Origin of the sequence: Mucilaginibacter antarcticus, from assembly GCF_042686155.1 — a bacterium.
GTDB lineage: Bacteria > Bacteroidota > Bacteroidia > Sphingobacteriales > Sphingobacteriaceae > Mucilaginibacter > Mucilaginibacter antarcticus.
The window spans coordinates 1-57,671 of sequence record NZ_JBHUON010000015.1; the positions used below are offsets into that span (position 1 = coordinate 1).

Below are 57,671 nucleotides of genomic sequence, written 5' to 3' on the forward strand. Positions count from 1 at the left end.
TACAAGATAAATATTTGATATTCAGATATCTATATCAAATAAAACCAAATCCTTCAAAACAAAAAAGTCGGAAGATTAATCTTCCGACCATGACTGGGTAAAATGGGTGTTTTAGGCTATTTTTATCAATTTGAACTACTGAAACAGCGCTTATGCTAAAATTTTACAAATTTTTCCATCTGCTCATCAGTAAACTTTACGGTGTCCTCCTTAAATAGATCACCATGTTCGTCAAATTCAGTTTTGATATTGGGGATGTGCAGCTTGAGCGGCATCACATTTAAATGCACGTAATGGCATACACCGGTAAAATGATCAATGCCGCGAATGTTGCCATATTTGCCGGATGATATCCCGACCAGTGCGGTTTTCTTCTCGTAAAAACTGGCAGGAAAAGCGCAAGCATCGATAAAAACCTTTAATGCGCCGGGGAAACTGCCATTGTACTCGGGGATAATGAAGATGAATTTATCCGTCGCTGATACAATATCCTGCAATACTTGAAACTCGGCACTGCGTTTGCCATAAAGGTCCGTCTCTAAAATGTTGGGCGGCAGTTGGGCCATAGATAGTATGCCGGCCTCTATGCCTTTTTCGCGTAGTTTTTTTTGGTAATAAAGGGCAACTTTTTGGGTTGAACTTCCCGGCCGGTTGGTAGATAATATGATAGTAATCATTGTGAGTTGTGACTTGTAAGTGGTGCGTTTTGAGTAGTAAGTAGCAAAAGATAGGTTTAAAAGAAACGGTAGCGTATGCTATTCATCAACCCTACGTTCACTCACCGTTAACCACTCACCATTCACTACTCAGTACTCACCAGATTGTTTGTAAATAGCTAAAAACTGTGGATTTCTCCGTGTTTTTAATATATATATTAGCGCTTGGTAAAAAGTTTCCCGAAGGTAGAAATTTATATTTCTAATTTCGTTGTAAGTTAAACCGTTATAAAATTTTGGAGAAATATAATGAGTAAAATTATAGCATTGGCCAATCAAAAAGGTGGCGTGGGTAAAACCACATCATCAATAAACCTGGCCGCAAGTTTAGCCGTTTTAGAGTACAAAACCTTATTAGTTGATGCCGATCCGCAAGCTAATGCCACCTCAGGTATCGGGTTTGATCCGCGCAACATAAAAAACAGTATTTATGAGTGCATCATCAACGAGATTGATCCTCGCGACGCTATCATAAAAACAGATACACCACACCTTGACCTGCTGCCTGCACATATTGACCTGGTAGGTGCCGAGATTGAAATGATCAACCTTCAAAATCGCGAGTATAAAATGCAGGAGGTTTTTGACAAAGTGCGTAACGATTATGACTTTATCATTATAGACTGTTCGCCTTCATTAGGCTTAATCACCATCAATGCACTAACGGCTGCCGACTCGGTGATCATCCCTGTACAGTGCGAATATTTTGCTTTGGAGGGTTTAGGTAAATTGCTTAACACGGTTAAAATTGTACAAAACCGTTTAAACCCTGATCTGGAAATTGAAGGAATTTTATTAACCATGTATGATGTGCGTTTACGCCTGTCAAACCAAGTGGTTGAAGAGGTGCGTACCCATTTTGAAGATATGGTGTTTGATACCATTATACAGCGTAACACCCGCTTAAGCGAGGCACCAAGCTTTGGCCTATCGGTAATTATGCACGATGCTAATTGCAAAGGGGCTATCAATTATTTGAATTTAGCTCGCGAAATCATTCGCAAAAATGGATTAGTAAAAGACGAGGCGAGAGCTACTACAACAGTAACCGTATAACATGAGCGCAGAAAAAAGGAGAGCGTTAGGCAAAGGATTAAGCGCATTGCTAAACGATTCTGACGATGTACTTCCGTATAGAAAAGCAAGCAACGGTGCAGATAGCGCATCAAGAAATAACAACGGCGCAGTTTCAGAAACTAATGGACTGGGCTCGGTAAATGAAATAAAGATAGCCGATATTGAGGTTAACCCTTTTCAGCCCCGTACCGGGTTTGATGAGCAGGCCCTGGCCGATTTATCAGCATCTATCAAACTACAAGGACTCATACAGCCAATTACGGTACGCCGGGTTAGCGGGCATCATTACCAGTTAATATCAGGCGAGCGCCGTTTACGTGCCTCCAAGATGGCCGGTTTAACCCAAATACCGGCTTACGTACGCACCGCTAACGATCAGCAAATGCTGGAGATGGCGCTGATTGAAAACATACAGCGCGAAAACCTTAACGCTATTGAGGTTGCCTTGAGTTTTCAGCGTATGATAGATGAGGTTGGATTAAAGCAAGAAGAACTTGGCGATCGCGTTAGCAAAAACAGATCAACTGTAACTAACTATTTAAGGCTGTTACGTTTGCCGCCAACCATACAGGCATCTATTCGCGATGGCGAGCTAAGCATGGGCCATGCCCGCGCTTTAGTAACGGTAGAAGATCCGGCACAACAATTATATTTGCATCAACATATTATTCAGCAAGGTTTATCCGTTCGTAAGGTGGAAGAGATGGTGCGCGACTTACAAAGGGGACGCACTAAAAAAGAAGGAAAACAGCCTGAACCCGTATCATTTCAATTGCAAAAGATACAAGACGACCTGGCATCAAAGTTTAGCTCCCGGGTTAAGCTTAAAGTAGGCAGTGAGGGTAAAGGCTCTATCGAAATTCCTTTTTTGTCAGAAGATGATCTTAACCGCATTTTAGAAATGTTGGATTGGTAAAAAACAGATGTACAGATATCTATTAATTTTAACCTTTGTAATAGCTTTTGGGTTTACTGCTGCAGCGCAAAACCCATTAATGCCCGTAGGTACAGCCGCTAGCTCGAGGGCTGATAGTCTGAAGAAAGCCAAAAGCGACTCGATAAGATCAAAACCGTTTGCGCCTAAAACAAATACGGTTAAAATATATCACCCGGATAGCACCCACAGCCCAAGCAAGGCATGGCACCGCTCGGTAGCTATCCCCGGATGGGGCCAGGTTTATAACAAACGCATTTGGAAAGTACCGGTAATTTATACCGGGTTAACCTTATTGGTGTTAATGTATAGGTTTAACCAGGATCAATACACACAATTTTTAGGGGTGGCAAAGTTACGCGCAAGAGGCGAAGTGCCGGGAGTGGATAACATCAATTACACCTTGTATCAGCAGGTAACGCCATATCCTGATCAGGCTGTTAATGACCTGGTACGGGGCTACGCACGCTACCGCGATTTAAGTGTGTTGCTTTTTGCAGCAGCCTGGGGCATACAGACCATTGATGCTTATGTAGACGCGAAGTTTCAGCACTCGTACTCAATGGATGATGATTTTAGCGTAAGGATTAGGCCAACCATGATCAATCAACCGGTTTACGCGCAAAATTATAACGGTTCCTTTATTCCGGGTTTAAAAGTTACCTTTACGCTTAGATAAAGAACGCATTGCGCAGGCATTGCGCCGCCAAACTATATTATTACAAATGAAAATTGCATTATTAGGTTACGGTAAAATGGGTAAGATCATTGAAAAGATCGCTGTTGACCGTAAACACGAGATCGTTTTAAAAATAGATCAGGATAATCAGCATGAGCTTACTACAGAAAATCTTTTAAAAGCTGATGTTGCCATTGAGTTTAGCACCCCTGCTACTGTATTAGCTAATATTGACCTTTGCTTTAAAGCCGGCGTACCCATTGTTGTGGGTACCACAGGTTGGTATGAGCAGTTAGAAGGTATTAAAGCCCGCTACGAAAGCAGCGACAATGCCTTTATATACGGCACAAACTTTAGTGTTGGCGTAAATATATTCTTCCACATTAATAAAGTACTGGCTAAGATGATGAACAAACAACCGTACTATGATGTGCAGGTTGAGGAGATCCATCACACACAAAAGCTTGACTCACCAAGTGGTACCGCCATCACCATAGCCGAGGGTATCATAGATAACCTTGATCAGAAAAATCAATGGGTAAATGTTATGACAGACGTTAACAGCCCGGTTGATGACAATGCCAAAGCCGAAGACGTACTGATAGAATCATACCGTATAGAAAACGTGCCCGGTACGCATACCGTTATTTATGATTCTGAAGTTGATACTATAGAGATTAAACACACCGCGCATAACCGTAACGGTTTTGCCCTGGGCGCAGTACTTGCTGCCGAGTGGGTAGCCGATAAGAGAGGCTTTTTTACTGTGGCGGATATGTTTGATTTATCGTAAATTTTATTTTACCTACAAGATATTTAAAACCAAATGAACTGGAAATTCTGGAGTAAAAACAGTAAAAACACCAAAGCCAAGGTTGTGAAAAAATCAAAGGGCCGCGAGTGGGTTGATGCCGTTGTGTTTGCTGTAATTGCCGCCACACTAATACGTACCTTCTTTATAGAGGCGTACACCATACCCACACCATCAATGGAACGCTCATTGCTGGTTGGCGATTTTTTATTTGTGAGTAAACTTAATTATGGCGCGCGTACGCCTATGACGCCTGTGGCGTTTCCGTTTGCGCATCATACCATGCCCATTACAAACACTAAAGCTTATTGGGAAGGCATTAAATTGCCATATTACCGTTTACCGGGCTTTAGCGATGTAAAAAAAGGCGACGTTGTAGTTTTTAATTACCCTATGGATGCCGACGAGCCGTTAAGCCGCCCGGTTGATAAACGAGAGAACTTTATAAAACGTTGCCAGGGTGTTGGTGGCGATACCTTGTCGGTTGTTGACGCGCGCGTATTTATTAATGGCAAGGCGGCAGAAGATCCGCCCCAGGGACAGATAGATTATACCTTGAAAAGCAACGGCAACATCAATCCTGATGTGATTGATGATTTGCATATCTCCATGTACGGTGGTGTATACCCTACCATGACGCCTGATGCTTACAAAACCCTTAAAGGTTTTTCTAACGTTACCTCTATAACGCCTAACATTCGCAGGAAAGGCGATTTTGACCAGGTTTATCCCACTAATCCTAATCACCCTGCAGTAGCTGATGATTTGTTAAGGCTGGATGGCAAGGTCCATGATTTTAAATGGAACGTTGATAATTATGGCCCTATTATCATCCCTAAAAAAGGGTGGACCGTAAAACTTGACAGCCTGACCTACCCAATTTATGCCCGTTGTATAAGCGTGTACGAGGGTAATAAACTACAGGTTACAGGTAAGGATATTTTAATTAATGGTGTAAAAACAGATAGTTACACTTTTAAAATGAACTACTACTGGATGATGGGCGATAACCGCCACAACTCTGACGACTCGCGTTACTGGGGCTTTGTTCCAGAAGATCATATTGTAGGCAAAGCCCTGTTTATATGGATGAGCATGGACGATGAAGCATCGTTTTTTGGCAAGATCCGTTGGAGCAGGTTGTTTAATATAATAAGGTAGACAGCCCCCGGCCCCGAAACATACTAAGAGAGGCCCGATCATTGATCGGGCCTCTCTTGTTTAATACCGCCGCTGTCATTGCGAGCGAGGAACTAGCGCGGTAATCGCACGGCGAAGGGTCGCCAACTTATCTGCGTGCGATTGCTTCGTACCTCGCAATGACAAATTGGTTAAAACGATTAAAGTGGGCTCACACCCATCTTCGCAGCCAACTGATTTAAATCCTTCACTACCGCATCAACTAGCGGTATTCCATTTTTTAGCCTGTCTATGTGTGCTTCATGCTCCGGCTCGCCGGGGATGATGACTTTTTGGTTAGGATCGATTTGCGATGCCGATTTGAAGCGCGACACCCAGTTGTCCAGGTGGGCCTTAAACTCATCAACCGGGCGGAAACCGTCTACCCGCATGGCGCCCAAAAAATGGCCTATACCGGTGCCAACGGGATCAGCAGGTGGCTCAAGGAAAGATACAAATGGCGGTACCCAAGGGCCATAATTAGCACCTGAAAGTACTGCCGATAAAATATCTACCGTAGCACTTAAGCCAAAGCCTTTATGACTACCATGGTCGCGGTCACTGCCCAACGTAAGTAGCGAGCCCCCGTTTTTCAAAGCATGCGGGTCGGTAGTGTAATTACCTTCTTTATCCTGGATCCAGCCTTCGGGGATGGGTTTGCCTGCTCGCTGGGCAATTTCCAGTTTTCCGTTTGCCGCTGCCGACGTTGCCATATCCACAATCACCGGGGGATATTTACCTGCCGGGAAAGCATAACACATAGGGTTGGTTCCCAGCATCCGCTCGTTACTAAAGGTAGGTGCCACAAGCGGACTGGCATTAGTCATGGCAAAGCCGATCATATCTTTCTCTACAGCCATCAGCGCGTGATAACCTGCAATACCAAAATGATTTGAGTTACGGATAGACACCCAGCCTGAACCATACTGCTCAGCCTTTGCAATAGCCACTTTCATAGCGAATGGCGCGACAACCAAACCTAAGCCCGCATCGCCGTCAATGGTGGCGGTGGTAGGGGTTTCGTGTACAATGCGGATGTTGGGAGTTGGGTTAATGCGCTGTTTCTCCCACAAACGAACGTAGCCAGTTAAACGGGCCACGCCATGTGAATCGATGCCCCGCAAATCAGACAGTAACAGCACATCAGCAGCAAGGGCCGCATGCTCTTCGCTGCAGCCCATTGCCTTAAATATATCTTGAGTAAAAGTTCTTAGGGATTGTTCAATGACTAGCATGTGCAAAGATATTAAAACGAAACATAGATACGCTATACTTTGCGTCGTGGCTCATGCACAGTAGACGCAAAGCAGGGCGTCTCTACATTGAAATTACGCCTCCGTCAACACCGCGAACTCAAAATCCAGCGGTTCAAAACCTGCAATCAGTTCATCAATAAAAGACTGCCCCCATTTTACATAAAGCAAACCGAAGTTCTCATTGCGCTCCTGCAAACTGCCGCCGGGGAAGAGTTCTGCTTTGATCTGTTCTATTTGCTCAAGGCGGGTGTGGTAGTTGTGTTTTTCAGAGCGTACCAGTTTCTTCTCCAGGTTGTCAATAGCCTTTTTAAGGCGTACGCGTACCGCTTCTGTCGAAGGGCCGAGGGTTGGGTCTATTTTAGCTGCGCGTTCTTTAAGGGTGTCAAAAATTGTGCTTAGCGCTGCCCATTCGTTTTGGATGGAGAGGGTATGGTCGCTATGTTTTTTTATCCAGTAGTTTTTTAGTTCGTCTGTTGATTTAAACAGGTCGGCCGGTGAAAGCTCCATGCGTTTTATTTTTGCCGCCGACGCTTTACGTACCACCAAACCCGAGTTGCGCAGGATCAGCAGCGGGAAATCAATCCCATAAAAATCAAAGTTTGATTTTAGCTCCAGCCAGTAAACCACTTCGGCACCACCGCCTATGTAGGCAATATTGGGTAAAATGCACTCCTGGTACAGTGGGCGCATTACAACGTTGGGGCTAAATTTAGCGGGATTTTTTTTGATCTCTTCCTTTAAAGCTTTTTCGGTAAAGCTGATATCGGTATTTAAAACCTTATACAATTCGTCTTCAAAAACCAAACGCTCACGTATGGCGCCTTGCATGTAAAAAAAGTTGATCTCGCGTGGGTTTACCTGGATATGTACGCCTAGGTGGGTCAACCTTTCGTTCGTGGCAGTGATGTTGTTAAAGCTGTTTTGCTCAATAATATCGCGCTCGATAATGGCGGCAAATTGCTGTTTAAGCTGTTTATTATCAGCATCAACAATAACCAAACCATAGCGACCAAACAGCGCGTTTACCATGTAGCGGGTAGCATCAGCCAGGCGGTCGAAACGGGTGTAAGCAGTTTCGACAATGGCCGCCAATTCAGGTCCGTAATGTTCCATACCCAGCACGCCCTTGTATTGGTTAAGCGCCTGGCGCAAGGTTTCGGGGTTGATACGGCCGGTAGCTCCCGACGACTCGAGCCACCAGTGTACTTTTTTACCGCCTATGGTGGTGTAGCTTATCTCGGCAAAGTCATGGTCCTCTGACGCCATCCAGTAAACGGGTACAAAATTTTTGTCGGAGAATTGCTCCTTTAGCTGGCGCGCCAGTTTAACAGCCGTAACTATCTTATAAATAAAATAAAGCGGACCGGCGAAGATGTTCAGCTGATGGCCTGTAGTTATGGTGTACGTATTGTCTGCCCTCAGGCTTTGAATGTTTTTCTGAACGCATTGTGGTATGGCAAAGTCAGTATCCCAAATGCGGGCGTATTGCGCAACTATTTGGTATTGATCTTCGATAGTATCAGCAAGCAGATCGCGGTTGGCTATCACTTTTTTGTGTTGCAACAACTCGGCAAAACCATCAAGGGTAGGGCGGTGGCTATAAAATTCTCTTAACTCCGGTTTGTCTTCCAGGTAGTCAATCACGGTTGGCGAAAAGGCTCCGGTTTCTTTATAGCTTATACAGGCAACGTCCATGCGGTCAAATGTAAAATCATTTAACCTTATACACAATGGGTTTGTTTTATTTTACAATATGTCCATAAAGGTCAAAATCCTCGGCGGTATCTATTTTGACATTCACAAAGGTGCCAATGGTAGCGTAGTTAATCGTAGCATCAATTAGTACCTCGTTATCAACTTCAGGAGAATCATATTCTGTACGGCCAACAAAGTATGGTCCGTCTTTTTTGTCTATTAAAACTTTGTACGTGTTGCCTATCTTTTCCTGGTTTTTCTCGAAAGAAATTTCCTGTTGAATTTCCATGATGGCATCGGCGCGTGCTTGTTTTACTTCTTCAGGCACATCATCAATTAATGAGTGCGCATGCGTTTTTTCTTCGTGCGAGTAGGTGAAACAGCCCAAACGATCAAACTTGGTATCCTGAACCCAGCGTTGCATTTCTTCAAAATCGCGCTCGGTTTCTCCAGGGTAACCGGTAATTAACGTAGTACGCATAGCGATGCCCGGCACACGGTCGCGAATCTCGTTCACTACGTCAATAGTTTTCTGTTTGGTAATGCCGCGACGCATCGATTTTAGCATATTATCCGTAATGTGCTGCAGCGGCATATCCATGTATTTACAGATATTGTCGCGCTCATTCATCACATCCAACACCTCCAGCGGGAAGCCCGAAGGGTAGGCATACTGCAAGCGGATCCACTCAATGCCGTTAACGTCAGAGATACGGCGAAGTAACTCGTCAAGGTTACGCTTACCGTATAGGTCAAGACCGTAATAGGTCAAATCCTGGGCAATAAATATTAGTTCTTTGGTTCCGTTTTTGGCTAATTTTTCGGCTGATTTAACCAGCTCATCCATAGGTGTGCTTAAATGCTTGCCACGCATAAGCGGGATAGCGCAGAAGGAGCAGGGGCGGTTACAGCCCTCGGCGATTTTGAAATATGCGTAATGAGAGGGGGTGGTCAGCAAGCGCTCGCCAATCAATTCATGCTTGTAGTTGGCGCCTATAGAGGATAATAAGTTTTGGAGATCATTAGTGCCAAAATAAGCATCAACGTTTGTGATCTCGGCTTCTAACTCGGGTTTATAACGCTCGCTCAGGCAACCGGTAACGATAACTTTACCAACTTTGCCCTGGTCTTTAAGCTCGCTATATTGTAAGATAGTATCAATAGACTCTTGTTTGGCATTATCAATAAAGCCACAGGTGTTAATTACAATAATATCATCTTTACCCACCTTTTCGGCCTCGTGCACCACGTCAAACATGTTGCCCTTAAGTTGGCCCATTAAAATCTCAGAATCGTAAGTATTCTTTGAACAGCCAAGGGTAACTACGTTTACACGCGGTTTTTTAGTTATGATGGGTTTGCTTATTTCTTTCGTCCTCATTTATCTTTTGCACTTATTGTCATTCTGAGCTGTAGCGAAGAATCTGCCACGCGGCGAATGTATAGTTTTGAGATCCTTCACAATCGCTCAGGATGACAATCCTTTTTAATCCTTAAATAAACTATCTACAAAGGCCTTGCGATCAAACAATTGCAAATGATCCATGGCTTCGCCGACGCCTATATATTTAACGGGTATTTTAAACTGATCTGATATACCTATCACTACACCACCCTTTGCTGTACCATCTAATTTGGTAAGCGCCAGTGCATTAACGGCGGTAGCTTCGGTAAATTGTTTGCATTGCTCAATGGCGTTTTGCCCCGTAGATGCGTCAAGCACCAGCAGTATCTCGTGCGGTGCGCCGGGTACTACCTTTTGCATAACGTTTTTGATCTTGGTTAGCTCGTTCATCAAACCAACCTTATTGTGTAAACGGCCTGCGGTATCTATTATAGCTACATCGTCGCCGGCAGCTACTGCAGATTTTAGCGTATCAAAAGCAACAGATGCCGGATCAGATCCCATGGCTTGTGCTACAACCTTAACACCAACACGGTCTCCCCAAAGTTGTATCTGGTCAACCGCTGCTGCTCTAAATGTATCGGCAGCGCCTAATACTACTTTATTGCCTGCCTGTTTTAGTTTGTGGGCAAGTTTGCCAATGGTAGTGGTTTTACCTACGCCATTAACGCCAACCACCATAATAACATATGGCTTGTGGGTGCCATATTCAAAGCTCGAAAAATCATTACTGTTATTTTCGGCAAGTAGTTGTTGTATTTCGTCGCGCAGCAAACCTTGCAGGTCGCCGGTGCTTACATATTTATCGCGGGCAACGCGGGCCTGTATACGCTCAATAATTTTTAACGTGGTTTTTACGCCAACGTCTGATGTAACCAGTACCTCTTCCAACTCGTCCAGCACGTCATCATCAACGGTGGACTTACCGGCAATAACTTTGGTGATTTTTGAAAAAAAGTTGTCCTTGGTTTTTTCTAAACCAGTATCAAGCGCTTCCTGCTCCTGCGGAGTGCTTTCCTTTTTCTTAAAAAAATCAAATAGTCCCATGTTTGTTGATGTGCAGATGAGCGGATATGCAAATGTGCAGATTTATGTGCCAAATAAATATTACGCTAACAAAAAAAGCCCTCTCGTTTAAAACAAGACGGCTTTAATACTTTTAATCAAGTTAATTACTGAGCTTTTGATGCAGCAATCGCCTCTTTAACGTGATCGTTGTGTATAATAGCTTCTTTGAATGAGTAAGCACCTGTTTTAGGTGATTTATTCATTGTAATCAATTTTGAATATTCTTTACCTGCACCGGTTTTCAGGGTTGCAACTACTTTCTTTGCCATTTCTTTTAATTATTGAAGGAGTGAATGAATGAACGAGCGATTTACCGCAATCCAACCAATTACTTAATTTCTTTATGAAGCGTTACTTTACGTAAAACAGGGTTGAATTTTTTCAACTCTAATCTTTCAGTCGTATTCTTTTTGTTCTTAGTGGTAATGTAACGAGACATACCTGGCTGACCAGTTGCCTTGTGCTCTGTGCACTCTAATATTACCTGAACTCTGTTGCCTTTCTTAGCCATCGTATTGTTATTTTATGGTACGCTATTAAACAGAAAACAATGAACTAATCATTATTCGCTATTCAAAACTACCTGCTATATATATCCTTTTTTTACAAACTTGTTAATACAAGCTGTTATCCCGTTTTTGCTGATAGTTTTTACAGCTGATGTAGATACTTTTAAAGTAATCCACTTATCTTCTTCAGGGATGTAAAACTTTTTAAGCTTAAGGTTTGGATGAAACCTGCGTTTAGTTTTGCGGTTTGAGTTAGAAACGTTGTTACCAACTATTGACGCCTTTCCTGTTAAATCACAAATTCTTGACATGACAATTATTTTTTTACCCCTTTTATTAAAGGGATTGCAAATATCAGGATTTTATGTTGAATAGGCAACAGTGTTTTTAAAATATTTTCAAAAAAATGTTCAGCCCTAAAATGGTGTATCATACCAAGCTATCACTACGGCTATCAAAAATACATTTTTTCATTTACAGGTCTTAATTAAATCACTAATTTACACCCACCAATTACCTGTTATGAAAATTACATCATTCGACCATTATAAGGACGTTTATAAGCATAGTATTGAACAGCCCGAAGAATTTTGGGCCGGCATTGCCGATACTTTTGTATGGAGAAAAAAGTGGGATAAGGTTTTGAACTGGAACTTTAAAGAGCCCAACATTAAATGGTTTGAAGGCGCAAAGCTAAATATCACCGAAAGCTGCCTCGACCGTCACCTGGATACCATTGGCGATAAAGCGGCCATTATCTGGGAGCCAAATGACCCAAGCGAAGATCACCGCATTATTACTTATCGCCAGTTGTATGAAAAGGTTTGCCAGTTTGCCAATGTGCTAAAAAACAACGGCGCTAAAAAAGGCGACCGTATTTGTATATACATGCCTATGGTGCCCGAGCTGGCTATCGCTTTGCTGGCCTGCGCCAGGATAGGTGCTATTCATTCGGTTGTATTTGGGGGGTTTTCGGCGCAATCAATAGCTGACCGCATCCAGGATGCCGAATGTAATATCGTCATCACCAGCGATGGTAGTTTCCGTGGTAATAAAGAAGTGCCGCTAAAGTCGATCATCGACGATGCTTTGGTGCGCTGCCCGTCTGTTAAGCGGGTAATTGTATTAACCCGTACCCGCACACCTGTTGCCATGATAAAAGGCCGCGATGTATGGTGGGAAGATGAAATTAGAAAAGTAGAAACCCAGGGCGGTAAAGTTTGCGAAGCCGAAGAAATGGATGCCGAGGATATGCTTTTTATCCTTTACACGTCGGGCTCTACAGGTAAACCTAAAGGCGTAGTGCATACCTGTGGCGGCTATATGGTTTATACCGGTTTTACGTTTGATACAACTTTTCAGTATCAACCCGAAGAGATTTACTTCTGTACGGCAGATATTGGCTGGATAACCGGGCACTCTTATATCGTATACGGTCCGCTATCGCAAGGCGCAACTTCGTTGATGTTTGAAGGGATACCAACTTACCCAAGCCCGGGCCGTTTGTGGGACATTGTAGATAAGTATAAGGTTAACATATTATATACAGCGCCAACGGCTATCCGCTCGCTGATGAGCTTTGGCGATGATCCACTGAAACAAAAAGATTTAAGCTCGCTAACTAAACTGGGATCGGTAGGTGAACCGATTAATGAAGAGGCATGGCATTGGTTTGATGAAAAGATTGGCCACGGTAATTGCCCGATTGTAGATACCTGGTGGCAAACCGAGAACGGCGGGCACATGATATCGGCCATTGCCGGTGTTACACCTTTAAAGCCAAGTTATGCCGGCTTACCGTTACCGGGTGTGCAACCGGTTTTGGTTGACGAAAAGGGAGCTATTATTGAGGGTAACGGTGTGAGCGGAAATCTCTGCATCAAGTTCCCGTGGCCGGGTATGCTGCGGACTACTTACGGCGACCATGAGCGTTGCCGCCAAACTTACTTTGCTACTTACCCTGACCTGTATTTTACCGGCGATGGTTGCTTACGCGATGACGAAGGCTATTACCGTATAACCGGCCGTGTTGATGACGTGCTGAATGTATCTGGCCACCGTATAGGTACTGCCGAGGTGGAGAACGCTATCAATATGCACAGTACAGTTGTGGAGTCGGCCGTAGTGGGTTACCCGCACGACATTAAAGGGCAGGGCGTGTACGCTTTTGTAGTTTGCCCTAACCAGCATGGCGATGATGAGCTTACCCGCAAAGATATTATGATGACGGTTGCCCGCATTATAGGCGCTATTGCCAAGCCTGATAAGATCCAGTTTGTAACCGGTTTGCCAAAAACCCGTTCAGGCAAAATTATGCGCAGGATACTTCGTAAGATAGCCGAGGGCGACACCAGCAATTTAGGCGATATATCAACCTTGCTTGACCCAGCCGTGGTTGAGGAGATAAAGGCTGGAGCTTTGTAGTTTAAGTATCAAACTTTGAAACTTAAACCGGCTTTTGGCTGTTGCTCTAATACATCTAAATAAAAACACTATGAGCGATTTAAAATTAAGAGGTGGCTGGAAGGAGTTAAAAGGAAAAGTGAAACAAGCCTACGGCGATTTGACGGATGACGATTTGATCCACGAAGAAGGAAAAGACGATGAGCTTTTAGGCAAGCTGCAGCAAAAAACGGGCAAGGGCCGGGATGAGCTGGTTAAATGGTTAAACGAATTGTAAAATAAGAAGCCCCGACTTTATCGGGGCTTTGTTATTAGGGCTAATTATTTAGGGTGATTATCCGGCCTGCCCTTCCGGCCGGATTAAATAAGCCCAATTTAAGTTTCGATGCAGAAAGCGGATTGGTATAAACCGGGCTGCTTAACGTGGGTGTTGTACCATCGGTAGTATATCTGATGGTGAAACCCGGCAAGCCCGAATTTGCAACAACTTGTTTGTTTAATTTTATTGCCCCAACCTCGGGTATGCGGTACTTAAAGCCGCCCGCGTAATAGCTTAAGCGTGAAAGCTCACGTTTACCCATAAGGTTGGCAAAGTTTGACCAGGCTTCGCGGTAAAGCCCTTGACTCTTTATGGTGTCTGTGGTTGTAGCCCACTCAGGGTCTGCCGCCCACGCGCGTTCTGCCAAGCCCAGTAATTTAGGTAGCAGCATGTACTCCATCTTGTCCGATGTTTGCAAGGTTTCGCTCCACAATGCGCCTTGTATGCCTACTATGTTGTTTTTACCTTCTAAGGTTAATTTTTCCTTAGATAAAAACAGCGCCCGGTTAAGCGGGTTGCCCGATTTATCTATCGTTACATTTTTAAAATAATCAAAAGGGATAAACTTAAAGGCTGCTGCCTCATCAGCATAGCTACCCCAATAATAGCCTGGCTCGTCGAAGCTTTTGTTGTAGGCCATGTCAAAGTACAGGTTGGTTACATTAGTTAAGATCACCTTATAGCCGCTATTGGCCAGCTTGTACGCTAAATCCTCGGCACCCCACCCCAATACATTGTTCCACACTTCTAAATGGATATTTTCATTAGCTAAAGCAGGGTTTATTACCGATGCTTTTTTACCGTCTTGCATTACTTTGTGGGTGCCTGCTTCTTCCCATGCCGTTAAGTACAGGTTATTGGCCTTAAGCATTTTGTTTATCCTGCTGTAGTAGTACTCCCACATGTCATCAGTGCTTTTAACCGTAGGATCTGTTTTTGACAGCTTGAGGTAAGCGGGTGATTTCTCCCAAACACCGGCAGGCACTTCGTCGCCGCCAAAATGGATAGTTTTTAATGGCGCACCGGCCTCGTTATACATTTGTTTAATGCCGGCAACAACGGTTTCTATAAAGCTATAGGTAGACGGTAACGACACATCAATTACATTATCATCAAAATATTGTACAGAAAGATATTTAGAATTGTCGGCTAAATCGCGCAGCAAATACTGATTAGCTTCCTGCGGTTTGTTTTGAGCCATGTAGTTTTTGTACCGCGCATCCATGGCCTTTACAGCTGCACGCGCATGGCCTGGTGTTTCAATTTCGGGGATAACCAAAATGTGCCTGTCGGCAGCGTATTTTAATATCTCCACAAAATCAGCCTTAGTATAAAAACCTGTGCCTGATGTATTATTTACTGACGGCCCCGAACCATACGACGGCTGTATATTTTGACTGTCATCAATCACGTGGCCGCGCTTAGCACCAACGGCAGTAAGCTCGGGCAGGGCGGGTATTTCTAAGCGCCAGCCTTCATCGTCTGTTAAATGAAAATGGAATACATTGAGCTTGTACAAACTCATCAGGTCCAGTAGCTTTAACACTTCCTGTTTTGAATGGAAATTGCGCGCTACATCTAACAAAACCGCGCGGTAACCAAACCGTGGTTTGTCGCTAACATCAACACCCGGTAATATGATAGATTGTTGCGCAGCGCGATAAGCCGCCGGCGGTATTAAGGTTTTAAGCGATTGGATGCCATAGAAAGCTCCCTCGCCTGATGACGCCGAGATCGTTATTGCCTGGTTGGTTATATTAAGTTCATAAGCATCGGCAGGCAGGTCTTTCTTTATAAGCCTGATCGTATTGGTTGATGAGGTTGTGGCTGCGGATATAAGCTTGCTAAGTTCTTGTTTTAAGTAAGCGGCTTCTTTGTTAAATACCAGGTCAGCAGTAATTTGTGTGCCGATGGTTAAATTAAACGCGCTGCCGTTGGTCTTGTAACTTTGCGGTGTCGGGAAGATCTTGGTCAGGCTATCTGCGGGGATATCGCGTATAGTTCTGTTTTGCTCATAAACAGATTGCGGCGTACTGGGCGCCCAGTTATCATTAGGTGCCCGTGCAAGCTGTTTTGCCTGGGTAGATGGTATAAGTGTTGGCTCATTTAGCGGGTAGTATTTAGCTGGCGCATCATCCCAAACCAGGTAAAAACCTTTCGGCGAATCTGTTTTGTTGATCAGCCAGTACAAAACTGCCAGTTGGGCTTTTAGCGACTTATTTTTAGCTATCCCCTTAAAACCGGCTTTAGGTGCCAGGTAATGAAAGTCGCCGTTTACGTGGGTAACCTCCAGTCCGCTGCTAACAGAGCCGGCTATTACCGGCCTCAAAAAATTGAAATAAAGCTTCCAGCCTTTAGCAGGCAGCGTAAATTGTGGGCCGGTATTTATGGTTAAAGCGGCAAGCGATTGTTGTTTGTTCTGATAATTATTTTCAATGATCTCCCATTTCAAATTTAACGCAGGTTTAACCCCTTGCTGGGCAAAAAGTTGAGACGAGAAAAAAGTTATTAATATAATAAGCAGACGTTTCATAATAGCAGTATAAAGTAGTGACATGACGTAAAAAATGATGCCACTACAGCTAAAGTAGCGATTAAAATTAATAGCGCCTACCATAATTAGCGTTTACATTCATTAGTTTCAAATCTTGGCTCTTGTTTCTTGACTCTCAATTCTAATCACTAATTTTGCGGATGACAAACTCAAAACCTATCATTCTTGTAGTTAATGACGACGGCGTAACCGCGCCCGGCATAAAAGCACTTATTCATGTAATGAAAGAGATTGGCCGGGTGGTAGTTGTAGCGCCCGACAGTCCGCAATCCGGTATGGGCCATGCTATTACTATTGGCAAGCCGCTGCGTTTGGATAAGGTTGACTTGTACGAAGGCGTAGAGATGTATAGCTGCTCTGGTACCCCGGTAGATTGTGTGAAGCTGGCCGTTACCAAAATATTTAAAGGTAAAAAGCCCGACCTGTGCGTGTCGGGCATTAATCATGGCTTGAACAATGGTATCAACGTGTTATACTCGGGTACCATGTCGGCAGCGGTTGAGGGGGCTATCGAGGGTATTCCTTCTATTGGTTTTTCTTTAGATGATTATACCTGGCAGGCTGATTTTAGCCATACCGAAAAGTATATTAAGGATATTGCCCTGCAGGTTTTAGCTAACGGCATGCCTACGGCTACATTGCTAAACGTTAACTTCCCTAATACGCCAAACTTAAAAGGTATCAGGATCTGCCGACAGGCTAACGCCAAATGGGCCGAGGATTTTGACGAGCGCGTTGACCCATACAAACGCCCTTATTATTGGATCAGCGGTGTTTTCCAGGTAAACGACAATGGCGAGGATAGTGACTCATGGGCTTTGGATAACGGATATGTGTCAGTTGTGCCGGTACAATTTGATATGACGGCGCACCACGCTATCCCTATTTTAAACAGCTGGAAGTTTAACGCTTAATCGTATTTTTGAGCACATGCTGAATTTGAATAGCCCCATCCAATGAAATATTACCTGGTAGCCGGCGAGGCTTCGGGCGATTTGCACGGGGCCAATTTAATGAAGGAGCTAAAGAAGCGCGACCCGCAAGCCGGGTTTCGGTATTTTGGCGGCGACCTGATGCAGGCCGAGGGCGGCACGCTGGTTAAACACTATGCCGACATGGCCTTTATGGGTTTTTTTGAGGTAGTAATCAACCTGCGTACTATCCTGAAAAATATGGCCGCCTGCAAGGCCGATATTGCCCAATATCAGCCCGACGTATTGATCCTTATAGACTTTCCCGGTTTTAATTTAAAGATAGCCGACTTTGCTAAAAAGCAGGGCTTACCGGTATATTATTACATATCGCCCAAAGTTTGGGCCTGGAACCAGAAACGGGTACTTAAAATTAAAAAGATTGTCGACCACCTCTTTTGTATCCTGCCTTTCGAGGTTGAATTTTACAGGGGATGGGGCATGGAGGTTGATTATGTAGGTAATCCATTACTGGATGCTGTAGCAGCCATTAAGCCTGACGCTGATTTCCTGGCCAAAAATAATCTTACAGAAAAGAAAATAATAGCCCTGCTGCCCGGCAGCCGCAAACAAGAGATCGACTATCTGCTGCCCGATATGCTGACCGTTGCTGATGGTTACCCCGACTACCAGTTTGTAGTAGCAGGCGCGCCATCGTTTAATGCCGCGTACTATAATCAGTACTTAAACGGCAGAACGATACCCATACTGTTTAACGCCACTTATGATATCTTAAATAATGCCCACGCCGCCATTGTGGCCTCGGGAACGGCAACGTTAGAGACGGCCTTGTTCAACGTGCCACAGATAGTAGTTTATAAAGGTAACCCAATCTCTATAGGCATAGCCCGGTTAGTCATCAAAATCAAGTTTATATCGCTGGTTAATCTCATCGTAAACAAAGGCATTGTTAAAGAATTGATTCAACAAGATTGCAACGCGGATAGGATTGGTGCCGAGTTAGATCAGATCCTGAACAATGCTGATTACCGCGGGCAAATGTTGGCTAATTATAATCAATTGGACGAGCGCATGGGCGCTGCCGGTGCCTCGGCTAAAACAGCTGATCTGATTATCGGGTATAGCCAAAACTAATCCAAGCTATCCTTACTGTTACGCAAAAGGTTTGCGTCGACGCTTGTTTTCGGTTATTATTGCGGTACATCCAATTATACCTAGTAAATGAGTACTGCTACCGCTGCCAACCCATTAAAAACTAAACAACATTTTCAGATTCTTGACGGGCTGCGTGGCGTAGCCGCCATATCTGTCGTGATATTTCACTTTATGGAGATAGCGCAGCCAGATTACGAAAAGAACTTCATCGGTCACTCTTTCCTTGCGGTCGATTTCTTTTTTTGTTTATCAGGCTTTGTTATCGCTTATGCCTATGATAATGAAAGATTAAACAAATTGGGTTTCGCCAACTTTTTAAAACTCCGCCTTATCCGCTTGCATCCGCTGGTAGTCATTGGTTCTGTTATCGGTATACTCAGTTGGTTGTTTGATCCGTTTAGCGATCTGTACAAAACTTATAGCGTAGGGCAAAATATCTGGCTGTTTGTCAGCTCGTGTTTAATGATCCCGTATCCGCTTGTGCACGATCGGTATTTTAACCTGTTTCATCTTAACGCGCCGTCATGGTCGCTGTTTTGGGAATATATCGCCAATATCGTTTATGCCCTGGTGCTGGTTAAGCTGCGCAATAAAATACTATGGATGTTGGTGGTAGTAGGTGCGGGCTTGATAGTTTACGAAACTACAAAATCAGGCAACATTAGTTACGGTTGGGGGGGCGACAATATAAGCGCGGGCGCTATTCGCGTATTTTACTCCTTTTCGGCCGGTATGCTGATTTATCGCTTAAACTGGATCATTAAATCGCGACTTGGATTTACTGCCGTAGGTCTGTTGACTTTGGCTGCACTTGTATTCCCTTTCTCAAACAAATGGAATTACGTAACCGAATCTGTCATCGTAATACTATACTTGCCCCTGTTAGTTGCCCTGGGCGCAGGTGCCACGTTAAGGCCCGCGTTTGCCAAAATCTGTAAAATCTCGGGCGAATTGTCCTACCCGCTTTACATGGTGCATTATCCGTTTATATGGATATTTTTTAGCTACCTGGCAATGTACAAACCACCTATGAGCCAAATGGCGGTCATTATCCCAATAAGTGTGGTACTATTGATTGCGTTTGCCTGGATTATTCTGAAATTTGTTGATGAGCCTATACGGAGGTATTTTAAGAGGAGGATGGAACAGGGTTCATAGGTAGCACGCCTTTATTCTCACATTGTCATAGCGAACCGCGGGGGAGAAATCTTATACGCCTTAATCGCGCTCGTAAACCTTTCTCACTCGTTCCTCGTATCGAAATGACGTCTCCTAAATTTTTTCAAAAAAATAGCGCTTTGCATAATTGCAAGGCGCTATCGTTTTTATAGGTAGTATTTTTATAGGTAGATGGTATATGTAGATCAGGCAGCTTTTTTGCCGGCTACCTGGTTGTTGCCGGCAAACTGGTTTTTTTGTTTGAAAGACTCAAGGTCTGCCATAAGCAAGGTTTTCAATTCGTTATCGTAACGTTTTAATAATTTGCTGGTTGCTGGTTTTTGTACTGATGTTTTCATAGTTAAAGTCTTTTTAAGGTTGAATATTTTAAAGAACTAGGCAACTGATAGCTGCTCGTTCCAAATTAATTTCAAAAAGTTGTTTTTTACGCCTTTAATAGCTCTCAGATCATTCATTATGATCTCTTTCAATTCGTTGTCAAACTTGGCTACCAATTTGCTTGTTGCGGGTTTTTGGTTGATAGTTTTCATAATGTTTATTTTTTTAATCTTGCTCTCTTTTTGGTTTGTCATCTTCTTCAGTCAGGTTGTCGTGGCGTCGCTTGGCTTCTTTAAACTGCCTTAACAGTTGCTCCTTGTCACGTTCGTCCGAAACTTGTTTGGGGTCGCTTGGGTTTTCCCAGGCTTTCTCTTTAGTTTCTTCCGGTTTATTATCTTCAACAATCATAACTTAATAACCGATGGTTGATAAACAGTATTCCAATAAAGTGCCAAACTTTTAAATCGCGCAGCAAAAAGTAACGGACGGCTCAAAAATATTTTGCAATTATATGTAACAGGATGTAAATGAGATTTTTAACTTTTGTGGAGAAAATGCCGAAACGAGTAAAAGTGTATAGTAAAACAGAATAATGTTTTTCGAACATAGTACTTATCACTGTACAACTGTAGGTCTTTGTTGTATCTTTTTGCGGTTTATGAGGTGCAAAGCAAGGGCAATTGATGATACCGTGATCCCCATTATACATACGTCATTCCATTGGTATGCATACCAGAGCTGGGTAGCGGCAAAGGTGCCGAGGGCACCACCTATAAAATAGGTTACCATATATATAGTGTTGATACGGTTGCGGGCGCTTCAACATAGTCCCGGTGTTTTTTAGCGCAGCGGGTAGCATGAAAGAAGTCTCCAGCTCAAGCGCGGTATCAATTATGAGTACAATAGGTTACGCGGGGCAGCTGGCCGGGCCCGCACTTTTGGGTTGGTTAGCGCAGCAATTTACCTTGCCAATAGGACTTTCGTTACCGGATCAATGTTGTTAGCAGCCGGCTTTTCATACCTTATATTCGAACGTAAAAAGCTCGCTTAAACCACCTCGGTTAGGGAATGATGATGTTTTTATGCTGCGATGTATGGGCGCTAAAAATTCCCAGTACTTTATCAGAATTAAAGTTATTAGGCGGGTTAGTAGGTGTAGTGGAGTTAAAGCCACCACCTTGTTGGGTAAACGTATACCAGTAGGCATACACATTTTTGTCTATGCATTGCATCTCAATATCAACCCTATCGCCGCTTTGCAGCTTTATGTCGTCCTGGTAAAGTAATTGTTGTACAAACTTACCATTGTTAAATTGGTCATTCCGGGCAAATATTTGCTTAACAAGTACACCATTTATAGATAAAACAAACTTGTATTGATTGGCAGCGTTGCCGGCGTCTTGATAAAAAACAAGAATAGTTTTAGTGGTGCTGTTGCCGAAGCGTTGTACAGATAACGCTATGGAGTCTATAAGCACTTTTTCGGGCATAACAGATTTCGCTGTGTATGTTTGCCCCTCTACGGTTACGTTTAGCGTGTAAGCAAGATTCATCCTGCCTATAAAAGAAGCCGAACTGTATGTGCCTGGCGAACGCTCAATTAAGGTACGGGTTACGTTATTCTGATCCGTAATTTTTACCACAGCACCTGACACAGTTGGATAGCTATTTGAGTTGGCCAGCGGTACAGATTTGGTAATTGACACTACCTGCGGCGCTAACTGATCTGTAACCTTACCCTCTATAACTAATTGGGGTGTTGTGCTGGCAGGTTTAATATCTACAACCTCTTTACATGACATTATAGCCAAGCTAAGAGAAGTAATTATCAATAAGCTTAAGTGTCTTTTAAGATACATATCTAAAACGTAAAATTATAAGTAACTGATGGTATACGACCGAATAGGCTGGTTTTTACTGCCCTTGTACGTGTTTTGTCGTTAGGGTCGTCTTCAAAACTTATGGTGTACGGGTTTTTACGGCCTAAGGCGTTGAATAAGCCAAACGACCAACTGGAATGAAAGCGCTTATGGGGTTTACCTTCCAGGGTCGCACCAAGGTCAAGGCGGCTGTAGGCCGGCATACGATCGGCATTACGGTTGCCATAGTAAAGAGTGGTTACGCCGCCTAAGGTATATTTACCTTGCGGATAGCTTACTGCATTACCCGTACCGTAAACATATGTGCCCGAGATCGTCCACCTGGTGGCTAGTTTGTAAATACCTACTACAGATACATCATGCGTACGGTCATGCCTGGCTGCAAAGTATTGGCCGTTATTAACCTGGTTAAACTTACTTTCGGTTTTTGATAAAGTATAACCTATCCAGCCATTAAGTTTGCCGTAGCGCTTTTTGAAAAATAATTCAACACCGTATGCCCGGCCCTCACCATAAATCAATTGCGACTCAACGTCTTGGTTAGCCAATAGCTGGGCACCATTTTTATAGTCAATTTGGTTTTGTAAATGTTTATAGTAAATCTCTGAAGAGAACTCGTACTGGCTATTGGCCGAATTTTTAAAGAAGCCCAACGCGACCTGGTCTGATATACCCGGCTTAATGTTATTACTGCTCATAACATACAGATCGGTAGGAGACGAAGCCGTTGAATTTGATATCAGGTGGATATTTTGCGTATTGCGGTTGTATGATGCCTTGAACGAGTTTTGCTCATTAAACACATAACTGGCAGAAAAACGAGGCTCCGGGGTAAGGTAGTGTTGAACAATATCGCCCGAGTTGTAGTTTTGAAAAGATACCAGCGCGTTGTTAGCGCTATAGGTATTGAACTTGCCGGGGCCCATCAACCAAAATCCGGATAACCTGACACCAAATAACAGGTTAAGTTTATCACTAACATGCCATTCATCAGACACATAAGCGGCAGATTCAATACCATTGCGGTTTTGTATGGTCTGCTCGTTTATTGATGAGCTGTTGGACGAATTGATATCGCCGGGTTGAATGTTATGGTGGATAGCATTAATACCAAAGCTAAGCGTATTTTGCGGCGTAAAGTAATACTGAAAATCTTCCTTGAGGTTAAAATCACGAATTTTTGAACGTACGCTGAAATCGCTGTTGCTATTAAAACTTTGAACCTTAAAATTATAATTACTGTATATAACTGATGTGTTTAAAAATAGCTTATTGTTAAATATATGATTTAAACGCAGGGTAGCAGTTTGGTTACCCCAATTGGTTTCAAAATTGTCTTTCAAACCTAACAGATCCTTCCCGAAATAGCCTGATAGGTATAGCGTATTTTTATCATCAAAACGATAATTAGCTTTAGCATTTATATCGTAAAAGTAAAGTTTGGCACCCCGGGTGGTCGAGTCTGGCGATAGTTTTAAAAACAGATCAGCATAAGTTCGGCGTGCGCTGATCATGAATGATCCTCTGTCTTTTTTCAGCGGCCCGTCTATCTTTATCCGCGAAGCAATAAGGCCGATACCACCCTGTACACCAAATTTTTTGTTATTGCCGTCAAGCATCTTAATATCTAATACAGACGATAAGCGCCCACCATATTGTGCAGGCATGCCGCCTTTATACAGGTTGACGTCCTTTATTGCATCAGAGTTAAAGGTTGAGAAAAAACCAAACAGGTGCGATGCATTGTAAACCACTGCCTCATCCAGCAAAATAAGATTTTGATCAGAACCGCCGCCACGTACGTAAAAACCGGTATTGCCATCGCCTGTAGTTTTAACACCGGGCAGTAGTTGAATGGTTTTTAAAACATCCTTTTCGCCAAAAATTACGGGTACATTGTTTACCTGGCTGAGGTCAAGCCGGGTAAGGCCCATTTGGGCGCTTTCGACATTTTCGTTTTTACGGTCATTGGCTCTTATCACTACATCGTCAAGCGTATTGCTACTTACAAGCAGAATGTCTAACTGCGCATTTTTGTTAAGTTTAATGGGTTGGCTGGTAGTTTCGTAACCAATGTAGCTAATGGCTAAAGTGTAGTCTCCGCTGGCAGCGGTTAACGAAAAGAAGCCATAGGCATTAGTGAGTGTGCCGGTTTTTAACTCCTGCAATTTAACGGTAGCGCCAATCAAAGTTTCGCCGGTTGCGGCGTCTTTAACGGTGCCGTTTATGGTATGGTTTTTTTGCGCAAAGGCAGTATCGGCAAAAAAAAGAATTAAAGACAAAGCAACAAGAAAATAGAATTTATGCATACGGGGCTTATTCGCGACTACTTTAACGTTTAAAATTCTATTTTAATACATTAACGGAGCTAACTTATAATAGGTTGCCCAAAGATACATCAATCAACGACATACCCGTATTCGCTTACTTAACAAGTTTAATCGTGGGGGTGATACGTTAGCAAAACAACGCCGGATTCAAATTGCCTACTGCTTGATAGACGTAACGTTACCTGTTGATTAAAAAGCGGGACACCACGGCCCAATGTGACAGGATACACCCACAGGCGGTACTCGTCTATCAGTTTTTTTTGTGTGAGGTGTAGCACCAGGGTTTGGCTGCCATATATAATGATGTCTTTACCCGGCTGTTTTTTTAGGTTACTAATTTTTTGATCGATACCGCCACCGATTAAATGAGTATTATGCCAAAGCGCTGATTTTAGTGTGTTTGAACAAACCATTTTAGGGTAGCTATTCATCAGCATTGCATAAGCAATATCATCGCGCGAAAGGCTGAGCCCGCAGCTTACCGAGGGCCAGTAGGCGGCCATAGCAACATAAGTGTTTCTGCCCAATAGTATGGTGCCGGCTTCGCCCAGTTGTTCGCCAAGCACGCGCGCCATTTCGCTGGTCCAGTAGTTAAATTGCCAGTCGAGCGCCCCCTCCGGGCTCGCAAGAAAACCATCAATACTTATGTTCATAGATACAATGATCCGCCTCATATGATTGCGTCGTCTCGCTATTATTCAGGCTGATAATGAAGCACAACAATGCCAACCTCAAAAGCTTGTGCTTTAACGAGTTTTAACCCCAATTTGCTATCAAGCGATTGAAATATGGGCAGGCCATTACCAACCGCGGCCGGGTTTATAAACAGGTGGTAATCGTCAACCAAATTAGCTTTTATTAATGCAGACGCGTAATCCGCGCCACCATAGGTCATGATATCTCCACCATCGGTTTCCTTTAGTTTTTTAATTTCGGCTACCAGGTCCCCGGCAGTTACGGTGTTTTCCCAGGGCGATGCTGTCAGTGTTTTTGAAAACACCACTTTAGGCAAGTCAACCATTTTATGGGTAAATTCATCTGCATCCGGCTTTTGCGCAGCATCTGTCCAGTGAGGGATAAAGCCTTCTGCTAGTTTGCGGCCCATTACTATGGTATCAACATTTTTGTTAATGTCGGTCACATAGTTTTTAATATCATCGGTCCAGTTCCAGGTCAGCCAATCCATCTCGCCATTAGGGCCGGCACAGTATCCGTTAACAGATAGCTGCATTTGTAATTTTAGTTTTCTCATGGGTGTGTGGTTATTTTAAAGTATCCGGCTTTATTAATGCCTGCATTTTGTGGTAATAGATATATGCGGCTGCGCCCAAAGCAACGAATATCAGCGTACCCCACCACGGGCCTTCGGGATTTGGAATGCAGTAAAGCGAGTACACTGCTGCTATCAAGTCAAAAAATAAACCTGCATAGGCCCACTCTTTTATACGTGGCCAGTTACCCGGAATTAATATGGCTATACCACCCAGTATTTTGGCGACGCCCAAAAACGGAATAAAATAAAGCGGATAGCCCATAACTTCGTGCATGCCATGGATGGTTGATTGTATACCTAATACACCCGGAATGCCCGAGCCAATCATCACCAAGGCAAACAAGCCGTTTAGCACCCAGTATAATATTTTTGTAGTTTTCATAATCAATTGATTTACGTTGTTAAGATGTTGTTGAGTTTGATTGTTTAACAATACAAATGTACCGCGGTACTACAATCTGCGTAGTGTGAACTTGAGACATGTTAAGGGGTGATTTGAGACATACTGTTTTTTGTTCACTACCTTTTAGTAAATTTGATGAACAAGCAACCGCCCTCATGAAACATATATCCATTTTAGTGCCCTATGATGCCGTGCCGGCAGCTATTGTAGACCCGCGATATTTGTTTACTACCGTTAATCAATTTTTAATCGCGGCGGGTAAAGAGCCTGCTTTTAATGTGCAATTGGTGGGCCTTGAAAGGCAAATACCATTAAATAACAATGTGTTTGCTGTTAATACTGATGCCCTGTGTAACGAGGTTGATAAAACCGACCTGGTAATTATCCCAGCCCTTAGTGGCGATATGAAACTGGCTATTGAACGCAATAAAGACCTGCTGCCCTGGATAGTAAAACAATATAACAGTGGCGCCGAGGTTACATCGCTTTGCCTGGGTGCTTTTCTGTTGGCATCAACAGGTTTGTTAAATGGTAAAGCCTGCTCAACACATTGGTTTTTGGCCGATGAGTTTAGGGCGATGTTCCCCGAGGTTACACTGGCTGATGGTAGTATTATAACCGAAGGTGACCGCTTGTATTCAAGCGGTGGGGCCAGCTCATATTGGAACGTATTGCTTAACCTGGTTGAAAAATATAGCGGGCGCGAAATGGCTATCCGCATATCAAAATTCTTCGCGCTTGAGATTGACCGCAAAAGCCAGTCGCCATTCATTATGTTTAACGGGCAGAAAAAGCATGAGGATGAACCAATAAAAAAAGCGCAGGAATTTATTGAAGAAAACCTGACCGAACGGATCTCCATTGAAGACCTGGCGACCCGATTTGCCATAGGCCGTCGTCATTTTATCCGCAGGTTTAAAAAAGCCACCAACAATACACCGGCCGAATATATACAACGCGTAAAAATAGAAGCCGCTAAAAAGCACCTGGAGAACACCCGCAAAAATGTAAACGAGGTAATGTACGATGTTGGTTATACCGATGTTAAAACCTTTCGTACAGTATTTAAAAAGATAACTGGTCTGTCGCCTATCGATTATAAGCATAGGTTTAACAGGGATAGCGCGGCTTAATTAATTTTTAGTCACCAAAACCCAATCAACCTCAAATGTAGCCTGGCCTTTTTTTATTTTGTCAACCGTAGCTTCGGTTAAACCAGGATATGGGCCCTTCATCTTAAAAACTCCCTGGGGGTATCCGCCCCCTAAGGCCAAATTAAGCAGGATATACTTTTGGTTGTCAAATACCCAAGTGCCAAATTTTTCAACCATGGCTTTAGTTACCTTATAAGTTACTTTGCCATCAATGCTAAAGGTTATCTCTGTGGGCTGTATGTTGCAACTGTAGGTATGCCATTTTGAGACGTCGTTATTTGTAGATAATACATTGCGCTGTATTAGTGGTGTGTTGCCAAAATATGTTGGCCCGTGTATAGCATTGCTGGCCCACGTTGGGTCGCCCACGGTTTCCATAATGTCTATTTCGCCGGCGTCGGGCCATTTGCCTTTACCTAATACCCAAACCGCCGGCCATAAACCTTCGCCTGCGGTTACCCGCATCCTGGCGGTTACATTACCATACATAAACTCATATTTGTTACGTGTGTTTATCCTGCCAGATACAAAATCATTCAGCTTCACCCTATTTTGGCTAAAACCGGGATGGTAAATAGGTTTTACGGTGAGCTGCCCCTCGTCAATAATAATAATACTTGCTGTATCGGCATAGGCTTGCTGCTCGTTATTGTCGGCGCGGTTATTTACCTCAACGTTCCAAACAGCACGGTTAAGTTTATTGCCGCTAAAACTCTCAAAAAACAGGGTGTCTGCTTTTTGTGCCGATGACGACATCGCGCAGCAAAGCATTACAAACAGAGTGGAAAGAAATTTCATGGTTTGAATTGGTTTACATCAAATATAAAGAACGGTTTGTGATATGCCGATTTTTTTCTTCGCTAAAAATACACGGAAGTGAGCTCTTTTAGCTATAAATGTTTTTAATTGTATATATAAGTACTACCTTTAATTTCGCACGCTTGCGGCGCAACCAATTAAACCAACTTGTAACCTGGCAATGCTAAAAATAATGCTGAATAAAAGTTTAGTAGCCGGCCTTTTGTTGCTGCCTGCGGCGACGGTATTTGGTCAGAAAAAGGATATCCCTACACCGCAGTGGAGGCCCCGCTACCATTTTACACCCGAAAAAAACTGGATGAACGACCCTAGCGGTTTGTTTTACCTTAACGGCGAGTATCACTTATATTATCAGCATAACCCTTTAGAAAACGTATGGGGGCACATGAGTTGGGGCCATGCGGTGAGCAGGGATCTAATCGGCTGGAAGCATTTGCAGGTTGCTATACCCGAAATTGAAACTAAAGACACTACCACCTGGATCTTTTCAGGATCAGCGGTTATTGATAAGAATAATACAAGCGGTTTTGGCACCAAAAAAGATCCGGCTATTGTGGCCATTTTTACGGCAAATCAGCCTAAACAAAAAAAGGAGTCGCAATACATTGCTTACAGTAATGATGGTGGCCTAAGCTATACCCAATACCAGGGGAACCCTGTTATAGACATTAACAAAAAAGATTTTAGGGACCCGGCCGTGTTTTGGCACGATGACACCAAACAATGGGTAATGACCGTGGCTATGGTGGATGAGCACCAGGTACGTATTTATGGCTCAAAAGACCTAAAAAAATGGGATGTATTAAGCGACTTTGGTCCGGCAGGGTACACACGCTATGGCTGGGAGTGCCCGTCTTTGTTGCCGATAAATGTAGAGGGCGGCTCAAAAGTTAAATGGGTGATGCTGGTGTCGTCAGGCAGCGAGAGAGGCCCTTTAATGCAATATTTCATAGGCGATTTTGACGGCATAAGCTTTAAAGATGATAATGAGGGTAAAAAAGTAAGGGTACTTAATTACGGCGATGCCTACTACGCCGCCATTGAGTGGCGAGATGCACCGCAGAACAAAAAGATCTTGTTAGGCTGGCTGCAAAACGGCGCCCGCGAAACCTTTCCGTGGAAAGGTCAAATGTCTATCCCGCATGATCTGTCGCTTAAAGCTATAGAGGATGGTTTGGTGTTGATCCAGTCACCATCATCGGTAGTAGCTAAGGTGCTGTCGGGATATGCTTTAGAAAAGTCATTGCTGGAAAAGAATTTAGTCATTAACGATACCCGTATAAATCTTAACAAGGAACGGCCATTCACTGGCAACTCCTACTGGTTAGAGGCTGAGTTTAACCTGGGCGATGCCAAAAAGGTAGGCTTTAACCTGGTAGAAAACCCCGACGTGACTAAGAATGTCATGGTAGGTTATGATGCCGTAAATCAGCGGTTATATATTGACGGCTCTACCGGCGAAGTCAACAACAAATCGCGCAGAAACCAGATGCTATTGGCTCCAATGAAACCCATCAACGGCGTGATTAAACTACAGGTTCTGGTTGATAATTCATCGCTTGAAGTATTTGGTAACGGGGGCGAAAAGGTGATCTCTACTATGATATACCCGGATGCCAACGCCACTAATCTTTCGGTTTTTGCCGAAGGTAAGGGAGTGTTAAAGTACCTGAAGATATGGGATTTTAAACAGGGCAAGTAATAAATTGACTTAATCGAGTTGTCATCCTATACAACATAGATGACCGACCGTTAGTTTATATCAGCCATATTCAAAACAATGCTATTAGCTTTTGGCGATAGGCGTAATACCGCGCTTTCAGGTTTGCTAAAAGCGCCTTGTTTGGCTTTAAGGCTATAGTTTAAATTTTCAAATGTACAATCTAACTGTTTTGTGCCGATGTTTTTGAATGGTAACTTCGCCGTTGCAGTGGTGGTAAGGTCAAAGTACCAGTTAGCTTTAGTTTTGCTTACCAGTTTTATTTTTAGCTCATTTTCCGTCATTTCCATCTCTATAGATCCGGTTATGGTTGTTAACGGCCACGAGATCAGCAGGGCCTTTTCGCCCTTTTTGCTAAACTTAGGTTGGCCACCTTCCAACAATATCTCTTTGCCATCAATCACAGCTTTGAGGCGCATCCCGGCAAGATCATTGCGCTTGCTCCACAAGTAACCATCTACTATCGGGAGGGTAAAAAACGTGCACTCGTTTGATGTCACCGGTTGGGTTTCATAAATAGATGGCAGCTTTTCATCAAATAAATGTATATCACGAATACGCAGCGTGTTTTTCTCCCAAAGCAAATTAATGCGGTAAAAGCGGCTGTTAAACCAGGCGGTCTTCAAATCGCTGCCATCAATATCCTTGCTTACGGAAAATGATGTTGGCGGTGTAACTTTGTAGGTCTTTTTAAACCATAAGCCCGACTGCTCCATGGTTTCAACCTTTACTTTACCCTCGTTTCGCAGCTTTGCAATAAGTGGCATTTGTATCTCAAACCCTTTTTTCATATCCCGCCAGGTGAAAGAGTTTTCTTGCCCGGCCTGCGTATAGTTAAAGCCAACTGATGGATCATCAACCAAAACGTTAAAGAACCAGTTAACCCATTTTTCATCGCCGCCACCAAAGTTATATACGGGCTCCAGCGTTATAACACCCTGGCGTGTCGAACTTATGCCGGTGTCGTACTGGCGCACCGGGTCGCTGCCCAATAGTCTGAAAATTGGTACCGGGATTTGCTTATCAGCATGTTGCGCCGGCATGTACGAGTTGATTTTGCTTGGATAGTAGGCTTGGTTCCAATAGCCGCCCCAAAGGGTATAACCATCGGTGCCGTATTGGTCCTTGCAGTTTGCAGAGGCTACAATACCATATTGCTCATACATATAGTTTATGCTGTAAGCATCAATAAACCACGATGCCACTGTTTTTGGATAGTAGCCAAAGATCTTTTTAAAGTCCGTAAAGTAAACGTCGATCAGCTTTTTACGTTCCGGTTGCGTATACCCGGTAGAAAAGCCCACGTCGGCATGCCAGTCCCACGGATAACGGCCACGCCATTTAAGGCCTGCTTTTTCAACCATTGGTTGCGGTATTTCCCACCAGGCGCCAATTTCAAAGCTATCTTTAGGCAGGCTGGCCAGTAGGGTTTGATAGCGTTTATCCATCAGCGCATCGTACTGTAAAAGAAAGCTGCCGCCCAGGTTATATTTCTTCATGATCTCTACCTGTTGTACCACGGTTTGGTACAATACATCCTGCGTTATTTTGGCATCGCGCGGCTCCAGCAAACGTATAAAGTTGACAATATTGACGATTTTTGGCGCGTCTTTTTGAGCTGAAGCGGAGAAACAGCAAAGGCACATTAAACAGGCAAACGATATTTTGCAGATGGTTGACTTTTTGAAGATCATAAGAATAGCTGTAGGCTAAGTTTTATTATTGGTTTAACAAACATAAGCTACCAGAGTTGATTTGCCATCCTGTACTGTCTTGACTGTGTTTTCAATAAATTGCGTAATATTAACCCTGCTAATCAATCAACCAGTATTTATGCGAGCATTAAGGCCCTATGCAATTACGCTTTTGTTTTTTGTGTCGATGCATTGCGCGGCGCAGCAAACTATGCCACCCGTCGGAGGCATCCGTATTGCCTGGGATAACGGTACGCTAAAAAAGGTGTCCGCTGCCGGTGGTGGCGGCTATGCGCGGATGATAAAATTGCACGACAAGTCACTTATCTGCGTCTACGAAGCAGGCGGCAGCACGGTATGCGTAAAAAGTACTGATGATGGCAGAACATGGTCGGCGCAAGCAACGGTAATAGCTCCGCGTGTCGAGGGCGTAAGTATGGCTGTCCCCGATATACTGGAACTGAAAGACCATTCGCTATTAGTAGGCTATAATCCGCGACCGGGCCGTGGTGCCGACACCAGCAAACATTTCGGCATAAAAACAAAAAAGAGCTATGACGGCGGCCTAACCTGGACCGACGAGCGTACAATTTACCAGGCCGATAACAAATTTGACAATGGCTGCTGGGAACCTGCCGCCATACAATTGCCAAATGGCGAGATCCAGCTATATTTTGCTAACGAGAGCCCTTACCGAAAATCAAACGAACAGGAAATTTCGATGCTGCGCTCTACTGATGGCGGTCTAACATGGTCGGCGACTGTTGCTACAAGTTTCAGGCCGCGATCTCGCGATGGGATGCCTGTGCCTGTGTTGTTAAATAACGGTAAAGAGATAGTGTATGCTATAGAAGATAATGGCTTTAAAAACTTTAAGCCATATATTATCCGCAGCAACGTAGCTAATAATTGGAAGGCAGTAGTAGGGGCAAGCGATGTTAACCGCACCTATGCACTTAGTGAGAAGATCCCTGACAGTATTTACGCCGGCGCGCCGTATCTACGCCAGCTAAAAACGGGCGAAACTATATTGTCATACCAAGGCACCGAGGGCCGCATCAACGACATGAATCACAGCGAGATGAAAGTGGTGATTGGCGATGATAGGGCGATGAACTTTAACCGTAAAACAGTGCCCTTTAAATTAGCTGCGGATAAATCGGGGTTGTGGAATAGTTTGAGCGTGTTGGATGAATATACTGTTGCGGCACTAACCAGCACCAATAATTATAGTACTGGGCGTGGGGGCGAGGTTTGGATGATACAAGGTCAGATCATCCCCGACTTAATAGCAAAAAAAGGAAAAATAGATATTGATGGGTTAGAAAATGAACGTGTATGGGTAAATAATATGCCTATTATTATTGCGCAGGATGGTATGACCGAGTTAGAGACAGGCTTTGTGTTTGATGATCAATGTCTGTATGCGTTTGCGCAGGTGAGTGAGCGGCCAAATGCGTCGTCGTCTATTGATATTTATATCGACCCTAAAAACAAAAACCATACAACCATTGAAAAGGGCGTTTACAAATTTAATGTATCGGCTGATGATAAATTGGCAGTTTACCAGGGTGAGGACGGACAATGGGCAACCCAAACAGCTACCGGTATAAAATGGAAAGCGAAAAAGCAGGTAAGCGCTTATGTGGTTGAAATAGCGATACCCTGGGCATTACTTGGCGGCAAGCCCGCATTAAATAAAAGGATAGGTTTAAATGTGGCGCTTAATGCCAGCGACGGCTACACCGAGAATATATCATCAAATGAAGCTGATAAGCCCTACACCTGGTGCACACTTAAATTAAAATAGATATAATTGCACTACCAATAGTATAACAAATAATGAAAAAACTGATAAACCTGGCGCTAGCCGGAGCCCTTATGTTAAGCGCGCTTACCGTAAACGCGCAAACTAAACCCCTTGTAAAATCAAAAATATGGTCGGCAGAAAAAGCTAACCAATGGTACAAACAACATCAATGGATTGCAGGTGCAAACTTTACCCCAAGCAACGCCATTAACCAGCTGGAAATGTGGCAGGCCGATACTTTTGACCCAACGACTATAGACCGCGAACTTGGGTATGCCGAAAGTATTGGCTTTAATACCATGCGTGTTTTTCTGCATAGCTTAGCTTACACCCAAGATCCTAAAGGTTTTAAATCGCGGGTATCACAATACTTAGCTATCGCTGATAAGCACCACATTAAAACCATGTTTGTGTTTTTTGATGACTGTTGGAACAAGGACCCCAAAATTGGCAAACAACCTGAGCCAAAACTGGGTGTACACAACTCAGGCTGGATGCAAGACCCGGGCGTACCCGCTTTAGATAATCCTAAAGAAATGGCTGTCCTGAAAGGTTATGTTACTGACGTGCTAACCACCTTTGCGCATGACAAACGCATCTTGTTGTGGGATTTGTTTAACGAGCCGGGTAACAGCGGTAAAAGAGAAAGCTCAATGCCTTTGTTGATTAATGTTTTTGCATGGGCACGCAGTGTGGCTATTGATCAGCCAATATCTGTAGGCGTATGGGATCTGTCATTTGAAAAATTGAACGCTGTGCAGGTTCTGAATTCTGACATATTAACCTATCATAACTACGGTGAAACCGCCGAGCACCAAATGGAGGTGCGTTTGTTAAAAACCCACGGCAAGCCGTTAATCTGCACAGAATACATGGCCCGCCCGCGCAAAAGCACCTTTGCCACCATTATGCCAATGTTGAAAAAAGAAAATGTAGGCGCAATTAATTGGGGCTTTGTTGCCGGTAAAACCAATACCATTTATGCCTGGGATACCCCAATGCCAAGCGGCGCAGAGCCCGAATTATGGTTTCATGATATCTTTAGAAAAGACGGTAGCATTTATAAAACTGAGGAAACTGATTTGATCAAGAAATTGACGGCCCAGAAATAACACCCGGTAGACTCACCCGGTCTTTGCTTCGCTCGACCACCCTCTTTTCGCCTTTGGCGGAAAGAGGGTTTTTTGTTTGGCCCAAAAAGGGCGCAAAATTAACGGGTGAGGTTTCTACAGAGTCATTCGATAACTACTACTATCAAGACAGTACAGGATGGATTGTTTTTCTGTAAACCTTACGTTTGGGTTTGGCTACAATTCACCAACTCTTATAGCTAAATTATTAACCTCAATTTATACCTAAAGAACAAACGTAATGAGCTTAAATAAGGCTGTTATATCTAACTGTTTCGTTGCCTGCCTGCTGTCGTCGGTTATAACTATGAATGCTTCGGCGCAGGTTAAACCCATGCCCAACGCGGCAATGGCCAATTTTAAATCTATCGAAACCGGTTTTATTACCGTGCCGGATGATATCCAAACAAGCGTTTATTGGTACTGGTTGTCAGACAATGTTTCAAAAGAAGGCGTTGTTAAGGATTTGGAGGCCATGAAACGGGTGGGTATTAACCGTGCGTTTATTGGTAATATTGGTATTGACGACCTGCCGTACGGTAAAGTAAAGATATTTACCCCCGAGTGGTGGGAAGTTATGCATACTGCGCTTAAAACCGCTACCCGCTTAAATATCGAAATAGGGATTTTTAACAGTCCCGGTTGGAGCCAGTCAGGCGGTCCCTGGGTTAAGCCAGAGCAGGCAATGCGTTACCTCAGCTCATCGCAAACCATGGCTAAGGGGCCACAGCCATTTAATAAAATACTGGCAAAACCCAATCCCGTTTTTCAGGATGTGAAAGTGATAGCTTATCCGGTAGCTGATGATTATAACGCATCAATAGCTGATCTGAAACCTACGCTTACCTCAACCCCGGCAGCGCAATCAGTAAATAGTTTAATGGATAATGACGAGGCAACCAGCGTTAAGATTCCGCGCGGACAACCGTTTGCATTGGATATTCATACCGATAAATCATTCACTGCCCGTAGTGTCTTGATCACCCCGAGCCATGACGCAATGGGCTTTGAGGGCGATATTCAGGTAAAAACAAATGGTGTCTTTACATCCCTTAAACACTTCTCGGTCGATCGTAATAACGCAGCTTTAAATGTTGGGTTTTTGCCATTTGCACCTGCTGCGGTTTCCATCCCGGCTACCTCCGCTACAGATTTCAGGATTGTGTTTAGCCGCGTGTCTAACAACACCAAAATTGCCGAAATCAAACTCTCAGCGACGCCTGTTATAGAAAACTACATCGAAAAAACCGAAGCCAAAATGTGGCCCACACCGCACCCGTTTTGGGATGCTTACCAGTGGCAGCCGCAGCCGGTTATTGACAATGACAAGTATGTGATCAATCCTGCCAGGGTGATCGATATCAGCAAAAATATGGCTGCCGACGGCACGCTTAACTGGAACGTCCCTGCCGGAAACTGGATCATTGAGCGTACGGGCATGACACCGACGAATGTCAAAAACTCGCCGGCACCCCCGGAGGGTACCGGGCTTGAAGCTGACAAGATGAGCAGGGAGCACATCGCCGCCCATTTTGATGCTTTTATGGGCGAGATTATGCGCCGCATACCGGCTGCCGACCGTAAGACCTGGAAGGTAACCGTCGAGGATAGCTACGAAACCGGCAGCCAAAACTGGACCGACCTCCTGATCACAGAATTTAAGCAGGTTTACAATTATGATCCTGTTCCATTAATGCCGGTGATGCAGGGTAAGGTTGTTGGCAGTGCCGACCAGTCTGATCGCTTTTTGTGGGACTTACGCCGTTTGATTGCAGATGACGTATCTTATAAATACGTTGGTGGCTTGCGCGATGTGGCTCACAAACATGGCCTGACTACATGGTTAGAGAACTACGGTCACTGGGGTTTCCCGGGCGAGTTTTTGCAATACGGTGGTCAGTCTGACGAGATAGGTGGCGAATTTTGGAGCGAGGGTGATTTGGGTGATATTGAGAATAAGGCGGCCTCGTCATCAGCGCATATTTATGGCAAAACCAAGGTGTCTGCAGAGTCGTTCACGGCGGCCGGCGACGCATTCTCGCGTTACCCTGCCATGTTTAAAAAGCGCGGCGACAGGTTTTTTACCGAGGGGATAAACAATACCCTGATGCACGTTTATGTGCAGCAACCCAATGACGATAAACTTCCGGGCATAAATACCTGGTTTGGTGTCGAGTTTAATCGTCATAATACCTGGTTTTATGATATGGACGTGTTTTTAAGATACATAAAACGCAGCAATATGATGCTGCAACAAGGTATTTACGTTGCCGATGTGGCCTACTTTATCGGCGAAGACGCTCCTAAAATGACAGGCATCACAGATCCGGCTTTGCCACAGGGTTACTCCTACGATTACATTAATGGCGAAGTCCTAAAAACACGCATAACTGTTAAAAACGGTAAACTTACTTTGCCAAACGGCATTAACTACAGCGTACTGGTATTACCTAAACTGGAAACTATCCGCCCCGAGCTGCTGGCTAAATTAAAAGATCTGGTATCGCAAGGCGCGGTTATCCTTGGTCCGAAACCAAGCCGGTCGCCAAGTTTGCAGGGTTACCCACAGGCTGACAAACAGGTACAAGCTATCGCCAATGAATTGTGGGGTAAGGTAGATGGTAATACAGTTAAAGTAAACCGCTATGGCAAAGGTATGGTGCTGTCTGGCATGGGTATGCAGGAAGCGTTGGACCTGGCTAAAGTAGTCCCTGATGCAAAGGTCGCGCAAAGCGATTCGATCCTTTTTATCCATCGCGCGGTAAACGGCGGGGATATCTACTTTGTATCTAACCAAAAAACGAAAACGGTAAATATTACCCCTGATTTTAGGGTAACCGGTAAACAACCCGAGCTATGGGATGCTGTCACCGGCGACAGACGCACATTGCCATCGTACTATCAAAAAGATGGAATAACTGCTGTTCCGTTAAAACTTGCGCCTTATGAAAGCGCGTTTGTAATTTTCAGGAAAGATGGAGTTAAGAAGGACACCAGCGAGACTAATTATCCCGAGCCAACAGCTACCATCGCAATAGACAAGCCATGGACGGTGAATTTTGATGCTAGCATGCGCGGACCTAAAAAGCCGGTGGTGTTTGAAACACTGACAGATTGGTCGATACACCCTAACGATAGCATTAGATACTATTCGGGTACGGCCTTTTATCATAATAAATTTAATATTACTACTTTAGCAAAAGGAACCAATTATATCCTCGATCTGGGCCTTGCCCGGGCCATTGCCAAAGTAAAAATTAACGGTGTTGACGTCGGTGGCGCATGGACGCCGCCTTACCAATTAGATATTACCCGCGCCCTAAAAGCCGGCAATAACGAAATTGAAGTAAAGGTGGTAAATACATGGGTAAACCGGCTGATAGGAGATAGTAAACTACCTGTTGCAGAGCGTAAAGTATCAGCGCTGGTAATGCCTAATATGGGTAAAGGCGTGGTATCATCGGGGTTATTGGGGCCTGTAAAAGTATTGCAAGTTAAATATTGATCGCTGATAAAGTGGTCAGTTTATAAATCATAAATTACCATGATATCCCTTAAAACAACTGTATTAATTGCCGGGTTATTTGCCGCCTTGCAGCCGGCGCTTGCCCAGCAAAAAGTAAAGCAACCAGTAGATTATGCCGACCCGCTGCTGGGCACATCAGAGTCGCGCTGGATGTTGAATCCGGGTGCTACCATGCCTTTTGGGATGGTGCAGTTGGCGCCTGATAACCAGGAAGCTGTCTGGAAGTCGGGTTACGAATATTCGCTGAACAACATTGGCGGCTTTAGCCATATCCACTCATGGACAATGGGCGGCTTGTCTGTAATGCCTACGGTTGGCGTGTTGAATATCAAACGTGGATCGGCAGATAACCCAACTACGGGTTGGGAAACGGGTTACCGTTCGCGCATCTACAAGGAAACAGAGAAAGCAAGCCCGGGCTATTATGGTGTTAAGTTGATGAACGGCGATATCATGACTGAGTTGACCAGCACCACCCGTGCAGGCTTCTTCAAGTTTACTTATGCTAAAGACCAGGATGCGCACATCTTATTCAACCTTGATGTGCCTTTTGAAAATACAGCCGAGATACTGGATGCCAAATTCACCAAAGTGAGTGATACAGAGATTGAAGGCTACTCTAAACAAAAATGGGGCTGGCAAGAATATACGGTACACTTTGTGGCCCGTTTTGATAAACCTATGGCAGGCTTCGGCGGCTGGATAGGCAATAAAATCTCTAAAAACGTAACCACCCTAACAGGCAAAGGTAAAATGGGCGCTTATGCCGATTTTGCAAGCCATAATGGCGAAGTAATACAACTGCAAACCGCCATATCTCTGGTGAGCATTGAACAGGCACGTTTAAACCTGACTACCGAGATGAACCCCTTTAAATGGAGCTTTGCCGGTGTGCGTAACAATGCCCGCACGGTGTGGAACGGCCTGTTAAGCAAGATAAAAGTTGAAGGCAGCACCGAGGAGAACAAGAAGAAATTTTACAGCAACCTATACCGCAGTTACGTGGCGCGCACCACCTGGAGCGATGTGAACGGTAAGTGGATAGACCCTAACGAAAAGGAAAGACAATCGGACCCTAATACGCCCATTATTGGTTCGGATGCTTTATGGAACACGTTTTGGAACCTTAACCAGCTTTGGACGTTGGTTAACCCGGACATCGCCAGCAAATGGACCCGGTCACTTCTAGAAATTTATAAAGCAGGGGGATGGCTGGCTAAAGGACCGGCAGGCATTGAGTACTCGGGCATTATGGAAGCATCTCATGAGATTGCTTTAATTACAGCTACTTATCAAAAAGGTATCCGCGATTTTGATGTTAACCTGGCTTTTGAGGCCATGATGCACCAGCAAACTACACCGGGTGTGGTTACGCCCGAGGGTGGTTATGCAGGCAACCGGTTCTACAAATCATACCTTGAATTAGGCTATGTGCCTAACGAGGAGGGGCAGGTTTCTAACAGCTTAGAGTATGCTTATGATGATTGGTGCGTGGGCCAGTTTGCCAAATCTTTAGGCAAAACCAAAGAGGCTGACATGTTTATGAAACGCGCCGATGCCTACGCTAAAATATGGGACCCCTCAGTTAAATACGTCCGCATGAAAAACCGTGACGGTAGCTGGGTGAAGGATTGGAATCCGCTGTGCTGCACCTCGTTTAGTGGCCCGGGGTATTTAGAGGGGAATGCGTGGCAGTATAGTTTCTTTAAACCCCATGACGTTCAGGGCATCATCAACCTTATGGGTATAGACGAGTTTAACAATCGCCTGAACGAAGGCTTTGAAAAGTCATCAAAATTTAGTTTTAATGCCGATGGCGACATGTACGATTTGGTTCCGGTAAATCATGGTAATCAGCCTAATATGCAGGCGGCCTGGTTGTTTAACTACTCGGGCAAGCCATGGCTTACCCAGAAATGGACCCGCGAAATTATGACTAAGTACTATGGCTCGACCCCATACCACGGCTGGCTGGGCGACGAAGACGAGGGCCAGATGGGCGCCTGGTACGTAATGGCAGCGATGGGATTATTTGAAACCGATGGCGGTGCGTCTACCAAACCGTTTTATGAAATTGGCAGTCCGCTGTTTACAAAAACCACGATTTTGTTAGATAATAAGTACTATAAAGGCAAAAATTTTACAATAGAAACCAAGAATAATTCGGTAATAAACCAGTATATTCAGTCGGCTACATTTAATGGTAAGGCATTGACCAAACCATGGGTATATCACCAGGATATAGTGAACGGTGGCAGTCTTGTTTTAGTGATGGGCCCAAAACCAAATATGAATTGGGGCAGCAAGCCCGGCGACGCGCCACCGTCTATGTCGGCAGCAACTAAATAGTTTTAAGTATGAAAAATTGGCTTTTTTTTATTTTACTGGTAACTGGCTTTACAGCGCAGGCCAATGTTATTTTAACTGATGTATACACAGTAGGTAAAGGCAAACAACCACAAATAAGTGTTGACAATGCCGGAATAGTAAGGGTGGTATATGGCTTAGACGACAAGGTGCTTTGCGCAACGTCTACCGATCATGCTAAGACCTTTGGTAACCCAGTTTTAGTAGCGCAGGTACCGGGTATGCATCTGGGCATGGGCAGAGGCCCTCAGTTAGCAAGTTCTGGCAGATGGTCCATAGTTACTGTAATGGATCAAGCCGGAGATATCCATTGGTTTAAGCAAAGTAGCGGCGCGGCAAAATGGCAAGCAATGGGTATCATTAATGATATGAAAGGATCGGCACCTGAAGGCATGATGGCTATCGGCGCTGATAATAAAGATAATTTTTACGCGGTTTGGCTGGATGTACGGATAGGTAAACGCAATCAGATATGCTTCTCTTCGCTATCCGCAAAATCTGGTAAGTGGGCGGCTAACCGTATTATTTACCAATCGCCGGATATGCATGTTTGCGAGTGCTGTAAGCCAAGTATTGCTGTAGCAGGTAACACCGTAGCTGTAATGTTTAGAAACTGGATAAACGGATCAAGAGATTTATACACGCTAAAATCTGTTAACGGAGGTCAATCTTTCCTGGCAGCCCAAAAGATGGGGCTTGGCACCTGGAAATTAGACGGTTGCCCAATGGATGGAGGCGATATCCGGATCGGTGCAAAAAACCAGGTGCAAACCACCTGGCAACGTAAAGGCGAGATTTACTTTGCCCAGGACGGCGACCCGGAGGTATACATTGGTAAAGGCAAAACCTGTAGCCTTACCGGCAAAGTTGAGCAGCCCGTTATAACTTATAAAGATAGAGACACGCTCAAAATGATGGCCCTGTCAACCAAAAAGGCATCGGTGATAGGTGAGGGCGATTTTGCTAAATCGGTACAGATTACAAAAGATCGTTTCTTGTTTGTTTGGGAGCAAGCAGGGCAAATCCGCTCTCGATTGCTTTAGGTAAAGGCCTCCCATGAAAAATAACCGAAGAGAATTTCTGCAAAAAGCCGGCCTGCTTACCACAGCAGCCGGCTTAAATTATATAGCCCCTGCAATCGCTGCGGCGCAACCTGCACCGGCTCAAGGCAACAAGGTTTTAGCAGGTGCTAAAAATGCGGTAGTTGATACCAAACATGGCAAAGTGCGAGGCTATACCCGCAACAAGGTACTTACGTTTAAAGGTATCCCTTACGGTGCATCAACCGCCGGGGATAATCGCTTTATGCCGCCTGTGAGGCCCAAGAATTGGGATAAGGTGAAAGACTGCCTGGTATATGGCCCTATCTGTTCGCAAAAACTTAACACAGGCTGGCTTGCGCCAGAGTATGGTTTTTTATACCAATGGATAGATGGCTATCAGGATGAGGACTGCCTCCGCCTTAATGTTTGGACACCCGCCCCTGATGGTAAAAAGCGTCCCGTGATGTTTTGGCTGCACGGGGGTGGATTCTTTTCGGGCTCAAGCCAGGAGCATCCATCGTATGACGGTGAGAATTTGGTTAAGCTGGGCGATGTGGTGGTGGTGTCTGTCAACCACCGTTTAAATATCCATGGCTTTTTAGATCTGTCAGATTATGGTGCTAAATATGCATCATCTGGCAACGTGGGTATGCTGGATATTGTGGCGGCATTAGAATGGGTACGCGATAACATTAGTAATTTTGGCGGCGATAAGGATAACGTGACCATCTTTGGTCAGTCGGGTGGGGGCACTAAGGTGATTACGCTAATGGCCATGCCTTCGGCCAAAGGACTGTTTCATAGGGCTATCTCACAAAGCAATTCTATTGTACAGGTAGCTACCCATACCTATGCCAAACAGATCACCGAAATCGCGTTAGCAAACCTGGGTATCAACAAAGATAATATAGCCGACATTCATAAAGTTAAACCTTTACGCTTGCAGGAAGCTATTGCTTATGCCGAAGGTAAAATGGGTGGTAAAGTCCCGGCTGATGTCGGTCGGTCGGGTTTACAGCCTGTGGTTGATGAGAAGATTTTACCTACGCATCCGTTTGATCCCGTCGCTCCTGGAATGTCTGCAAATGTCCCTTTTATGGTGGGCACTTGCCGTAACGAAGCAGGGGTAGCTATAGGTGATGCCAATATAGAAAACCTGGACGAAGGCGGCCTCAAAAAGCGCCTGTCCGACAGATTTAAAACAAAAGGAGATCTTGTTTATCAAACCTTACGTAAGGCGCATCCTACCGCAAAACCGGTTGAAATACTAACATACTTAAGCGCGCAAAACCCGATAGCCTATTTACAGGCCAGCCGTAAAGCTGCTCAAAATGCAGCGCCGGTTTACCTGTACATGTTTGCCTGGCACACGCCGCAGTTAGACGGTAGGCCACGGGCATTTCACTGCAGCGAGATACCTTTTGCTTTTGGCAATACTGACGTAGCCGAAAATTACACCGGTGCCGGTGATGAAGCCCGTAAGCTTGGTGAAAAAATGGCTAAAGCCTGGATAAACTTTGCACGCAGCGGCAACCCCAATCATGCTGGTTTACCCCAGTGGCCCGCTTTTAACGATGCTAACGGCGCTACGATGATGTTTAACGATCAATGTGTTGTAAAGAGCGACCCAGACGGTGACGCCAGGAAACTGTTAACGAGGGTGTTTTATAATAAAGAGTTCTAGCTGTTACAATCTCCATCTCTCGATAGGCAAGCGGGATGCAATGAGTGAGCTGATCAACCATGCCGGCGCAGATTAATCCGCCAGATCGTCCGGGTGCAAGCGAGACCAGTACAGATAGTAGTACGCCAGGCAAGCTACGCCTGATAAGAAGGGTATTAAAGCCAAATGCTTAAACGTGACACCCTGATAAGCCGTCGTAGCATCCAACCCTAAAAACTCTACCGACATCCAATACGAGTTGGCTAAGATCCATAGGGTAATAGCCAGGTTATGGCAAAGTTCGGCCATCATTTGGCGGGTGCGGTAAGCTATAATGATAGAGATAATGAGTGTTGGAAAAATCATGAGTATACCCATTGGTTTCCAGATAAGGCACCAGCCTATGTCTTTAAATATCCAAAAAACGATGTGCAAGTTTTCCATCTTGCGGTACTTCAGGGGGATACGATAGTCGCTCATGCAGCCAAAATACTGATTTCCCGTAAAAACAACAAAGCCACCCATCGCGCGACAGGTGGCTCATGTTGCCAGTAATGCTTGTTACTAATTTTCGTTATTTCCAGCCACCGCCTAAATCGCGGTAAACATGCGTTACGGCGTTAAGCTGTTTTTGCTTGGTTTCAATCAGTTCCAGCTTGGCCTCCAATGCATCACGCTGGGTCATCAAAACTTCCAGGTAATCCGCACGCGATGACTTAAACAAATCGTTTGATACCTCAATTGAGCGCGTCAGAGCGGCTACTTGCTGCTGTTTTAAATCATAACCTTTTTGCAGGTTGCCAATGTTCGACAGCTGGTTTGAAACTTCAAGGTAAGCATTCAATATCACTCGTTGATAATTATACAAAGCTTGTAACTGACGCGCGTTTGCATTTTTATACTCAGCTTTAATAGCGCTGCGGTTAATCAGCGGCGCAGCCATATCTGCAGCCAATGAGTAAATCATCGACTCCGGGAACGTAAATAAAAACGTAGGCTTAAAAGCCTGCACCCCAAACGCTGCCGAAATATCAACCGATGGATAAAACTCTGCGCGGGCTACCTTTACATCCAGTTTAGATGCTGCTAAATCAAGCTCTGCTTGTTTAATGTCCGGGCGGTCTGCCAATAGCTGTGCGGGCACACCCGCTGCAACAATAGGCGACACCAAGCTGAGGAAATCACTTTTATCACGCGGAATCTCTTGCGGATATCGCGCCAGCAAAAAATTGATTTTGTTTTCAGTTTCCTTAATGTTTTGCGCAATCTCAAACTCCAGGCTTTGTGATTTAAAAACCTCTGCCTGAAACTTTTGCACGGCCAGCTCTGTAGCACGCGCCGCTTGTTTTTGCAGTTTAATGATCTCGAGCGCGTTTTTTTGCAAAGCGATATTTTGCTTTACCACAGCCATTTGATTATCAAATGCTAACAGTTCATAGTATGAACCGGCAACTTCTGCTATCAGGTTGGTCAACACAAAGTTTTTACCCTCGACACTGGATACGTAGCGAATGATGGCAGCCTTTTTTGCATTCCGCAGTTTCTTCCAAACGTCAATCTCCCAGTTGGCATAAATGGCCGCGGTATAGTCCATCAGCGGTTCTGGAAATTCTTCGCCCGGCCTTATCTCAGTGGAAGCATCGCCTGCGCCCTGGCTGGTGTAGCGGCCCACTTTTTCAACCCCGGCGCCCGCGCGTAAGCCCACCGTTGGCAATAATTTACCATGTTTTGCCTTAATGTCATTGCGGGCCATCTCAATTTCCTGCAGGGTAATCATCAGCTCCTGGTTGTTTTTTAGCGCGGTATCAATCAGGTTAACCAGGTTAGGGTCGGTAAAAAAGCGACGCCAGGGCAGTTGTGCCATATTGGTAGTATCGGTGCCCGCGGCGCCGAAGGCCTCCGGCACCGCTTTGTTGGCTGTTAGCTGTGTAATGGCGGGTATCTTGCAGCTTGCAAGGGCCAGGCAAATACCTAAACCCAGGCTTATATATCGTTTGTTATACATTATGATCAATTTCTTCAGTTAACGGATTCTCTTCCTCATGTTTAACCAGCGTAAATCGCTCTGCAATTTTGCCGAAGATGTAGTACAGACCGGGTATTACCAGTACGCCGAATACGGTACCAAACAACATACCGCCCAAGGCCGCCGAACCAATAGTCCGGTTACCGATTTTACCCGGACCGGTAGCAATTACCAGCGGAATTAAGCCCGCGATAAACGCGAAAGACGTCATCAAAATAGGGCGGAACCTTACCACCGCACCTTGCATGGCAGCCTCTAATACTGTAGCGCCGGCACGGTGTTTCTGCACGGCAAACTCTACAATAAGCACGGCGTTTTTGCCCAGCAAGCCAATAAGCATTACCAATGCCGCCTGCGCGTAAATGTTGTTTTCTAAACCACAAAGTTTGATCATTAAAAACGATCCGAAAATACCCGCAGGTAAAGAAAGGATAACTGAGAGCGGCAGGATAAAGCTTTCGTACTGCGCGGCAAGTATCAGGTAAACAAAGCCCAAGCAGATTAAAAAGATGTAAAGCGCCTCGTTACCGCGGCCCACTTCGTCTTTTGATATACCTGCCCAATCAATACCAAAACCTCTTGGTAGGGTTTTCTGCGCTACCTCGGTAACCGCTTTTATGGCCTCGCCACTACTGTAGCCCGGCGCGGCGGCACCGCTAATTTCTGACGCGTTGTACATGTTGTGGCGTGTTATTTCAGACAGGCCGTACACTTTATCCATTTTCATAAAGGCAGAAAAAGGCACCATTTCGTCACGATCGTTCTTAACGTATAGCTTCAAAATATCCTCGGGCAAGGCGCGATATTGCGGGAGTGCCTGCACCATGATCTTGTATTGCCTATCATACTTAATAAAGTTGGTTTCGTAATTACTACCCACCAACGTTGATAGCGTACTCATGGCATTATCAATAGTAACCCCCTTTTGCTGCGCGATATCATTGTCTATGCGCAACATATATTGCGGAAAGCTGGCGCTGTAAAAGGTAAATACTGACGATAGCTCGGGTCGTTTATTTAACTCGCGCACCAAATCTTTACTCACGGTTTCCATTTTGTGGTAATCGCCCGACCCGGCTTTATCCAATAAGCGAAGCTCAAAACCACCTGCAGCCCCGTAACCGGGCACCGCTGGCGGCTGAAAGAACTCAATAGTTGCCCCGGTGATCTCTTTTGATTTTTCTTCCAGGTCCTGCATAATCTCCTGTACAGATTCCTTGCGGTCATCCCAGCTTTTCAGGTTGATTAAACAGGTGCCCGAGTTTGAACCTGTGCCTTCCGTCAAAATTTCATAGCCCGCTAACGATGATACAGACTGCACGCCGTCAATGCCTTCGGCTATTTTTTGCAGATGCTCAGCTACCTGGTTAGTGCGTTCTAACGATGACCCGGGCGGAGTTTGAATAATAGCGTAAAACATCCCCTGGTCCTCATTGGGTATAAAACCCGTTGGTACGCTATTATTTAAAAAATAAGTGCCAATACAAAATGCAATCAGCATAACAAATGTAACTGTACGGCGGCTTACAATTTTGCCCAAAAAACTTTGATAACGACCGGTAAGGCGGTTAAAGCCATTATTAAACCCATCTATCACCCTATCAAGCGGCCCTTTCTTTTTTGCTATACCATGATTATTTTTTAATATCATAGCACACAGGGCGGGGGTAAGCGTTAATGCCACAACTCCCGATAGGATGATGGCCGTTGCCATGGTAATAGAAAACTGACGATAAAATATCCCTACCGGGCCAGACATAAAGGCCACGGGGATAAACACCGAAGCCATTAGGAAAGTAATAGCTATAATCGCCCCGCTGATTTCATGCATAGCCTCCATTGTAGCTTTACGTGCAGACAGATGTTTCTCTTCCATCTTGGCATGCACAGCTTCAATCACCACAATAGCATCATCTACCACCACACCAATGGCCAGTACCAGCGCGAAGAGGGTGATCAGGTTAAGTGTGATGCCGAAGAATTGCATAAACACAAACGTGCCTATCAAAGATACAGGAACCGCAATGGCCGGAATGATGGTCGAGCGCCAATCGCCCAGGAAAAGAAATACCACCAGGCCTACCAGTATAAATGCTTCAACCAAAGTATGAATAACCTTTTCTATCGAAGCATCCAGAAATTTCGAAACATCATAGCTGATTTCATAATCAAGCCCTTTAGGGAAAGAGTTTTTCTTGATCTCTTCCATCTTGGCTTTAATGTCTTTAATTACCTGGCTGGCGTTACTGCCGTATGATTGTTTTACGGTGATAGCTGCCGATGCCCTGCCGTTAAGGTTAGAGTAGATATCATACATGGAGCTACCAAACTCTATCTGGGCTACATCTTTCAACCGCAAAATCTCGCCCTTAGGGTTTGATCTCAGGATGATATTATCGTAGCCCTCTTTAGTAGTATACCTGCCGGAGTATTTAAGTACATATTCGAAAGACTGGGAACGTTTACCCGAACTCTCACCCGTTTTACCCGGCGAGGCCTCTAAGCTTTGTTCGCTCAGGGCTTTCATTACTTCTTCAGCTGAAATTTTGTAGGCCAGCATGCGGTCGGGTTTTAACCAGATCCGCATGGCATACTCGCGATTACCAAGAATATCCGCCACGCCCACGCCGTCAACACGTTTTAATTCGGATAGGATATTGATGTCTGCAAAGTTGAACAGGAACTTTTGGTCCAATGTCGGGTCTTTACTAAACACGTTAATATACATCAACATGTTTGACTCTTCGCGGGTGATCTTTACCCCCTCGCGCACTACCAATGGCGGCAGTTTGTTAACTACTGATGCCACACGGTTTTGAATATTGACTGATGCCTGGTTAGGGTCTGTACCCAGGTTAAATACTACCTGTATAGTAGCCTCTCCGTCGTTACCGGCATCAGATGCCATGTATTTCATGCCCGGTACGCCGTTGATTGCTCTTTCCAGCGGGATAATTACCGATTTTATCATCAGTTCGCCGTTGGCGCCCGGATACTCCGCGGTGATATTAACCTTCGGCGGCGAGATGGATGGAAATTGTGTCACCGGTAAATGGGTAACGGCCAAAAACCCCATGAACAAGATAATGAGCGATATCACTATCGACAGTACCGGCCTGTGTATAAATTTATTAAACATCGTTAATTTTATTAAAGGGGTACAACACTATTCGGCCTTTAGGCGTAATTGGCTCACAACCACTTTTGGTTGCAGGTATTCTGACTTGATCTTATCATCATCTTTTACCTTTTGTATGCCATCAAGCAGTATCTTATCATGTGCAGATAGGCCGCTTTTAACCACGTACAGATCCGACATTTCGCCAACTATATTAATGTTTTTGGAGTGCAGCACACCGTCGTTGCCCACCACAAAAACATATATTTTGTCCTGTATCTCGTAAGTAGCTTTTTGTGGAATGATAAGGGCATTGCGCAATGGCACAATCATTTGAATTTTGCCGGTCTCGCCATTTCTGAGCAATCTGTTAGAATTTGGAAACCTGGCCCTGAAAGCAATATTGCCGGTCTCGGCATTAAACTCGCTTTCAATAGTTTCAACCTCGCCTTTAGCGGCAAGCGGTTCGCCATTGGCTAAAAGCAGGGAAACCTTGCGGTCGCCGCGGTCCTTAACGTTGGTCTGGTAGTCCAGGTATTCGGGTTCAGATACGTTGAAGTAGGCAAACATCTGACTGTTGTCCGACAGGCTGGTGAGCAAATCTCCCTCATCTATCAGGCTACCTAATTTAAGCGGTATCCTATCAATTGTCCCGTCAAATGGAGCACGTATCTCTGTGAAAGAAAGGTGCAGTTTAGCCATAGCTATTTCAGAATTAGCCTGCGCCAACTTGGCTTTTGCCATTGCCAGTTCGTTTTTTGATACTACGTCTTTATCTGATAGCAGCTTGGTGTTTTGCATTTCAATCTCCGCCATCCTGGCTTCCGACTGGGCTTTGGCCAACTCAGCTTCGTACATTTTAGGCATTATGCGAAACAGGACCTGGCCGGCTTTTACAGCTTGGCCCTCATCTACATAAATGTTTTGCAAAAAGCCTTTTTCTTGCGCCCGGAGCTCAATATTGCGTACCGATTTAATTTGCGATACATATTCTTTCGTAAATGAAGTGTCGCTTACAAGCGGGCTGGTCACCGTGTAGGTGCTTTCTTCTTCTTTCTTTTCTTTTGTCTGTGTGCAACTAAGTTGACATAATACAGCGCTCAAGCCAGCGAGCATTACTATTTTATTCATGATATAAAAGGGGTTATAGGAAATATTAAACGCAAGCGATCCCCGGTTAGGGACGCAAAGAAGCATCAGTGCTTGACAGGCCGATAGTTATACGGGAAGAAAAACAGTAAACTGATGCAGCCGGAATTCTCCGGTTCAGATTAACATGGCGCCTTGCAGAATATATATCTGCGGGCTATTGTAAGATAAACGCTGTACCTGGAGTGCGCGTTTTTTTAATGTAGAAAGAATTTGTAATGTAAAGGCCGCAAAAACCAGCACTACAAAGTAGCCGGCCAAGGGTAATAATCTGCGACTGAAAGATGCGTCGTCCTCTTCGTCTTCAATATTAATAAGGATTTGTGATTTGTCTACAGTTAGCAAGGCACCTACAACAGCTTGGGTGTTTGGCTTGGATAGTTTTAACTTTTCGGCGTTGGTAATAAATTTTGAAAGATGATGACGGCCACAGGTTGCCCCATTAGCATAATGATATCCACCAACCAAAAGGAGGGACAGGGAAAGCAGGTATATCAAAACAGTTCTCATGTTCGCGTGCAAAACTAATATCGGGCGGGCAAATGTAGTGCTTAATTAACAAATTTTAACAGTTGGTAGACAAACCCCTGCATTTTTACCATATATAATAAGGTGTTTAGCAACCATTAGGGTTAGGGTAATTATCACTTTGGTCCTCGGCAACATTGTCCAGGCATTGAAAATCCTTCTCTATTAATATTAACAGTTTACCGTCATATCCCTCAAAGCCAATACGATCTGGTCTTTCCCACTCAATTATCATCGCCGAAGGTATAAAAAGTGTCATAGTATTATTAACGAATGATGCCTTTAGGTCAGTCTGTTCACCCTTTTGCAGTGCATAAGTAAAAATTTGGTCACCAAAGTCGGTAATTTCTTCAATATATCCGCTTTTCCTAAAAATTGAGACGTCATTTTTGGATAATCGATACCGTATGGCGTTTCCTTTGATTCTAATTTTCATTTTTTTTTATAATTATAACGGTTTTCGAGTATTTGATTTCAATCAATCGTCGCTTTTTGATGATCAGTTTGAAGTTTTATTTTATTTATCGTAACTTTTAGCGATTTGTTAAAATTGTAACGATAAATCGTCGTTTTATGATGTCTATTTTAATAACATTTGCCTTTTTGTATAAATTATTTAACAAATATATGTTTTAAATCACCAGTAAGCCCTAATTAAGCTCGATTTTATCCAATATCGTATGACCAAAATGATGTAATTTGTTTGATTTGCAATTTTAAATACTTAAAATTGCTATTGTAAATACGTTTTAGGTCGCACTTTAATTGTATTTGCTGATAAAAAGCTTTAACAAACAAAAATCGATATGAAATCAACAATCATTGTGATTGGTAATGGCATGGTTGGTTACAAGTTTTGCGAGAAACTTGTAACTAAATCATCTGCCTTCAACATCATCGTATTTGGCGAAGAGCCGCGCCAGGCTTATGATCGCGTACACCTTAGCGAATATTTTGCAGGTAAAACAGCCGACGATCTCTCGATGTCTACCCGCGAATGGTATGCAGACAACGACATCACTTTGCATTTAGGTGATCCGGTGACCGAGATCAACCGCGCGACAAAAACTGTACACTCTTTAAAGGGACTTGCTTTATCATATGATTACCTGGTATTAGCTACCGGTTCATCGGCTTTTGTGCCAGACCTTCCGGGAGTAGAGAAAGATGGCATCTTTGTTTATCGTACTATAGAAGATCTTGAACTAATTAAAGCGCATGCCGCTAACGCCAAAACCGGTGCGGTAATGGGTGGTGGTTTATTGGGCCTTGAGGCTGCTAAGGCATTGATTGACCTTGGTATAGAAGAAACCCATGTTATTGAATTTGCGCCTCGCTTAATGCCGAGGCAAATCGATTCGGCGGGTAGCGCTATGCTGCAATCTAAATTAAAAGAACTGGGGCTAAATATCCACTTAAATAAAAGCACATCATATATAGGGGGCGAGGGCAAGATAGACGCCCTTCATTTTAATGATGAAAGCGTATTGCCAATTGATATGCTGGTTATATCGGCAGGTATCCGCCCGCGCGACGAACTTGCAAAACTTGCCGGGCTCCATGTAGGTACCCGTGGTGGCATCTTGGTTAACGACAAAATGCAAACTAACGATGAAGCCATATTTGCTATAGGCGAATGTGCTTTGTACGAGGGTATGATATACGGCCTGGTAGCCCCGGGCTATGAGATGGCTGAGGTTGTTGCATCGCAGCTGATTGGGGGTAGCAAGTTGTTTTACCCTTATGACATGAGCACCAAACTTAAACTGATTGGTGTTGACGTGGCCAGTTTCGGTGATGCCTTTATAACCGAGCCTGACTGCCGCACCATTGTTTTTGAAGACACGCACAAAGGCGTTTATAAACGCATTAACATAACCACCGATGGCAAGTTGCTATTAGGCGGTATTTTAATCGGCGATGCAGATGCCTACAACATGCTGCTGCAAACAGTTAATAACCAACTGGCCCTGCCGCCAAATCCTGAAGACTTGATTCTAGGCTCGCGTGGGGGTGCCGAAAGCGAGGGTGCCGGTGTAATGAGCCTGCCTGATGATGCGCTGATCTGCTCGTGCGAAGCGGTTGACAAGGCTGCTATCTGCTCGGCAGTAACCGAGGTTGGTTGCACAGATATTTATGGCATAAAAAAATGCACTAAGGCTGGTACCGGTTGCGGGGGCTGTATCCCGTTGGTGAAAGACCTGATTGCAGGCACCATGAAAGCCAATGGCCAATACATTAAAAATGTACTGTGCGAGCATTTTGATTACTCGCGACAGGAGCTTTATGATCTGGTAAAGATCAACAAACTAAAAAACTACGACCTGGTGCTTGACCATTTTGGTAAAGGGGATGGTTGCGAGGTTTGTAAGCCTGCAGTTGCCAGTATCCTGTCGAGCCTTTGGAATGATGTTATTGTAAAACAAGATACCATACAAGATAGCAACGATCGTTTTTTGGCCAACATTCAAAAAGGCGGAACGTATTCGGTGGTACCGCGTATTCCGGGTGGCGAAATCACCCCCGATAAATTGATCGTTATTGGTCAGGTAGCCAAGCAATACGGTTTGTATACCAAGATAACCGGCGGGCAACGTATTGATTTGTTCGGCGCGCATTTAAATGATCTGCCGGATATTTGGGAACAATTGATTAATGCCGGCTTTGAGAGCGGGCACGCGTACGGTAAGGCACTGCGTACCGTTAAAAGCTGTGTGGGTAGCACCTGGTGCCGGTTTGGCTTGCATGATAGTGTGTCGTTTGCTATCGAGATAGAAGACCGTTATAAAGGTATCCGGGCACCCCATAAGCTAAAAGGTGGTGTAAGCGGTTGTATCCGCGAATGCGCAGAAGCGAAATCAAAAGACTTTGGGGTAATCGCTACCGAAAAAGGCTGGAACTTATATGTGTGCGGCAATGGTGGTTCAAACCCACAACATGCTTTGTTATTGGCTGCCGATATTGATAAAGAGACATTGATAAAATATCTGGATAGGTTCCTGATGTTTTACATCAAGACCGCCGAACCATTGTCGCGCACCGCAACCTGGTTAAATAAGATGGACGGCGGTTTAAGCTACCTTAAAAATGTAGTGATGAACGATAGCCTGGGCATTTGCGATCAGCTGGAAGAAGAGATGCAAGCGTTGATCAATACTTACCACTGCGAGTGGAAAGAAGTTATTGAAGACCCGAATCTTAGAAAACGTTTTAGCCACTTCGTAAATGCGCCCGAGGTAAAAGATCCCACAGTTAAGTTTGAGCCAATGCGTGAGCAGGTTAAGGCACAATGGTAATCACATTTTAAGCAGTATATAACATGGAAACATTAATAGAAAACTGGGTAATGGCCTGCTATACCGATGATGTGCCGGCCAATGGCGGTGCCTGCGTAAAGCTGGGCGATGAGCAAATAGCGGTATTTAATTTCTCTCGTCGCGGCCAGTGGTTTGCCACACAGAATCTTTGCCCGCATAAGCAGCAAATGGTACTATCAAGAGGGATGATAGGAAGTGCAGGCGAGGCCTGTGAACCAAAGGTGGCCTGTCCGTTTCATAAAAACACATTTTCGTTATTAAGTGGTCAATGTCTTACGAACGAAGAATTATCTATAAAAACATACGCGGTAAAAGTGGAGGAAGGGAAAGTGTTTATCGCGCTTTGATGGTTGTAAACTTCTAAAAAGAAAGGAGCGAAACGGCAAAAATCACCTTAATAAAAAACCCCGTCAGGGAGGTCGCATTCCCTAACGAGGCAAATAGTTTTAATCGCTTTAACAAAAAAAACCAAACCAAATGTACAAAAATCAATCAATCCGCAGCATTGTTGTGGTATTTCTATTGTTTTTGTCATGCTTTTCCACACAAACCGCCGAAGCACAATTGTCTCTAACCGGGCAACTGCGAACGCGGGGCGAATTGCGCGACGGCTACGCAACATTAGAAACCAAAGGCAATAAAAACGCAGCCCACATTGGCCAGCGCACCCGGCTTATATTCAACTACAAATCAAGCCGCCTAATTTTTCAAACATCCATACAGGATATCAGGTTATGGGGGCAGGACGCCTCAACTATAACACCAGCCGACGGCGCTAAATTAGGCGTGCATGAAGCTTGGGCCGAACTGATCCTTTCAAACAAAAAAGATACAGCTTTTAAGATCTCACCGGTTGATTACTTCGCCGTAAAGATTGGCCGCCAGGAATTGTCGTATGATGATGAGCGCTTATTAGGTGCTACAGACTGGTTGCCCCAAGCAAGGCGTCATGACGCTATAGTGCTTAAGCTATTGCAAAAAGGCTGGCAGTTAGATTTGGGCGCCGCCTTTAATCAAAACACCGATGCTGTTAACTACAATGGTACTTATTATACACCGGCCAACGTGCCAGCAACGGTAAAAGATAGTAAGGGTATTTTGGTGAACACACCTGCGGGCTATCTTCCGCTGGTAAACGCAGCAGGCATCAGCGCAAAAAATGGTTCGCCGGTATTTTTAAATTCGCCGGGTACCAACGCGCTTATTCAAAACTACAAATCATTACAATACTTGTACGCCGCCAAAAAATTTGGCAAGACCAAAGTATCGGGTTTGTTCCTGGCGGATCAGTTTGGCAAATATGTTTTAGACTCTGTTAAAAGCACCACCGCTGTTGACGCGGGCTATGTATATGGCCGCCGCTTCAATCAACAGGGAGTAAATACACGCTTTACCACAGGCTTGTTGCTTAGCCCGGTTTTTGGCGATAAAGATCAATGGGCCTTTAACGGCGGATATTATTACCAGGGCGGACATGATAAAGATGGCCTAGAGCTAGGCGCCTATACCTATACATTGGCACTTACCTATAAAACCAAGCGCTTAGTTTATACTGCCGGGTTTGATGAACTATCAGGTAATGATGCATTTTCAACGTCGACTGTTAATCATCGCTTCGATCCATTATATGGTACACCTCACAAATTTTGGGGCTATATGGATTATTTCTATGCTGTTAGCGGCGCGCCAACAGGTGGATTGAGAGATCCTTATCTAAAGGTAAAATACACATCTGCAAACAGCCGCTTCACCACAGAGCTTGCCGGGCACTACTTCTTGCTGGCAAGTAATCAAAAAGACATAACCGGCGCTGCTGTAAGCAAACACCTGGGCACCGAGCTTGATCTGACGGCTGGCTATAAGCTGAATAAGTTTACTACGGTAGATGCAGGCATATCATATATGGCGGCTACCCGGAGTATGGAGTACGCAAAAAATATTACGCCGGGAACGGCCGGTCTTAACCCTATATGGGCCTATCTGCAAATAAATATTAAACCTGAATTTTTAAATAAATAATCATTCAACGGACATGAAAAATCAACTCAACAAACTCAACATATTTTCATTAAAGGGCGTGCAAATGCGCACGTTCCACACTACCTGGCTAATGTTCTTTGTATGCTTTTTTGGCTGGTTTGGCCTGGCGCCTTTAATGCCTACCATCCGCGCCGAACTTAGCTTAACCAAAGCAGAAGTGGGTAATACCATCATAGCCTCGGTAGCCGCAACTATTATAGCCCGTTTGTTAATAGGCAAATTGTGCGATACCTGGGGCCCGCGCAAAACCGCTTTCAGATTATTGCTAATTGGTTCTATCCCTGTTTTTTTGGTAGGCTTAGCGCATGATTATACTTCTTTTCTATTGTTCCGCCTGGCTATAGGCGTTGTGGGTGCTTCATTCGTTATCACACAATTTCACACCTCTATGATGTTTGCACCCAGCATTAAAGGTACTGCAAACGCGGTAACCGGCGGTTGGGGCAATTTAGGTGGCGGGGTAACTAATATGGTGATGCCTTTAATATTTGCTGCCATTGTTGGCTTTGGTTACACCAGTGCCGAGGCTTGGCGCTACGCCATGATTGTACCGGGCGTGATGATGCTGGTTATGGCTGTATTATACCATAAATACACCAAAGACACACCCGACGGTAATTACGATGAGATTGGCTATACCAAAGCAAAATCGACAAAAACAGATTGGTCGGTCTTGGCCGACTGGCGCATTTGGGCGCTAACACTGGCTTATGCTATGTGTTTTGGTATGGAGTTAACGTTTGATAACGTAGCCTCACTGCATTTTGTTGATACCTTCCATTTAAGCCAAAGCCAGGCAGGCTTTTGGGCAGGGATATTTGGTTTTATGAACATTTTTGCCCGTGCCCTTGGCGGCATTGCTTCTGATAGGGCCGGTAAAAAATTTGGTATGCGTGGTAAAGGCCTATTACTGGCATCAATGCTATTGTTAGAAGGTTGCGGATTGATTCTTTTCGCCCAGTCGGGTTCATTAATGATGGCCATTGCTTCTATGCTAACCTTTGCCATGTTCTTAAAAATGTCAAACGGTGCTACTTATGGTATTGTACCGTTTGTTAACGAAAAAAATGTGGGCCTGGTAAGCGGGATAGTTGGCGCAGGTGGCAACCTGGGTGGTATGATGTTTGGCTTCCTGTTTAAATCAAGCACCATTACCTATGTTGATGCCTTTACTTACATCGGTTACACGGTGATTGTAGTATCGGTAATTGTACTGATCACTCGCTTCCAAAAACAAAGTGCTACTGAAGAAAAACCGGAAAAGAGCAATTTAGCGAACGCTATATAATTCAATTATGCAAAAGCAAAAGCGCACCACAAGCCAACTAAGTTCTACCTGCTGTTATTGCGGGGTTGGGTGTGGTGTGCTTTTAAATAAAGAAAAAAACGGAAGTGTTAGCCTTGAGGGCGATAAAGATCACCCGGTAAACAAAGGTGCATTATGCAGCAAAGGCATCAACCTGCACCATACCATAAATGATAAGAGCGACCGCCTGCTGTATCCGCAAATGCGCTACAGCCGCAACATGCCCATGCAACGGGTAAACTGGGACGAAGCCCTTGACCGCACTGCTGCGGTTTTCAAAACCTTTATTGAAAAATACGGACCAGACTCGGTTGCTTTTTATGCTTCAGGGCAGTGTTTAACCGAAGAATATTATGTAGTCAACAAGCTGATAAAAGGTTTTATCGGCAGTAATAATATTGATACCAACTCGCGCTTGTGCATGAGCAGCGCAGTTGTTGGTTATAAAATGGCATTTGGCGAAGACAGCGTACCTGTTTGTTATGATGATATAGAATTGGCCGATTGCTTTTACGTAACCGGCGCCAACCCTGCCTGGTGCCATCCAATTTTATGGCGAAGGGTTGAAGCGCACAAAGCAGCTAACCCGGATGTAAAGGTTATTGTGGTTGATCCGCGCGTTACAGATACCTGCAGCATTGCTGATTTGCATCTTCAGCTTAATCCGGGTACCGATGTTACACTAAACCATGCCATTGGCCGGGTAATTATAGAAAATGGCGATATCGATATTGATTTTATCACCAACCACGCCGAAGGGTTTGAAGCCTATAGTAAATTGGTGTTTGAAAGAACTGTTGCCGAAGCTGCCGTTATATGCGGTGTCAGCGAAGCTGACATCCTCCTGGCAGCCCAGTATATTGGCAATGCCAAGGGCTATATTGCCATGTGGACAATGGGGCTTAATCAAAGCGCCATAGGTGTTAACAAAAATTTGAGCCTTATTAATCTTAACCTAATTACCGGGCATATCGGTAAACCCGGCTCAGGGCCGTTGTCCTTAACCGGTCAGCCTAATGCTATGGGTGGTCGCGAGGTAGGCGGTTTATCAAACCTGTTGCCTGCGCACAGGGATATGGCTAACCCTGCACACCGCGAAGAAGTAGCCCGTTTTTGGGGCGGTACAGCTATCAACCCAAATCCAGGATTAACGGCTACCGAAATGTTTGAGGCATTAAATGATGGG

49 protein-coding genes (1 of these 49 running past the window's edge) are annotated in these 57,671 nt (G+C 44.4%); 23 read left to right on the forward strand and 26 right to left on the reverse strand.

All coding sequences use genetic code 11. From position 1 onward, the window contains the following. Window positions 1-155: 155 nt before the first annotated feature. Complete coding sequence (locus tag ACFSYC_RS12705) at window positions 156-677, reverse strand: NADPH-dependent FMN reductase (protein ID WP_377128087.1); 522 nt, start codon at window positions 675-677, stop codon at window positions 156-158. 288 nt (window positions 678-965) lie between these two features. On the opposite strand from ACFSYC_RS12705, the gene ACFSYC_RS12710 reads away from it, so the two are divergent. The 5 genes from ACFSYC_RS12710 to lepB are packed head-to-tail and all read left to right on the forward strand — an operon-like array spanning window position 966 to window position 5,378. Further along, on the forward strand, window positions 966-1,772 hold the full coding sequence (locus ACFSYC_RS12710) for a ParA family protein (RefSeq protein WP_377128090.1): 807 nt from the start codon (window positions 966-968) through the stop codon (window positions 1,770-1,772). Window position 1,773: 1 nt separating this feature from the next. Further along, the gene (locus ACFSYC_RS12715; protein WP_377128093.1) at window positions 1,774-2,709 is read left to right on the forward strand and encodes a ParB/RepB/Spo0J family partition protein; all 936 of its coding nucleotides are present in this window, start codon (window positions 1,774-1,776) and stop codon (window positions 2,707-2,709) included. Window positions 2,710-2,716: 7 nt separating this feature from the next. Continuing rightward, a complete protein-coding gene (locus ACFSYC_RS12720; protein ID WP_377128096.1) occupies window positions 2,717-3,406 on the forward strand; it encodes a DUF5683 domain-containing protein in 690 nt (229 codons plus the stop codon). Window positions 3,407-3,425: 19 nt separating this feature from the next. Next, window positions 3,426-4,199, forward strand: coding sequence for a 4-hydroxy-tetrahydrodipicolinate reductase (gene dapB / locus ACFSYC_RS12725; protein ID WP_377128099.1), 774 nt, complete (start codon window positions 3,426-3,428; stop codon window positions 4,197-4,199). Between the two features lie 33 nt (window positions 4,200-4,232). Further along, window positions 4,233-5,378, forward strand: coding sequence for a signal peptidase I (gene lepB / locus ACFSYC_RS12730; RefSeq protein WP_377128102.1), 1,146 nt, complete (start codon window positions 4,233-4,235; stop codon window positions 5,376-5,378). 179 nt (window positions 5,379-5,557) lie between these two features. On the opposite strand, the gene ACFSYC_RS12735 is transcribed toward lepB, so the two are convergent. The 7 genes from ACFSYC_RS12735 to rpmB all read right to left on the reverse strand — a co-directional run bounded on the left by ACFSYC_RS12735 (window position 5,558) and on the right by rpmB (window position 11,640). Next, window positions 5,558-6,631 carry an Ldh family oxidoreductase gene (locus tag ACFSYC_RS12735; RefSeq protein WP_377128104.1) on the reverse strand — a complete coding sequence of 358 codons (1,074 nt, stop codon included), beginning with the start codon at window positions 6,629-6,631 and terminating at the stop codon, window positions 5,558-5,560. A gap of 93 nt (window positions 6,632-6,724) precedes the next feature. After that, the gene (bshC, locus tag ACFSYC_RS12740) at window positions 6,725-8,347 is read right to left on the reverse strand and encodes a bacillithiol biosynthesis cysteine-adding enzyme BshC (protein WP_377128107.1); all 1,623 of its coding nucleotides are present in this window, start codon (window positions 8,345-8,347) and stop codon (window positions 6,725-6,727) included. Window positions 8,348-8,393: 46 nt separating this feature from the next. Continuing rightward, window positions 8,394-9,728, reverse strand: a complete 1,335-nt coding sequence (gene rimO, locus ACFSYC_RS12745) for a 30S ribosomal protein S12 methylthiotransferase RimO (protein ID WP_377128110.1) — start codon at window positions 9,726-9,728, stop codon at window positions 8,394-8,396. A 105-nt stretch (window positions 9,729-9,833) separates the two neighbouring features. Then, window positions 9,834-10,799 (reverse strand): signal recognition particle-docking protein FtsY, encoded by a 966-nt coding sequence (ftsY, locus tag ACFSYC_RS12750; RefSeq protein WP_377128113.1) that lies wholly within the window; start codon window positions 10,797-10,799, stop codon window positions 9,834-9,836. A gap of 125 nt (window positions 10,800-10,924) precedes the next feature. Next, complete coding sequence (locus ACFSYC_RS12755; RefSeq protein ID WP_377128116.1) at window positions 10,925-11,089, reverse strand: DUF4295 domain-containing protein; 165 nt, start codon at window positions 11,087-11,089, stop codon at window positions 10,925-10,927. A 59-nt stretch (window positions 11,090-11,148) separates the two neighbouring features. Beyond that, complete coding sequence (gene rpmG / locus ACFSYC_RS12760) at window positions 11,149-11,331, reverse strand: 50S ribosomal protein L33 (protein WP_377128119.1); 183 nt, start codon at window positions 11,329-11,331, stop codon at window positions 11,149-11,151. 75 nt (window positions 11,332-11,406) lie between these two features. Next, window positions 11,407-11,640 carry a 50S ribosomal protein L28 gene (rpmB, locus tag ACFSYC_RS12765; RefSeq protein ID WP_144247620.1) on the reverse strand — a complete coding sequence of 78 codons (234 nt, stop codon included), beginning with the start codon at window positions 11,638-11,640 and terminating at the stop codon, window positions 11,407-11,409. A gap of 211 nt (window positions 11,641-11,851) precedes the next feature. Between rpmB and acs the strand changes: the two genes are divergently transcribed. Both acs and ACFSYC_RS12775 read left to right on the forward strand, forming a co-directional pair. Continuing rightward, window positions 11,852-13,753 carry an acetate--CoA ligase gene (gene acs, locus ACFSYC_RS12770; RefSeq protein ID WP_377128122.1) on the forward strand — a complete coding sequence of 634 codons (1,902 nt, stop codon included), beginning with the start codon at window positions 11,852-11,854 and terminating at the stop codon, window positions 13,751-13,753. 70 nt (window positions 13,754-13,823) lie between these two features. Further along, on the forward strand, window positions 13,824-14,009 hold the full coding sequence (locus tag ACFSYC_RS12775) for a CsbD family protein (RefSeq protein WP_377128125.1): 186 nt from the start codon (window positions 13,824-13,826) through the stop codon (window positions 14,007-14,009). A gap of 40 nt (window positions 14,010-14,049) precedes the next feature. Here the strand turns inward: ACFSYC_RS12775 and ACFSYC_RS12780 are convergent, their stop codons facing one another. Continuing rightward, window positions 14,050-16,584 carry a family 20 glycosylhydrolase gene (locus tag ACFSYC_RS12780; protein ID WP_377128128.1) on the reverse strand — a complete coding sequence of 845 codons (2,535 nt, stop codon included), beginning with the start codon at window positions 16,582-16,584 and terminating at the stop codon, window positions 14,050-14,052. Between the two features lie 161 nt (window positions 16,585-16,745). Here ACFSYC_RS12780 and surE point away from each other — a divergent pair, with 161 nt between their 5' ends. The 3 genes from surE (at window position 16,746) to ACFSYC_RS12795 (ending at window position 19,850) form a co-directional block, all read left to right on the forward strand. Continuing rightward, window positions 16,746-17,519, forward strand: a complete 774-nt coding sequence (surE, locus tag ACFSYC_RS12785) for a 5'/3'-nucleotidase SurE (protein WP_377128131.1) — start codon at window positions 16,746-16,748, stop codon at window positions 17,517-17,519. 42 nt (window positions 17,520-17,561) lie between these two features. Continuing rightward, complete coding sequence (gene lpxB / locus ACFSYC_RS12790; protein WP_377128134.1) at window positions 17,562-18,671, forward strand: lipid-A-disaccharide synthase; 1,110 nt, start codon at window positions 17,562-17,564, stop codon at window positions 18,669-18,671. A gap of 87 nt (window positions 18,672-18,758) precedes the next feature. After that, window positions 18,759-19,850, forward strand: coding sequence for an acyltransferase family protein (locus ACFSYC_RS12795; protein WP_377128137.1), 1,092 nt, complete (start codon window positions 18,759-18,761; stop codon window positions 19,848-19,850). Between the two features lie 206 nt (window positions 19,851-20,056). On the opposite strand, the gene ACFSYC_RS12800 is transcribed toward ACFSYC_RS12795, so the two are convergent. From ACFSYC_RS12800 to ACFSYC_RS12840, 9 genes are all read right to left on the reverse strand, one after another. After that, complete coding sequence (locus tag ACFSYC_RS12800) at window positions 20,057-20,209, reverse strand: hypothetical protein (protein WP_377128139.1); 153 nt, start codon at window positions 20,207-20,209, stop codon at window positions 20,057-20,059. Window positions 20,210-20,245: 36 nt separating this feature from the next. Beyond that, window positions 20,246-20,401, reverse strand: coding sequence for a hypothetical protein (locus ACFSYC_RS12805; RefSeq protein ID WP_377128142.1), 156 nt, complete (start codon window positions 20,399-20,401; stop codon window positions 20,246-20,248). A gap of 13 nt (window positions 20,402-20,414) precedes the next feature. Further along, a complete protein-coding gene (locus tag ACFSYC_RS12810) occupies window positions 20,415-20,597 on the reverse strand; it encodes a hypothetical protein (protein ID WP_377128144.1) in 183 nt (60 codons plus the stop codon). Window positions 20,598-20,804: 207 nt separating this feature from the next. Beyond that, window positions 20,805-20,978 (reverse strand): hypothetical protein, encoded by a 174-nt coding sequence (locus ACFSYC_RS12815; protein ID WP_377128147.1) that lies wholly within the window; start codon window positions 20,976-20,978, stop codon window positions 20,805-20,807. A 272-nt stretch (window positions 20,979-21,250) separates the two neighbouring features. Next, window positions 21,251-21,991, reverse strand: a complete 741-nt coding sequence (locus ACFSYC_RS12820; protein ID WP_377128150.1) for a DUF4249 domain-containing protein — start codon at window positions 21,989-21,991, stop codon at window positions 21,251-21,253. A gap of 59 nt (window positions 21,992-22,050) precedes the next feature. Beyond that, a complete protein-coding gene (locus tag ACFSYC_RS12825) occupies window positions 22,051-24,378 on the reverse strand; it encodes a TonB-dependent receptor (protein ID WP_377128153.1) in 2,328 nt (775 codons plus the stop codon). A 128-nt stretch (window positions 24,379-24,506) separates the two neighbouring features. Next, a complete protein-coding gene (locus tag ACFSYC_RS12830; protein ID WP_377128156.1) occupies window positions 24,507-25,073 on the reverse strand; it encodes a dihydrofolate reductase family protein in 567 nt (188 codons plus the stop codon). 20 nt (window positions 25,074-25,093) lie between these two features. Then, window positions 25,094-25,651 (reverse strand): dihydrofolate reductase family protein, encoded by a 558-nt coding sequence (locus tag ACFSYC_RS12835; RefSeq protein ID WP_377128159.1) that lies wholly within the window; start codon window positions 25,649-25,651, stop codon window positions 25,094-25,096. Window positions 25,652-25,661: 10 nt separating this feature from the next. Continuing rightward, a complete protein-coding gene (locus tag ACFSYC_RS12840; RefSeq protein ID WP_377128162.1) occupies window positions 25,662-26,054 on the reverse strand; it encodes a DoxX family protein in 393 nt (130 codons plus the stop codon). A gap of 176 nt (window positions 26,055-26,230) precedes the next feature. On the opposite strand from ACFSYC_RS12840, the gene ACFSYC_RS12845 reads away from it, so the two are divergent. After that, window positions 26,231-27,208, forward strand: coding sequence for a GlxA family transcriptional regulator (locus ACFSYC_RS12845; RefSeq protein WP_377128165.1), 978 nt, complete (start codon window positions 26,231-26,233; stop codon window positions 27,206-27,208). On the opposite strand, the gene ACFSYC_RS12850 is transcribed toward ACFSYC_RS12845, so the two are convergent. Continuing rightward, on the reverse strand, window positions 27,209-28,027 hold the full coding sequence (locus ACFSYC_RS12850) for a glycoside hydrolase family 16 protein (RefSeq protein ID WP_377128168.1): 819 nt from the start codon (window positions 28,025-28,027) through the stop codon (window positions 27,209-27,211). A gap of 181 nt (window positions 28,028-28,208) precedes the next feature. Here ACFSYC_RS12850 and ACFSYC_RS12855 point away from each other — a divergent pair, with 181 nt between their 5' ends. Then, the gene (locus ACFSYC_RS12855; RefSeq protein ID WP_377128171.1) at window positions 28,209-29,750 is read left to right on the forward strand and encodes a glycoside hydrolase family 32 protein; all 1,542 of its coding nucleotides are present in this window, start codon (window positions 28,209-28,211) and stop codon (window positions 29,748-29,750) included. Between the two features lie 50 nt (window positions 29,751-29,800). Here the strand turns inward: ACFSYC_RS12855 and ACFSYC_RS12860 are convergent, their stop codons facing one another. After that, the gene (locus ACFSYC_RS12860; protein ID WP_377128173.1) at window positions 29,801-31,462 is read right to left on the reverse strand and encodes a hypothetical protein; all 1,662 of its coding nucleotides are present in this window, start codon (window positions 31,460-31,462) and stop codon (window positions 29,801-29,803) included. Window positions 31,463-31,601: 139 nt separating this feature from the next. Here ACFSYC_RS12860 and ACFSYC_RS12865 point away from each other — a divergent pair, with 139 nt between their 5' ends. The 6 genes from ACFSYC_RS12865 to ACFSYC_RS12890 all read left to right on the forward strand — a co-directional run bounded on the left by ACFSYC_RS12865 (window position 31,602) and on the right by ACFSYC_RS12890 (window position 43,022). Next, entirely contained in the window at window positions 31,602-33,272 is a 1,671-nt protein-coding gene (locus ACFSYC_RS12865; protein WP_377128176.1) for an exo-alpha-sialidase, read from the forward strand. 32 nt (window positions 33,273-33,304) lie between these two features. Continuing rightward, on the forward strand, window positions 33,305-34,384 hold the full coding sequence (locus tag ACFSYC_RS12870) for a 1,4-beta-xylanase (protein WP_377128178.1): 1,080 nt from the start codon (window positions 33,305-33,307) through the stop codon (window positions 34,382-34,384). Between the two features lie 259 nt (window positions 34,385-34,643). Beyond that, the gene (locus tag ACFSYC_RS12875) at window positions 34,644-37,907 is read left to right on the forward strand and encodes a glycosyl hydrolase (RefSeq protein ID WP_377128181.1); all 3,264 of its coding nucleotides are present in this window, start codon (window positions 34,644-34,646) and stop codon (window positions 37,905-37,907) included. Between the two features lie 39 nt (window positions 37,908-37,946). Next, entirely contained in the window at window positions 37,947-40,277 is a 2,331-nt protein-coding gene (locus ACFSYC_RS12880) for a GH92 family glycosyl hydrolase (RefSeq protein WP_377128184.1), read from the forward strand. An 8-nt stretch (window positions 40,278-40,285) separates the two neighbouring features. Next, window positions 40,286-41,338, forward strand: coding sequence for a hypothetical protein (locus ACFSYC_RS12885; protein ID WP_377128187.1), 1,053 nt, complete (start codon window positions 40,286-40,288; stop codon window positions 41,336-41,338). A gap of 13 nt (window positions 41,339-41,351) precedes the next feature. After that, window positions 41,352-43,022, forward strand: coding sequence for a carboxylesterase/lipase family protein (locus tag ACFSYC_RS12890; protein ID WP_377128190.1), 1,671 nt, complete (start codon window positions 41,352-41,354; stop codon window positions 43,020-43,022). Between the two features lie 72 nt (window positions 43,023-43,094). Here ACFSYC_RS12890 and ACFSYC_RS12895 read toward each other — a convergent pair whose 3' ends face one another. From ACFSYC_RS12895 to ACFSYC_RS12920, 6 genes are all read right to left on the reverse strand, one after another. Then, entirely contained in the window at window positions 43,095-43,481 is a 387-nt protein-coding gene (locus tag ACFSYC_RS12895) for a hypothetical protein (RefSeq protein WP_377128193.1), read from the reverse strand. Window positions 43,482-43,575: 94 nt separating this feature from the next. Beyond that, complete coding sequence (locus ACFSYC_RS12900) at window positions 43,576-45,006, reverse strand: TolC family protein (protein WP_377128196.1); 1,431 nt, start codon at window positions 45,004-45,006, stop codon at window positions 43,576-43,578. Then, window positions 44,999-48,166: an efflux RND transporter permease subunit gene (locus ACFSYC_RS12905; protein ID WP_377128199.1), complete on the reverse strand. Its 3,168-nt coding sequence runs from the start codon at window positions 48,164-48,166 to the stop codon at window positions 44,999-45,001. The genes ACFSYC_RS12900 and ACFSYC_RS12905 overlap by 8 nt, the downstream gene beginning before the upstream one ends. 27 nt (window positions 48,167-48,193) lie before the next feature. Then, entirely contained in the window at window positions 48,194-49,276 is a 1,083-nt protein-coding gene (locus ACFSYC_RS12910; protein ID WP_377128202.1) for an efflux RND transporter periplasmic adaptor subunit, read from the reverse strand. 135 nt (window positions 49,277-49,411) lie between these two features. Continuing rightward, entirely contained in the window at window positions 49,412-49,804 is a 393-nt protein-coding gene (locus ACFSYC_RS12915) for a hypothetical protein (protein ID WP_377128205.1), read from the reverse strand. A 106-nt stretch (window positions 49,805-49,910) separates the two neighbouring features. Continuing rightward, window positions 49,911-50,258: a DUF7009 family protein gene (locus tag ACFSYC_RS12920; protein ID WP_377128208.1), complete on the reverse strand. Its 348-nt coding sequence runs from the start codon at window positions 50,256-50,258 to the stop codon at window positions 49,911-49,913. 370 nt (window positions 50,259-50,628) lie between these two features. On the opposite strand from ACFSYC_RS12920, the gene nirB reads away from it, so the two are divergent. The 5 genes from nirB to ACFSYC_RS12945 form a co-directional block, all read left to right on the forward strand. Further along, window positions 50,629-53,118, forward strand: a complete 2,490-nt coding sequence (gene nirB, locus ACFSYC_RS12925) for a nitrite reductase large subunit NirB (protein ID WP_377128211.1) — start codon at window positions 50,629-50,631, stop codon at window positions 53,116-53,118. 23 nt (window positions 53,119-53,141) lie between these two features. Continuing rightward, entirely contained in the window at window positions 53,142-53,486 is a 345-nt protein-coding gene (gene nirD / locus ACFSYC_RS12930) for a nitrite reductase small subunit NirD (protein ID WP_377128214.1), read from the forward strand. Between the two features lie 130 nt (window positions 53,487-53,616). Beyond that, window positions 53,617-55,158, forward strand: a complete 1,542-nt coding sequence (locus ACFSYC_RS12935; protein WP_377128217.1) for an alginate export family protein — start codon at window positions 53,617-53,619, stop codon at window positions 55,156-55,158. A gap of 13 nt (window positions 55,159-55,171) precedes the next feature. After that, window positions 55,172-56,467 (forward strand): MFS transporter, encoded by a 1,296-nt coding sequence (locus ACFSYC_RS12940; RefSeq protein ID WP_377128220.1) that lies wholly within the window; start codon window positions 55,172-55,174, stop codon window positions 56,465-56,467. Between the two features lie 7 nt (window positions 56,468-56,474). Beyond that, a protein-coding gene (locus ACFSYC_RS12945; RefSeq protein ID WP_377128223.1) for a molybdopterin-dependent oxidoreductase crosses the window boundary here: on the forward strand, window positions 56,475-57,671 show its 5' end (the start). Its footprint extends 2,325 nt past the window's final position; only the first 1,197 of its 3,522 coding nucleotides appear in the window; the start codon lies at window positions 56,475-56,477; its stop codon lies off the right edge, out of view.

Bases quoted from the DNA above. Each gene is read 5' to 3' on its own strand.
- ACFSYC_RS12705 (WP_377128087.1), bottom strand. From the start codon at position 677: ATGATTACTATCATATTATCTACCAACCGGCCGGGAAGTTCAACCCAA.
- ACFSYC_RS12710 (WP_377128090.1), top strand. From the start codon at position 966: ATGAGTAAAATTATAGCATTGGCCAATCAAAAAGGTGGCGTGGGTAAA.
- ACFSYC_RS12715 (WP_377128093.1), top strand. From the start codon at position 1,774: ATGAGCGCAGAAAAAAGGAGAGCGTTAGGCAAAGGATTAAGCGCATTG.
- ACFSYC_RS12720 (WP_377128096.1), top strand. From the start codon at position 2,717: ATGTACAGATATCTATTAATTTTAACCTTTGTAATAGCTTTTGGGTTT.
- lepB (WP_377128102.1), top strand. From the start codon at position 4,233: ATGAACTGGAAATTCTGGAGTAAAAACAGTAAAAACACCAAAGCCAAG.
- ACFSYC_RS12735 (WP_377128104.1), bottom strand. From the start codon at position 6,631: ATGCTAGTCATTGAACAATCCCTAAGAACTTTTACTCAAGATATATTT.
- bshC (WP_377128107.1), bottom strand. From the start codon at position 8,347: ATGGACGTTGCCTGTATAAGCTATAAAGAAACCGGAGCCTTTTCGCCA.
- rimO (WP_377128110.1), bottom strand. From the start codon at position 9,728: ATGAGGACGAAAGAAATAAGCAAACCCATCATAACTAAAAAACCGCGT.
- ftsY (WP_377128113.1), bottom strand. From the start codon at position 10,799: ATGGGACTATTTGATTTTTTTAAGAAAAAGGAAAGCACTCCGCAGGAG.
- ACFSYC_RS12755 (WP_377128116.1), bottom strand. From the start codon at position 11,089: ATGGCAAAGAAAGTAGTTGCAACCCTGAAAACCGGTGCAGGTAAAGAA.
- rpmG (WP_377128119.1), bottom strand. From the start codon at position 11,331: ATGGCTAAGAAAGGCAACAGAGTTCAGGTAATATTAGAGTGCACAGAG.
- rpmB (WP_144247620.1), bottom strand. From the start codon at position 11,640: ATGTCAAGAATTTGTGATTTAACAGGAAAGGCGTCAATAGTTGGTAAC.
- acs (WP_377128122.1), top strand. From the start codon at position 11,852: ATGAAAATTACATCATTCGACCATTATAAGGACGTTTATAAGCATAGT.
- ACFSYC_RS12775 (WP_377128125.1), top strand. From the start codon at position 13,824: ATGAGCGATTTAAAATTAAGAGGTGGCTGGAAGGAGTTAAAAGGAAAA.
- ACFSYC_RS12780 (WP_377128128.1), bottom strand. From the start codon at position 16,584: ATGAAACGTCTGCTTATTATATTAATAACTTTTTTCTCGTCTCAACTT.
- surE (WP_377128131.1), top strand. From the start codon at position 16,746: ATGACAAACTCAAAACCTATCATTCTTGTAGTTAATGACGACGGCGTA.
- lpxB (WP_377128134.1), top strand. From the start codon at position 17,562: ATGAAATATTACCTGGTAGCCGGCGAGGCTTCGGGCGATTTGCACGGG.
- ACFSYC_RS12795 (WP_377128137.1), top strand. From the start codon at position 18,759: ATGAGTACTGCTACCGCTGCCAACCCATTAAAAACTAAACAACATTTT.
- ACFSYC_RS12800 (WP_377128139.1), bottom strand. From the start codon at position 20,209: ATGAAAACATCAGTACAAAAACCAGCAACCAGCAAATTATTAAAACGT.
- ACFSYC_RS12805 (WP_377128142.1), bottom strand. From the start codon at position 20,401: ATGAAAACTATCAACCAAAAACCCGCAACAAGCAAATTGGTAGCCAAG.
- ACFSYC_RS12810 (WP_377128144.1), bottom strand. From the start codon at position 20,597: ATGATTGTTGAAGATAATAAACCGGAAGAAACTAAAGAGAAAGCCTGG.
- ACFSYC_RS12815 (WP_377128147.1), bottom strand. From the start codon at position 20,978: ATGGTAACCTATTTTATAGGTGGTGCCCTCGGCACCTTTGCCGCTACC.
- ACFSYC_RS12820 (WP_377128150.1), bottom strand. From the start codon at position 21,991: ATGTCATGTAAAGAGGTTGTAGATATTAAACCTGCCAGCACAACACCC.
- ACFSYC_RS12825 (WP_377128153.1), bottom strand. From the start codon at position 24,378: ATGCATAAATTCTATTTTCTTGTTGCTTTGTCTTTAATTCTTTTTTTT.
- ACFSYC_RS12830 (WP_377128156.1), bottom strand. From the start codon at position 25,073: ATGAGGCGGATCATTGTATCTATGAACATAAGTATTGATGGTTTTCTT.
- ACFSYC_RS12835 (WP_377128159.1), bottom strand. From the start codon at position 25,651: ATGAGAAAACTAAAATTACAAATGCAGCTATCTGTTAACGGATACTGT.
- ACFSYC_RS12840 (WP_377128162.1), bottom strand. From the start codon at position 26,054: ATGAAAACTACAAAAATATTATACTGGGTGCTAAACGGCTTGTTTGCC.
- ACFSYC_RS12845 (WP_377128165.1), top strand. From the start codon at position 26,231: ATGAAACATATATCCATTTTAGTGCCCTATGATGCCGTGCCGGCAGCT.
- ACFSYC_RS12850 (WP_377128168.1), bottom strand. From the start codon at position 28,027: ATGAAATTTCTTTCCACTCTGTTTGTAATGCTTTGCTGCGCGATGTCG.
- ACFSYC_RS12855 (WP_377128171.1), top strand. From the start codon at position 28,209: ATGCTAAAAATAATGCTGAATAAAAGTTTAGTAGCCGGCCTTTTGTTG.
- ACFSYC_RS12860 (WP_377128173.1), bottom strand. From the start codon at position 31,462: ATGATCTTCAAAAAGTCAACCATCTGCAAAATATCGTTTGCCTGTTTA.
- ACFSYC_RS12865 (WP_377128176.1), top strand. From the start codon at position 31,602: ATGCGAGCATTAAGGCCCTATGCAATTACGCTTTTGTTTTTTGTGTCG.
- ACFSYC_RS12870 (WP_377128178.1), top strand. From the start codon at position 33,305: ATGAAAAAACTGATAAACCTGGCGCTAGCCGGAGCCCTTATGTTAAGC.
- ACFSYC_RS12875 (WP_377128181.1), top strand. From the start codon at position 34,644: ATGAGCTTAAATAAGGCTGTTATATCTAACTGTTTCGTTGCCTGCCTG.
- ACFSYC_RS12880 (WP_377128184.1), top strand. From the start codon at position 37,947: ATGATATCCCTTAAAACAACTGTATTAATTGCCGGGTTATTTGCCGCC.
- ACFSYC_RS12885 (WP_377128187.1), top strand. From the start codon at position 40,286: ATGAAAAATTGGCTTTTTTTTATTTTACTGGTAACTGGCTTTACAGCG.
- ACFSYC_RS12890 (WP_377128190.1), top strand. From the start codon at position 41,352: ATGAAAAATAACCGAAGAGAATTTCTGCAAAAAGCCGGCCTGCTTACC.
- ACFSYC_RS12895 (WP_377128193.1), bottom strand. From the start codon at position 43,481: ATGAGCGACTATCGTATCCCCCTGAAGTACCGCAAGATGGAAAACTTG.
- ACFSYC_RS12900 (WP_377128196.1), bottom strand. From the start codon at position 45,006: ATGTATAACAAACGATATATAAGCCTGGGTTTAGGTATTTGCCTGGCC.
- ACFSYC_RS12905 (WP_377128199.1), bottom strand. From the start codon at position 48,166: ATGTTTAATAAATTTATACACAGGCCGGTACTGTCGATAGTGATATCG.
- ACFSYC_RS12910 (WP_377128202.1), bottom strand. From the start codon at position 49,276: ATGAATAAAATAGTAATGCTCGCTGGCTTGAGCGCTGTATTATGTCAA.
- ACFSYC_RS12915 (WP_377128205.1), bottom strand. From the start codon at position 49,804: ATGAGAACTGTTTTGATATACCTGCTTTCCCTGTCCCTCCTTTTGGTT.
- ACFSYC_RS12920 (WP_377128208.1), bottom strand. From the start codon at position 50,258: ATGAAAATTAGAATCAAAGGAAACGCCATACGGTATCGATTATCCAAA.
- nirB (WP_377128211.1), top strand. From the start codon at position 50,629: ATGAAATCAACAATCATTGTGATTGGTAATGGCATGGTTGGTTACAAG.
- nirD (WP_377128214.1), top strand. From the start codon at position 53,142: ATGGAAACATTAATAGAAAACTGGGTAATGGCCTGCTATACCGATGAT.
- ACFSYC_RS12935 (WP_377128217.1), top strand. From the start codon at position 53,617: ATGTACAAAAATCAATCAATCCGCAGCATTGTTGTGGTATTTCTATTG.
- ACFSYC_RS12940 (WP_377128220.1), top strand. From the start codon at position 55,172: ATGAAAAATCAACTCAACAAACTCAACATATTTTCATTAAAGGGCGTG.